The organism is Mycobacterium szulgai (genome assembly GCF_002116635.1).
In the GTDB taxonomy this organism is placed as follows: domain Bacteria; phylum Actinomycetota; class Actinomycetes; order Mycobacteriales; family Mycobacteriaceae; genus Mycobacterium; species Mycobacterium szulgai.
In genome coordinates this window covers 112,992-161,007 of record NZ_LQPW01000178.1, presented here as the reverse complement: position 1 = coordinate 161,007, position 48,016 = coordinate 112,992, and the positions used below count along the sequence as shown (strand labels likewise).

The 48,016-nt window shown below is 66.0% G+C and carries 38 protein-coding genes, 4 tRNA genes and 1 pseudogene (1 of these 43 running past the window's edge); 22 read left to right on the top strand and 21 right to left on the bottom strand.

The features are described 5' to 3' along the window. Both AWC27_RS29795 and AWC27_RS29790 read right to left on the bottom strand, forming a co-directional pair. The coding region (locus AWC27_RS29795; protein ID WP_085674600.1) for a PE family protein at positions 1 to 753 on the bottom strand (753 nt) is incomplete at its 3' end. Positions 754 to 977: 224 nt separating this feature from the next. Further along, entirely contained in the window at positions 978 to 3,110 is a 2,133-nt protein-coding gene (locus AWC27_RS29790) for a PE family protein (RefSeq protein WP_085674597.1), read from the bottom strand. A gap of 115 nt (positions 3,111 to 3,225) precedes the next feature. On the opposite strand from AWC27_RS29790, the gene AWC27_RS29785 reads away from it, so the two are divergent. Next, a complete protein-coding gene (locus AWC27_RS29785) occupies positions 3,226 to 3,855 on the top strand; it encodes a phosphotransferase-like protein (RefSeq protein ID WP_085674594.1) in 630 nt (209 codons plus the stop codon). Positions 3,856 to 3,929: 74 nt separating this feature from the next. Beyond that, entirely contained in the window at positions 3,930 to 5,750 is a 1,821-nt protein-coding gene (locus AWC27_RS29780) for a PPE family protein (RefSeq protein ID WP_085674591.1), read from the top strand. Here AWC27_RS29780 and AWC27_RS29775 read toward each other — a convergent pair. Beyond that, entirely contained in the window at positions 5,743 to 7,398 is a 1,656-nt protein-coding gene (locus AWC27_RS29775; protein WP_085674588.1) for an acyl-CoA synthetase, read from the bottom strand. The genes AWC27_RS29780 and AWC27_RS29775 overlap by 8 nt on opposite strands. A gap of 82 nt (positions 7,399 to 7,480) precedes the next feature. Between AWC27_RS29775 and AWC27_RS29770 the strand changes: the two genes are divergently transcribed. Next, positions 7,481 to 8,137, top strand: coding sequence for a DedA family protein (locus tag AWC27_RS29770; protein ID WP_085674585.1), 657 nt, complete (start codon positions 7,481 to 7,483; stop codon positions 8,135 to 8,137). Between the two features lies 1 nt (position 8,138). Here the strand turns inward: AWC27_RS29770 and AWC27_RS29765 are convergent, their stop codons facing one another. Continuing rightward, positions 8,139 to 8,756: a TetR/AcrR family transcriptional regulator gene (locus AWC27_RS29765; RefSeq protein ID WP_085674583.1), complete on the bottom strand. Its 618-nt coding sequence runs from the start codon at positions 8,754 to 8,756 to the stop codon at positions 8,139 to 8,141. Positions 8,757 to 8,910: 154 nt separating this feature from the next. On the opposite strand from AWC27_RS29765, the gene AWC27_RS29760 reads away from it, so the two are divergent. Beyond that, the gene (locus AWC27_RS29760; RefSeq protein WP_085674580.1) at positions 8,911 to 9,348 is read left to right on the top strand and encodes an anti-sigma factor antagonist; all 438 of its coding nucleotides are present in this window, start codon (positions 8,911 to 8,913) and stop codon (positions 9,346 to 9,348) included. Between the two features lie 93 nt (positions 9,349 to 9,441). On the opposite strand, the gene AWC27_RS29755 is transcribed toward AWC27_RS29760, so the two are convergent. Next, on the bottom strand, positions 9,442 to 11,178 hold the full coding sequence (locus AWC27_RS29755; RefSeq protein WP_085674578.1) for a PPE family protein: 1,737 nt from the start codon (positions 11,176 to 11,178) through the stop codon (positions 9,442 to 9,444). Between the two features lie 151 nt (positions 11,179 to 11,329). Then, the gene (locus tag AWC27_RS29750) at positions 11,330 to 11,989 is read right to left on the bottom strand and encodes a TetR/AcrR family transcriptional regulator (RefSeq protein ID WP_245847589.1); all 660 of its coding nucleotides are present in this window, start codon (positions 11,987 to 11,989) and stop codon (positions 11,330 to 11,332) included. A 247-nt stretch (positions 11,990 to 12,236) separates the two neighbouring features. On the opposite strand from AWC27_RS29750, the gene AWC27_RS29745 reads away from it, so the two are divergent. After that, positions 12,237 to 13,352, top strand: coding sequence for a glutamate--cysteine ligase 2 (locus AWC27_RS29745; protein ID WP_085674572.1), 1,116 nt, complete (start codon positions 12,237 to 12,239; stop codon positions 13,350 to 13,352). Here AWC27_RS29745 and AWC27_RS29740 read toward each other — a convergent pair. From AWC27_RS29740 to AWC27_RS29720, 5 genes are read right to left on the bottom strand one after another with little or no spacing between them, the layout of a single operon-like run. After that, positions 13,333 to 13,887, bottom strand: coding sequence for a hypothetical protein (locus AWC27_RS29740; RefSeq protein WP_245847588.1), 555 nt, complete (start codon positions 13,885 to 13,887; stop codon positions 13,333 to 13,335). The genes AWC27_RS29745 and AWC27_RS29740 overlap by 20 nt on opposite strands. Before the next feature lie 25 nt (positions 13,888 to 13,912). Beyond that, a complete protein-coding gene (locus tag AWC27_RS29735; RefSeq protein ID WP_085674569.1) occupies positions 13,913 to 14,848 on the bottom strand; it encodes a catalase family peroxidase in 936 nt (311 codons plus the stop codon). 29 nt (positions 14,849 to 14,877) lie between these two features. Beyond that, positions 14,878 to 15,660: a sulfite exporter TauE/SafE family protein gene (locus tag AWC27_RS29730; protein WP_085674566.1), complete on the bottom strand. Its 783-nt coding sequence runs from the start codon at positions 15,658 to 15,660 to the stop codon at positions 14,878 to 14,880. 28 nt (positions 15,661 to 15,688) lie between these two features. Then, entirely contained in the window at positions 15,689 to 15,976 is a 288-nt protein-coding gene (locus tag AWC27_RS29725) for a hypothetical protein (protein WP_085674651.1), read from the bottom strand. A 57-nt stretch (positions 15,977 to 16,033) separates the two neighbouring features. Next, positions 16,034 to 16,906: a hypothetical protein gene (locus AWC27_RS29720; protein WP_211281731.1), complete on the bottom strand. Its 873-nt coding sequence runs from the start codon at positions 16,904 to 16,906 to the stop codon at positions 16,034 to 16,036. Positions 16,907 to 17,248: 342 nt separating this feature from the next. On the opposite strand from AWC27_RS29720, the gene AWC27_RS29715 reads away from it, so the two are divergent. Next, the gene (locus AWC27_RS29715) at positions 17,249 to 19,963 is read left to right on the top strand and encodes a PE family protein (RefSeq protein ID WP_085674563.1); all 2,715 of its coding nucleotides are present in this window, start codon (positions 17,249 to 17,251) and stop codon (positions 19,961 to 19,963) included. Between the two features lie 29 nt (positions 19,964 to 19,992). On the opposite strand, the gene gntD is transcribed toward AWC27_RS29715, so the two are convergent. Continuing rightward, positions 19,993 to 21,348: a guanitoxin biosynthesis L-enduracididine beta-hydroxylase GntD gene (gene gntD / locus AWC27_RS29710; protein ID WP_085674560.1), complete on the bottom strand. Its 1,356-nt coding sequence runs from the start codon at positions 21,346 to 21,348 to the stop codon at positions 19,993 to 19,995. Positions 21,349 to 21,686: 338 nt separating this feature from the next. Between gntD and car the strand changes: the two genes are divergently transcribed. Both car and AWC27_RS29700 read left to right on the top strand, forming a co-directional pair. Then, positions 21,687 to 25,214: a carboxylic acid reductase gene (gene car, locus AWC27_RS29705; RefSeq protein ID WP_085674557.1), complete on the top strand. Its 3,528-nt coding sequence runs from the start codon at positions 21,687 to 21,689 to the stop codon at positions 25,212 to 25,214. Beyond that, complete coding sequence (locus tag AWC27_RS29700) at positions 25,211 to 26,767, top strand: MFS transporter (RefSeq protein ID WP_085674554.1); 1,557 nt, start codon at positions 25,211 to 25,213, stop codon at positions 26,765 to 26,767. Before car ends, AWC27_RS29700 begins: the two co-directional genes overlap by 4 nt. Here AWC27_RS29700 and AWC27_RS31435 read toward each other — a convergent pair. The 3 genes from AWC27_RS31435 to AWC27_RS29685 form a co-directional block, all read right to left on the bottom strand. After that, positions 26,719 to 30,189 (bottom strand): PE family protein, encoded by a 3,471-nt coding sequence (locus AWC27_RS31435; RefSeq protein WP_085674552.1) that lies wholly within the window; start codon positions 30,187 to 30,189, stop codon positions 26,719 to 26,721. The two genes, AWC27_RS29700 and AWC27_RS31435, sit on opposite strands and share 49 nt — an antisense overlap. A 306-nt stretch (positions 30,190 to 30,495) precedes the next feature. Continuing rightward, on the bottom strand, positions 30,496 to 30,735 hold the full coding sequence (locus AWC27_RS29690) for a hypothetical protein (protein ID WP_085674549.1): 240 nt from the start codon (positions 30,733 to 30,735) through the stop codon (positions 30,496 to 30,498). Positions 30,736 to 30,747: 12 nt separating this feature from the next. Continuing rightward, positions 30,748 to 30,819: transfer RNA gene (locus tag AWC27_RS29685), tRNA-Val, on the bottom strand. Positions 30,820 to 30,988: 169 nt separating this feature from the next. Here AWC27_RS29685 and AWC27_RS29680 point away from each other — a divergent pair. From AWC27_RS29680 to AWC27_RS29655, 6 genes and pseudogenes are all read left to right on the top strand, one after another. After that, positions 30,989 to 31,061 (top strand) — tRNA-Gly (locus tag AWC27_RS29680). Between the two features lie 29 nt (positions 31,062 to 31,090). After that, positions 31,091 to 31,164 (top strand) — tRNA-Cys (locus AWC27_RS29675). A 15-nt stretch (positions 31,165 to 31,179) separates the two neighbouring features. Next, positions 31,180 to 31,254: transfer RNA gene (locus AWC27_RS29670), tRNA-Val, on the top strand. A gap of 228 nt (positions 31,255 to 31,482) precedes the next feature. Beyond that, complete coding sequence (locus AWC27_RS29665) at positions 31,483 to 31,731, top strand: hypothetical protein (protein ID WP_085674535.1); 249 nt, start codon at positions 31,483 to 31,485, stop codon at positions 31,729 to 31,731. A gap of 13 nt (positions 31,732 to 31,744) precedes the next feature. Next, positions 31,745 to 31,900: pseudogene (locus AWC27_RS33075) on the top strand (recombinase family protein); the annotation flags it as partial. 396 nt (positions 31,901 to 32,296) lie between these two features. Then, entirely contained in the window at positions 32,297 to 34,162 is a 1,866-nt protein-coding gene (locus tag AWC27_RS29655; RefSeq protein WP_085674533.1) for a molybdopterin-dependent oxidoreductase, read from the top strand. 394 nt (positions 34,163 to 34,556) lie between these two features. Here AWC27_RS29655 and AWC27_RS29645 read toward each other — a convergent pair whose 3' ends face one another. From AWC27_RS29645 to AWC27_RS29635, 3 genes are all read right to left on the bottom strand, one after another. Then, complete coding sequence (locus AWC27_RS29645) at positions 34,557 to 35,009, bottom strand: transcription elongation factor GreAB (protein WP_085674648.1); 453 nt, start codon at positions 35,007 to 35,009, stop codon at positions 34,557 to 34,559. 11 nt (positions 35,010 to 35,020) lie between these two features. Further along, positions 35,021 to 35,251 (bottom strand): hypothetical protein, encoded by a 231-nt coding sequence (locus AWC27_RS29640; RefSeq protein ID WP_085674529.1) that lies wholly within the window; start codon positions 35,249 to 35,251, stop codon positions 35,021 to 35,023. A gap of 64 nt (positions 35,252 to 35,315) precedes the next feature. After that, the gene (locus AWC27_RS29635; RefSeq protein ID WP_085674528.1) at positions 35,316 to 36,593 is read right to left on the bottom strand and encodes an NAD(P)/FAD-dependent oxidoreductase; all 1,278 of its coding nucleotides are present in this window, start codon (positions 36,591 to 36,593) and stop codon (positions 35,316 to 35,318) included. A gap of 503 nt (positions 36,594 to 37,096) precedes the next feature. On the opposite strand from AWC27_RS29635, the gene AWC27_RS29630 reads away from it, so the two are divergent. Both AWC27_RS29630 and AWC27_RS29625 read left to right on the top strand, forming a co-directional pair. Continuing rightward, positions 37,097 to 38,779: a PecA family PE domain-processing aspartic protease gene (locus AWC27_RS29630; protein ID WP_085674645.1), complete on the top strand. Its 1,683-nt coding sequence runs from the start codon at positions 37,097 to 37,099 to the stop codon at positions 38,777 to 38,779. 351 nt (positions 38,780 to 39,130) lie between these two features. Continuing rightward, a complete protein-coding gene (locus tag AWC27_RS29625; protein WP_085674527.1) occupies positions 39,131 to 40,906 on the top strand; it encodes a hypothetical protein in 1,776 nt (591 codons plus the stop codon). Here AWC27_RS29625 and AWC27_RS29620 read toward each other — a convergent pair. After that, positions 40,903 to 41,223, bottom strand: a complete 321-nt coding sequence (locus tag AWC27_RS29620; protein ID WP_085674642.1) for a DUF732 domain-containing protein — start codon at positions 41,221 to 41,223, stop codon at positions 40,903 to 40,905. The genes AWC27_RS29625 and AWC27_RS29620 overlap by 4 nt on opposite strands. A gap of 142 nt (positions 41,224 to 41,365) precedes the next feature. Between AWC27_RS29620 and AWC27_RS29615 the strand changes: the two genes are divergently transcribed. Continuing rightward, complete coding sequence (locus AWC27_RS29615; RefSeq protein WP_085674525.1) at positions 41,366 to 42,097, top strand: Clp protease N-terminal domain-containing protein; 732 nt, start codon at positions 41,366 to 41,368, stop codon at positions 42,095 to 42,097. On the opposite strand, the gene AWC27_RS29610 is transcribed toward AWC27_RS29615, so the two are convergent. After that, a complete protein-coding gene (locus tag AWC27_RS29610; protein WP_085674524.1) occupies positions 42,069 to 42,986 on the bottom strand; it encodes a cytochrome c oxidase assembly protein in 918 nt (305 codons plus the stop codon). The genes AWC27_RS29615 and AWC27_RS29610 overlap by 29 nt on opposite strands. A gap of 106 nt (positions 42,987 to 43,092) precedes the next feature. Between AWC27_RS29610 and AWC27_RS32545 the strand changes: the two genes are divergently transcribed. Next, a complete protein-coding gene (locus AWC27_RS32545; RefSeq protein WP_245847587.1) occupies positions 43,093 to 43,617 on the top strand; it encodes a hypothetical protein in 525 nt (174 codons plus the stop codon). Next, positions 43,538 to 44,128, top strand: coding sequence for a GNAT family N-acetyltransferase (locus AWC27_RS29605; RefSeq protein ID WP_245847585.1), 591 nt, complete (start codon positions 43,538 to 43,540; stop codon positions 44,126 to 44,128). The genes AWC27_RS32545 and AWC27_RS29605 overlap by 80 nt, the downstream gene beginning before the upstream one ends. Here AWC27_RS29605 and zapE read toward each other — a convergent pair. Further along, the gene (gene zapE, locus AWC27_RS29600) at positions 44,100 to 45,167 is read right to left on the bottom strand and encodes a cell division protein ZapE (protein WP_085674519.1); all 1,068 of its coding nucleotides are present in this window, start codon (positions 45,165 to 45,167) and stop codon (positions 44,100 to 44,102) included. The two genes, AWC27_RS29605 and zapE, sit on opposite strands and share 29 nt — an antisense overlap. Between zapE and AWC27_RS29595 the strand changes: the two genes are divergently transcribed. The 3 genes in view from AWC27_RS29595 to aftC are tightly spaced (at most 39 nt apart) and all read left to right on the top strand, a layout consistent with a single transcriptional unit that may run on beyond the window. After that, positions 45,166 to 45,960 carry a pyrimidine reductase family protein gene (locus AWC27_RS29595; RefSeq protein ID WP_085674517.1) on the top strand — a complete coding sequence of 265 codons (795 nt, stop codon included), beginning with the start codon at positions 45,166 to 45,168 and terminating at the stop codon, positions 45,958 to 45,960. The genes zapE and AWC27_RS29595 overlap by 2 nt on opposite strands. Positions 45,961 to 45,999: 39 nt before the next feature. Continuing rightward, a complete protein-coding gene (locus tag AWC27_RS29590) occupies positions 46,000 to 47,559 on the top strand; it encodes an alpha/beta fold hydrolase (protein ID WP_085674515.1) in 1,560 nt (519 codons plus the stop codon). Then, positions 47,556 to 48,016, top strand: the start of a protein-coding gene (aftC, locus tag AWC27_RS29585) for an arabinofuranan 3-O-arabinosyltransferase (protein WP_085674639.1). 796 nt of this gene lie beyond the right edge of the window; 461 of the gene's 1,257 nt are visible here — the first part of the coding sequence; its start codon is at positions 47,556 to 47,558; its stop codon lies off the right edge, out of view. The genes AWC27_RS29590 and aftC overlap by 4 nt, the downstream gene beginning before the upstream one ends.

The following is a 48,016-nucleotide window of genomic DNA, read 5'->3' as shown; positions in this document are numbered from 1 at the left end:
GGCCACCCCGCCGTTCCCACCGACCCCGCCGCTAACGCCAAGGCCACGGCCCCCGCCGAAGCCGCCGATGCCCCCGTTGCCGATCAGCCCCGTCGTCCCGCCGACACCGCCGGCACCGCCGGTTGCCGCGGCCGCCGTGGCAAGACCGCCGGCACCGCCGGTTCCGCCATTACCCAACAACCAGCCACCGCGACCACCGGCCCCGCCCGTGGCACCGGATCCGGCGATGCCGTCACCGCCCCTGCCGCCGGTCCCCCCGTTGCCGAACAACCCCGCCGAGCCGCCAGCACCGCCGACCTGTCCGGCCGCCCCGGACCCGCCGTTGCCGCCGTTGCCCAGGAGCAGGCCGCCGTCACCACCGGGAGCTCCGGTCCCGGCAGCGCCGTTGGCGCCGTTGCCGATCAGCGGACGCCCGAACAACACCTGGGTTGGCGTGTTGATCAAACCCAGCAGGTCCTGCAGCGGCGATGCGGCGGCAGCCTCGGCAGCGGCATACGCGCCGGCCCCGGTGGTCAGGTTCCGCACGAACTGTTCGTGAAACGCCGACACCTGCGCACTGAGGGCCTGATATTCCTGGGCATGCGTCCCGAATACGGCCGCCACCGCCGCTGACACCTCATCGGCTGCCGCGGCCAGCACCGTCGTCGTCGGCAGCGCGGCCACCGCGTTAGCCGCCGTGAGGGCCGACCCGATTCCCGCCAAATCCGTTGCCGCGGCTGTCACCGTCGCCGGTACCGCAAACACAAACGACATCTGAGACCTCCCGCACCGGACAAGCCAATAGTCGCCGCGAAGCATCGAGCACCGGGCAGCAACAAATCCTATCCCCGCTGCAGACGCGTCGAAGAGCATTTGACCAACCGCGTGTCGTTCGTTATCCGGTTGCAGATCCTAGGGTTAACGCCTGGATATCGGCCCATGATCGACGCGCGCGAGCACGACGCGGTTGCGCACGAAATCACCAGCACAGCAAACAATTAGCCCGGCTGGCCAGAGGAGCCCTGGCCACCGTTGTCGCCGCCAGCGCCTGGCAAGCCCGGCTGGCGTGAAGCGTCGCCGCCCGGGCCCCCTGTCCCGCCGGTGCCTCCGGACCCGCCCTGGCCGCCGGCACCGCCGCCACCGCTGGCACCGCTGGCACCCGACAGCCCGATGAGCCCGCCGGCGCCGCCGCTACCACCGGCGGCTCCCTGACCGCCGTTGCCGCCGGTGCCGCCGGTGCCGCCATCAGCCCCCGCGCCGCCCGCACCTCCGAAACCGGGGCCGTTGAACGAGAAGCCGATGTTTCCCGCTCCGCCAGCGCCGCCGGCGCCTGCGGAACCGCCGACTCCGCCGATGCCGCCCAGGCCGCCCGCACCGCCGACGCCGCCGTTGCCCAGGAGCATCCCGCCCGCGCCACCGGTCCCCCCGACTCCGCCGGCGCCGCCGTTTCCTCCCTTGCCACCGTTTCCGCCGGTACCGGCGTCCCCGCCGATGCCGCCTTGAGCCGTACCGGAATCGGCCACTCCTTGCCCGCCGTGCCCCCCGTCGCCACCGGCACCGCCAGCCGCACCGACACCACCGCCACCGCCAGCACCACCGAGTCCGCCGGCTCCCCCGTCGCCTGCGATAAGTCCACCGCGGCCACCATTTCCACCGGCCCCGCCCTTGCCACCGTCGAGACCGTTCACACCGGCGCTTCCGGCGCCGCCGTGGCCACCCGCGCCGCCGCTGGCTGTCCCGCCGTTGTTTTGGGTCTGAGCATTTCCGCCCGGCCCGCCGGTACCGCCCGCACCGCCGAGCGGCCCGCCGGCATTCCCGTTTCCGCCCGTACCCCCGAAGGCAGTACCGCTGCCACTGACACTGAAGGAGTCAGCATTGCCGCCAACGCCCCCGTTGCCGCCGGCACCCCCGCCGAACGCCTGGCCGCCGGCGCCGCCTGCACCACCGGTGGCTGTGCCGCCGGCTACCGAGATCGCGGTTCCCCCGTTCCCGCCGGCGCCCCCACCACCTCCTGCCGGACCGGCGGCCCCGGCGTCGCCAGGCCCCACGATGACGTTTCCGGCGAAGACCTCGTCGAAGCTCGCGTTGCCGGGCTGCCCCGTACCGGTGGACGGCGGGTTGACGCCATCGGCGCCGCCGTAACCGGCCCCGCCCAGGCCGCCGTTGCCGCCGTTGCCGAACCAGCCGGCGTTGCCGCCGTTGCCGCCCCGTCCGGCCTCACCGCCGTTGAGGCCGACCGCAGCCGACCCGCCCTTGCCGCCGTCACCACCGGTGCCCCACAGTTGTCCGCCGGCGCCGCCGTCACCCCCTGCCGCCCCGAGGCCGCCTGCCCCACCGGCGCCGCCATGGCCGAATACGCCGCCTGCCCCGCCGGCGCCACCCATGCCGCCGGAAGCGGTGACGCCGCTGCCGGGGGCGACGATGCCCTGCCCTCCTGCTCCACCCATGCCACCTGCGCCCCACAGGCTGACAGCTCCACCACTTCCGCCGTTCCCGCCGGGGACAACTTGGAGCGTCACCGGGTCAATGGCGCCCGAACCGCCCAGTCCGCCCGCGCCGCCGCCGCCCCACAGAAGTCCCCCTCGACCACCGGACCCGCCGACCGCCCCGATCCCGCCCGGTCCGCCAGCCCCGCCGTTGCCCAGTAGCCCGGCTGCCCCGCCAGCACCACCGGGCTGCGCAGCGGCGCCGGAGCCGCCCTTGCCCCCGTTACCCCACAGGATCCCGCCATCGCCGCCCGGAGCCCCGGTCCCAGCCATACCGTCGGCGCCGTTACCGATCAGCGGACGCTGAAACAACGCCAGCGTCGGCGCATTCACCACACCCAGCAGCTGCTGCAGCGGCGACATATTGGCGGCCTCGGCGATTCCGTAAGAAATCGCACCCGCAGTCAAAGCCCGTACAAACTGTTCGTGAAAGGCCGACGCCTGCATGGTCAGCGCCTGGTAGCCCCGGGCATGCGAACCGAAAGCCGCCGCAATCGCCGCCGACACCTCATCGCCGGCGGCTGCCAGCAACCCGTTGGTCGGCGCGGCCGCCGCTGCATTGGCCGAAGCGAGCCCGGAACCGATACTCGCCAAATCCGAAGCCGCCGCGGACACCAACTCCGGCGTTACAACCACAAGAGACATCTGCGCGCTCCTCACCGGTAACGACAGTGGCTACCGAAGCGTAACGCTGCGACAACCCGCTACACCTCGATATTTCGGTCGCTCGACGTCGGGGTTGCGATACCCTCCGACACCTATGGCGGGTTTCACAACAGGCAAGCTCATCCTGCTCAACGGCGGATCCAGCGCCGGAAAGACATCGCTCGCGCGCGCTTTTCAGGATCTGGCCGGCGAATGCTGGGTGCACATCGGCATCGACCTGTTCTGGTTCGCGCTGCCGCCTGAACAACTCGATCTGGCCCGGGTGCGGCCGGAGTACTACACCTGGGACAGCATCGTCGAAGCCGACGGCCTGGAATGGTTCACAGTGCACCCGGGTCCGCTGCTGGACCAGGCCATGTACGCCCGCTACCGAGCCATCAAAGCCCACCTGGACAACGGGATGAACGTCATCGCCGACGACGTGATCTGGAAACGGGAGTGGCTGATCGACGCGCTGCGGATCTTCGAGGGCTGCCCGGTATGGATGGTGGGTGTGCATGTGTCCGACGACGAAGGCGCCCGCCGGGAGGAAGAACGCGGCGACCGCCACCCCGGTTGGAATCGGGGCAGCGCCCGAGCGGCCCACGCCGATGCCGAATACGACTTCGAGTTGGACACCACGTCTACCCCAGTCTCGGTGCTGGCTCGCGAGCTGTACGAGCGGTATACGAACTGCCCGGAGCCCAAAGCTTTCGAGCGGCTGCGCGCGCGTTTTCTGTACTAGAGGTCGCGAAACTCCAGCTTTTGCAGACCGTCCGCTGTACCGTTTTTCGTCTAGCGGACAAAGGGGTGCGCGCAATGAACTTTTCAGTCTTGCCCCCGGAGATCAATTCGTTGCGCATTTTCAGCGGAGCGGGTGCGGCCCCGATGCTGGAAGCGGCGACGGCCTGGGCCGGGTTGTCCGACGAGCTGGCCTCGGCAGCGCGATCGTTCGGTTCGGTGACCTCGGGGCTCACGGGTCAGGCCTGGCAAGGGGCGGCCGCGGCGGCGATGTCGACCGCGGCCGCACCGTACACAGCATGGTTGCAATCCGCAGCCGGCCGGGCCGCCGGAGCGGCACGCCAGGCCCAGGCGGTCACCGGCGCGTTCGAGGCGGCACGGGCGGCCACGGTTCACCCGCTGGCGGTGGCGGCCAACCGAAATGCCTTCGTGCAGTTGGTGTTATCCAATCTGTTCGGCCAGAACGCGCCGGCGATTGCCGCCGCAGAGGGCAGCTATGAACAGATGTGGGCCGCCGATGTGGCGGCGATGGCCGGCTACCACGCCGACGTGTCGGCGGCCGCGGCTCAACTAGCGTCCTGGAACACCAGCATCGGCAACACCGGCGCCTGGAACCTGGGCATCGGCAACCTCGGCGATCACAACTTCGGCAGCGGCAACTGGGGCAACGCCAACCTGGGCAGCGGCAACGACGGCAACGCGAACCTGGGCAGCGGCAACCTCGGCAACGCGAACCTGGGCAGCGGCAACTGGGGCAACACCAACGTCGGCAGCGGCAACGCCGGTGTCACCAACTTCGGCAACGGCAATATCGGCAACCTCAACTTCGGCAGCGGCAACGGGCACTCGGACCAATACTCGTTGCAGTCCTACAGCGGGAATGCCGGCTTCGGAAACCACGGCGACGGCAACCGCGGCAGCGGAAACATCGGCAGCACCAACTTCGGCAGCGGAAACATCGGCTCATTCAACTTCGGCAGCGGAAACATCGGCGATTACAACCTCGGCTTCGGCAACAACGGCAGCTACAACTTCGGCTTCGGCAACCACGGCACCAACAACGTGGGCTTCGGGCTCACCGGCGACAACCAGGTCGGAATCGGGGCGCTGAACTCGGGTACCGGGAACTTCGGATTCGGCAACTCGGGCAACCACAACATCGGCTTCTTCAACTCCGGTGACAACAACGTCGGGTTCTTCAACTCCGGCAATTCAAACTTCGGCTTCGGCAACGCCGGGAACACCAACACCGGCTTCTGGAACGCGGGCTATGTGAATACCGGCTTCGGAAACGGCGGAGACTACGACTTCGGTTACGGCAATGCCGGCAGCAACAATGTCGGCGCCGGAAACGCCTTCTTCAACAACGTCGGCTTCGGCAACGCCAGCTCGGGAAACACCGGCGTCGGAAACAGCGGCTACTTCCCCGACGTGGCCCCCTACGACACCGGCTACGGGACCAACACCGGCTCCTTCAATTCCGGCTACTTCAACACCGGCATGTTCAATGCGGGCAGCGTCAATACCGGCCTGTTCAACTCGGGCAACTTCCACACCGGCACAGGCAGCTCGGATACTCCTGCGGGCGTGGTCAATTCGGGCTTCGGCACCGTGGGCACGTATGTGTCCGGCTTCTACAACACGGGCAGCGACATGTCGGGTTTCCAGAATGTCACGGCGGACTCCTTCGGATTCACCTCAGGCGTGCACAACTTCGACGGCCGGGGCAACGCAGGTTTCTACAACACAGGCTTCGCGCTGGCGGGCTTCGGCAACTCGGGCTCGTACAACTCCGGTTGGTTCGACTCGGGCGTTAACAGCTCGGGCGTGAGCAACTCCGGAGCAGGCAGCTCGGGCGGCTTCAACAAGGGCAACGACCAGTCGGGATTCTTCAATTAGCCTGTGTCACTTGAGCTTTAGCCCATCGATAGTCGGCCTTGCCGGACGGTGAACGCTGCACCTTGGCGCAGAAGATCACCTCTTTGGGCAGCTTGTAGCGCGCAATGTGCCGCGCCGCCTCGGCGACGATGTCCTCGGCCTCGGCCTGCGCGCCGTCAACCAACTGGACCAGCGCGACGACTTCCTGACCCCACTGCACACTGGGACGGCCCGCGACCACCACGTCGTAAACCGCCGGGTGCTCGGCAATGGCAGCCTCGACCTCTTCGGCGAAGATCTTCTCCCCGCCGGAGTTGATGGTGACCGAATCCCGCCCCAGCATTTCGATCTCGCCGTCGGCGTCCCAGCGTGCCCGATCCCCGGGAACCGAATGCCGGATCCCGTCGATGACCGGAAACGTGCGCGCCGTCTTCTCCGGGTCACCCAGGTAGCCCATCGGAATATTGCCCTGCTGGGCCAGCCAGCCGATCTCCTCGTCGCCGGGCGACAGAATCCGAGTCATGTCCTCGCTGACCACCACGGCCCCGGGGCCGGGGGCGAACCGGCCCGTGGCGCTCTGCAGCCGGTTGGAGACCTGGCCCATCTGTGTTCCGGACTCCGACGAGCCGCCGGCGTCCAGGATCGTAACGTTCGGCAGCAGTTCGAGAAACCGCTGCTTGATCGGTGCGCTCAACGCGGCCCCACCCGTGACCACCACAAATAGGCCAGACAAGTCGTAATCGCCGGACTCGAGGGCATTGACCAGCGGCCGCCCGAACGCGTCGCCCACGAACGACATCGACATCACCCGCTCCCGGCTGGCCAGGGCCAGGGTTTCGGCGGCGTCGAAATGCGTGGTAGTCGGCGCCATCACGAACGGCTTTGCGCTGCAGAGGTTTACAAACGCGGCCCACTGCGCGGCGCCGTGCATGAGTGGTGCCGCGGTCAGCGAGCCGGGCCCCTCTGGACGCGACCGCTCGACGATCTCCTCCAGACTGGTGGCGATCTCGGCGCCCAGAATTCGTCCGCTCATGGCGTTGAGGTAGATGTCGTGCTGGCGCCACAGCACCGCTTTAGGCATGCCGGTGGTGCCGCCGGTGTAGAGGATGTAGAGGTCGTCGGGCGAGGGCAACACGCCTTCCCTGTCCAGCGGCTCGTCAGTCATGGCAGCCAGCAGGTCTTCGTAGCGCACCGCCCCGGGCAGTGGGTCGTTCCCGGATCCGTCGTCGACGTGGATCAGCCGCGGCTGGCGATCAAGCTTTTGCGCAGCCTTCTCTAAAGCCTCTGCCAATGTCGGGGCGAACCGCGCGTGGTACATCACCGCGTCCGCACCGGCATTGTCGAGCAGGTACACCAGTTCGTCGGCAACGTAGCGATAGTTGACGTTGAAGGGGGCGACACGGGCTTTGTATGCCCCCAGCATCCCCTCGAGGAATTCGTTGCAGTTGGCCAGGTACAACCCCAGATGGCTTTGCCCCGACTCGTAGGGCGCCAGTTCGGAACGCTCCCGGTGCGCACCGAACCCCCACGCGTGCAGCGCCCGGGCGAACCGGGTGGCGCGTTCGTCGGTTTGCGCGAAGGTGAAACGCCGATCCCCGAATACGATGCAGTCCCGGTCGGGATTGGCCGCGGCCACCGCCGTGAATATCTGGGCGAGGTTGAATTCCACTAACCCTCCAATGCTGTCCTTGTGACGACAGTATCGGGCCCGTTGTGACGCACATTCAGCCTGTGTCAGGCATTCTTATTCCATGAACGTGGAGGCCCTGCTGCAGTCAATTCCGCCGCTGGCGGTCTACCTGCTGGTCGGCGGGGTGGTCGGGATCGAGAGCCTGGGCATTCCCCTCCCCGGGGAGATCGTGCTGGTCAGCGCGGCGCTGCTGTCTTCGCATCACGAGTTGGCGGTCAACCCGATCGGCGTCGGAATCGCCGCGGTGATCGGCGCGGTGATCGGCGACTCCATCGGTTACTCGATAGGCCGCCGGTTCGGCATGCCGCTGTTCGACCGGCTCGGCCGGCGCTTCCCCAAGCACTTCGGCCCCGGTCACGTCGCACTCGCCGAGCGAACGTTCAGCCGGTGGGGCGTTCGCGCGGTGTTCTTCGGTCGCTTCATCGCTTTGCTGCGCATCTTTGCCGGACCGCTGGCCGGCGCACTGAAAATGCCGTATCCGCGCTTTTTGGTGGCCAACGTCAGCGGCGGCATCTGCTGGGCCGGCGGCACTACCGCACTGGTCTATTTCGCCGGCGTGGCCGCCGAGCGGTGGTTGCAGCGGTTCTCCTGGATCGCACTCGTCATCGCACTGGTCTGCGGCCTAGTGGCGGCGATCCTGTTGCGCGAACGCACCTCTCGCGCCATTGCCGAACTCGAAGACGAGCACTACCGCAAGACCGGTACCCCCGCCGCCTGACTCAGGCGGTCGCCTCGCCCTGTTCTGCCGCGGCTTGCGGGCGGTGCGACTCGATGAGAACGCGCGCCATCTTCTGGGCCCGCCGGGCGGCTTGGCAGTCCCCCACCGCGGCAAGGATGATGGCGCCCTTCATCAGGATGTGCCAGGACCACGCGAAATCCTCGACGTCCTCGAGACCGGCGGCCACCGCACGGCGACGCACAATCTCGCGGACCTGATCGATATGCGCGACGCAGGCTTGCCCGACGGGATGATCGGCCCCCAACTCCAGCAACACATTGATGAACGAGCAGCCTTCATATCCGTCGCGTCGCTGGAACCACTCGTGCAGAACATCGAAGATCGCCAGTAACTGTTCCTCCGGTGTGGTGCCGCGCTGGCGTGACTGCTCCTCGATCAGGCCGTGCGTCCACAGCTCTTCGCGACGATCCAGCACCGCCAGCACCAGGTCGTTCTTGGTCGCAAAGTGGCGGTAGAGCGTCGCCCGAGCCACCCCGGCCCGCTCGATCACCTCGTCGGTGCCGACCGCCCGGATGCCCCGGCGACTGAACAAGCCGTATGCCGCGGTCAAAATTCGTTCGCGAGCAGGCACGACCGTCACGGAATCATCGCTGGACATAGCGAGCCTCACCATACTCTTAAGCCAGCCCTATAGACAGACCGCCCTGTCTCGTTATACAAATGAGATTCAGATCCGCAATTAGTCTGTCTTCAGACACGCAGGACGGGCATCCATGGGCGGCGCTGTAGCGCCGGCCGTTTAGGAGTGCACGATGAGCCTGGTTATTGCCGAGTCCGTATCCACCCACCTGACACTCAGTACTCGACTCGTCTACGAGCTCGGCGACCCGCGCAGCACACTGCGCGCGACGACCGACCGCAGCGGCGACGCGGTGCTGATCCATGCCGGCGGCGAGATCGATGCCTGCAACGAGGACACCTGGCGCCACCTGGTGAGCGAAGCGGCGGCCGGGGCCACCGCACCGGGGCCCTTCGTCGTCGATGTCACCGACGTCGACTTCATGGGCTGCTGCGCCTTCGCCGTTCTAGCCGATGAGGCCGAACGGTGCCGTCGGCGCGGCATTGAACTGCGTCTGGTGAGCCATCAGCAGATCGTCACGCGAGTCATTGACGCGTGCGGATTGAGCGGCGCGCTTTCCGTCTACCCGACCGTGGACTCCGCCCTGGCGGCAGACACCGTCCGCCGGTGATTTCTCGGAACTAGTTAGGGCTGCCGACGGGCGTCGAGTTTCGGCGAGGATCTCGTCGGTGTGCTGGCCGAGGCGCGGTACGGCAGAGCTCGGTCAGGTCAGTTTCAGCAGTATCTGAGCAAGACTCAGCAGCCCCGAGTTGCCGGTCCCGGTGTTGAGCAAGCCAGAGTTGAAGCCGCTCAGCGCGCCGCTCGGGAAGGGGCCCATGGCGGCGGTGATGCCGATGTTGAAGAAGCCAGAGCTAACCCCGGTGTGCCCCGCCGGGCTGGCCGTGTTGAAGAAGCCCGAAATCCCTTCACCGTTACCGCTTGTCGTGTTTCCAAAGCCCGAGATGCCGCCACCGCTGTTGCCGAACCCTGAATTGTCGACGGCGCCGATGCCGACTTCACCAGCATCGGTGGCGAACCCGAATCCGGTGTTCACATTGCCCGCGTTGCCGAAGCCGGTGTTGACGTGGCCGGAGTTGCCAAAGCCGGTGTTCGCCTCGCCCGAGTTCCACAGTCCCGTATTGAGGTTGTTTCCGTTCCATCCGCCGGTATTGATCGAACCCGCGTTCCCCCACCCCGTGTTGAGCAGACCAGAGTTGAAGAAGCCGACATTGCCCGCACCCGAATTGCCGAAGCCGAGGCTGCCGGTACCCGAGTTTGCGAAACCAAAGCTGTTGATATGACCGGGAAACACTGAGTTGACGCCCGAGCTGAAGATGCCGATGTTGCCGCTACCGGAGTTGAAGAAGCCGACGTTGTGATCGCCTGAATTGAACAAGCCGATGTTGCCGTTGCCGAGGTTGAACAGCCCGGCGAGGTTGATGCCCACCTGGCCGTTTCCGACAAGCCCGATTCCGATGTTTCCGTTGCCGCTGTTCCCAAAGCCGAAGTTGCCGACGCCGGTGTTTCCCGCTCCGATGTTGCCGGTTCCGGTATTCCCGCCGCCTATGTTGCCGTCGCCAAGGTTCCCGAGGCCGACGTTGTTGCTACCGGTGTTACCCATGCCGACGTTGTTGTTGCCCAGCGCTGGGTGGAAGGCGAACACGTTCGGATTGGACAAGTTGGTCGGGCCGCCGTTCCCAAAGCCGATGTTCCCATTGCCGAAATTGCCGAATCCGAAGTTGTTGTTCCCGCTGTTTCCGCCACCCACATTGTTGCTGCCGTTGTTTCCACCGCCGACGTTGTAATTGCCCGCCTGTGGGGGTACCAGTTCACTGTTGTCGGTGCCGCTGTTGCCGATGCCGATGTTTCCGGTGCCGGTGTTGCCCTGTCCGATGTTCGCATTGCCCTTGTTGCCGGCACCCAGATTGGGCAGGTTCTGCAGGAACAGTTGCAGCTCGCCCGGCAACTGCGCCGCCGCGGCCGCTACGCCGGCGTGATAGCCCGTCATCGCCGCCACGTCCGCAGCCCACATCCGCTCGTACCGCGCCTCAGCGGCCATGATCGCCGGCGCATTCAGCCCCAGCCAATTCGCGCGGATCAACTGTGCGAACGCGGAGCGGTTGGCCGCCACCTCCAGTGGATGGACAGTCGACGCTCTCGCATCCTCGAACGCACCGGCCACCGCGCGCGCTTGTTCAGCGGTGCCCGCCGCGTGCGCGCAGGCGGTACTCAAGAAATCCGCATAGGGGGCAGCGGCGGCCGTCATCGCGGCCGAGGCCGCTCCCAGCCACGACGTGGCGGCCAAGTCGGTCGTAGCCCGCGAGAACAGTGATGCCGCGGTCGCTAACTCCGAGGCCAGGCCGTCCCAGGCGGTCGCCGCGTTCAGCAACGGAGCCGAGCCCGCACCGCTGAAAATCAGCAGAGAGTTTATTTCCGGCGGCAAGGTCAGGAAGTTTGCCACAATAGACCCCTTGTCGATATCAGCCCGACCCGCAGACTACGCTTACACCGACGCAAACACGCGTTTTCGCGAAGACTTCAGCCCCGCGATGATTGATTTCGCGACTGCTTACTAGCAGAAGCTGGGGGCCATGCCGTCCCGTGGCGGGCGGCTATGCCGCTCCGTGACGGGCGGCGCCCGACGCCACTTCGCTGGCCGCTACTTCCTGTCCGGCGCCCTGGGGCGGCGGACCCACCTCGAGCACCGAGCGCACAGCGGCGCGCAGGTAATCGCGCAAAATGGGCATGCTGTAGCGCTGACCGCGCAGGGCGATCCATTTCGGCAGATCGACGATGCAGGTCGCGATCAGGTCGACCGCGCTGGTGTCGCTGCGATCCCACAGGTCTTCGGCCAGCCGCGCCATGGCGTTGGCCAGTTCCTGCTCCGAAGCGCGCAGTTGATCGGCGATCTCGCGCGGCATCGGTTGGCTTACCACCTCTTCGCGCCGCACCGTCATAAGCAGCGCCGACGATCCCGGATACATCTCCGGGTAGAGCAGTGATGTTTCGGCCGCCGCGTACACCGCGTCCAGCGGGTCGTCGGTGGGTTGCTTCTTGGCGTCTTCGACAAGGCTGGTCAGCAGGTCCAGGAAACGGCGTTCCGCGCGGATCCAGACGCGGCCGAGCAAGCCCCCGCGTGACTCGAACGTTCGGTAGATCGCGCCGTTGGAGACGCCGGTCGCCTTGGTGAGCGCTCGAATCGTCACGGCATCTATGCCGTCCTGCGCAACGAGCTCTTCCGCAGAATCGATGACAAGGTCGGAATCATTCAACCGAGGACTCGACACAGCTAAACCGCTCCTTCATAACCACGCGCGAGGTGATGCACGTTGATCCCAGTGAAATGCTCCGCGTGCCCGAGATCGTCTCGGCTTCTCATCTAGGGTTTGTCAACTAGCCTTCTAAACTAGCCATTCTCCCGAAGAGTATCGGGTTCAGACAAGCAAATCGCTGACATGGCTAAAGATTCCCTGGCAGACCAGAGGGTTTTGACCTCCAGGCAGGGGGTAGCTTGCGGATATGAGCGCGCAGCGCTCGGAGCGCGAACCTCCGACCGTCGGCGTCGAGGAGGAATTCCTCCTCGTGGACCCGCAGAACGGCGAACCGGCGCCGCGCAATGCCGCCGTTGCCGCCGAGGCCGGACACCGTGGCGCCACACTGCAATTGGAGTTGAGTAGTTGCCAGGTGGAGACCAGCTCCGGCGTGGCCACGACAAGCGCGCAACTTGGCAAGGAGCTACTCGAGCTGCGACGGACTGCGGCCGATGCGGCCGAGGCGTGCAGGGTACGGCTCTTGGCCCTGGGCCTTCCGCCTGCCACGCCGCATGATTTCCCGGTCACCGACACTCCGCGCTACCAACAGATCGCGGCCCGGTTCGGCATGATCGCGCATGAGCAGGGCATCTGTGGGTGTCATGTGCATGTGCAGGTGCCCGACCGCGCCGCTGCCATCCACGTCAGCAATTGGCTGCGGCCCTGGCTGCCCTCGCTGCTCGGTTTGTCGGCCAATTCGGCGATCTATCGCAACACCGACTCCGGCTATGCGAGCTGGCGCAGCGTCCTGTGGCGGCGCTGGCCGGCGGCCGGCGCACCGCCTTACTTCCCTTCACTGGACGACTACCAGCGCACGGTGCACATGCTGGTCGACACCGGGGTGATCCTGGATCCCAAGATGATCTATTGGGACGTGCGCCCGTCGGCGAACTTCCCGACGGTGGAGGTCCGGGTTGCCGACGTGCCGGCCACCGTCGCCGAAACGGTCCTGCTAGCGACCCTGATCAGAGCTGCGGTGATGACCGCGCTGCACGAGTGCGCCGAAGGTGAGGAAGCCAAGCGGCTGCCGCCGGGCGCGCTTCGCGCGGCCTACTGGATGTCGGCACACGACGGGCTATCGGGGCGGACGCTGAACTTGATCGATGGATGTGCGGCGGTGCAGGCCCGCGAGCAGTTGTGCGCTCTGGTGCGGCGGGTGCATCCGGCGCTGGATGAGCTCGGTGAATACGAAAGGGTCGTCTGGGAACTCGAACGCATCGCAGCCGAAGGCAACGGCGCGATGCGTCAGCTGCGGGCCTGGCGGCAACGAGGCGACGTGATGGACGTGATCAATGAAGCAGCCGCTAGGACGCTAAGCGGGTGAACGGACACTCGCGCCACATCCGCGCGACGAGGAGCAACGCAACTACCGGGTAGGGCAGGTTGTAAGCGATGGACAGGCCGGCGTTGACGAACTTGTAGTCGAAGGTGGATCCCGGTCCACAGGCCCGCTGAAAAAGCGGCGCATCGCCCAGGATTCCAACAGCCAGGTACACGCCGGCGCTCATGACCACCATCCCCGCGAAGAAGACGGCGGGCAGCCGAATCCAATCCCGGCCCCGCACAAAGGCATAGATGAGCACCAGGTAGAACAGGCCGAACAACAGCGCCGACACAAATCCGACGGAGACCTGAACGAAGCGAGGGTTTTGCAGAATCAGCGTTTCGTTGCCGTTGGCGAACATGAACCTTTCCACGAAGTACCACGAGTTGGCGCTCGGCTGAGTCAGGTTGATGGTGTCGGTGACCAACGAGGTCAGCGCGAACAACGAGAACATGACGATGAAAAACCAGTCGCGTCGCCGCTCTCGCAGCGGGATTGGTGTGGCGGCTCGCGCCACAGAAGTTTCCGTAGCCATGGTCCGCATCGTATGTCCCCGGCTTTCAGGTGTGCGGCGCTTCGGGACCGCGATCCACCCCGGCGCGCAATTTGACCGACGCCGAGTAGGCCAGGGTGCGGAACCGAAGCACCGGATCCTCGGACGGCTCGATGCCGTCGGTCACCCGCATCGGGTCGAATACGACGATGTCGTCGCCGTGCTCGCGTTCGGTGTCCAGGCCGGTGATGTCCAGGGTGCCGACGGAAACGGTGTCGTTGCGTTGCCACGGCGCCGACGGGTCGACGGTGGAGTCATTCGGTCCGGCGATCTGAACGCGGTAGTCGAACCGCACCGGTCCGGCATCCAGTCGGGCGTTCAGTTCGTCGGTGAGGAAGTCCGGCCCCTTTGCCCGGGCGGCGAGCGGCGAAAGATGCTTCGCGCCGGCTGACGGAATCAGATGGTAGCGAACGTATTTGGCGCTGCCGTCGGGGCCGACCCAGCGGAAGGCGTGTAATCCGTGGTACTCGGCGGTGGCGTAGCTCGCCGGCACCCGGCCGGCGGCGCCCAGCACGGGCAGGGCAGCGAGTAGCCGGGGGTGGGTGGCGAAGTAGGAAGCCAGCCGCACCGGCGTGGTCAGGCCGGGCCGCAGCGCCCGCAGCAGATCGACGAATCCCTCTGGCGTGCTTGAGACGAACAGCCGAGCCGTCTGCGTCGACACGTCGGTGGTCTTGCCGTCGGGCAGGGTGAATTTCACCGCCATGCCGCGCACGCCCGGTGAGCCGTCGCGCTGGTCTGGCTTACCGGATCCGTTGGAGAACCGGATCAGCGCGGGGATTTGCGAGCCGTCGAGATGCTGGGCCCGCGAAAGGCCGGCGGCCTGCGGGGTTGCGGTGAAGGTGCCACGGTAAAGGGTGCCTTTGGCGTGCAACGCCCGATAACCGGGACAGGCTCCCCCGGTGCCCCGGATCGCTTCGATCGCGTCTTCAGGAGAAACCGGCATGGGCGAATAGTAGGGCCTCGCACCGCCGCTCACACAGTGAGCAGCCGGTACAACCCGATCACGCCGACCACCACGATGGTGGCGCGCAGCGCGTTCGGCGAGAGCCGACGTCCGTAGCGCGCTCCGATCAACCCACCGGCCAGCGAGCCCGCCGCGATCAGCCCGGCCACCGGCCAGCTGATCCGGCCGAATGCGACCAACGTATAGCCAAGTGCCGCAACGATATTGACCACCAGCGCCAGCAGGTTCTTCGCCGCGTTCATGCGCTGCATCGACTCCGGCAGCAGGGCACCCATCACGCCGACCAGCAGAATGCCCTGCGCGGCAGTGAAATAGCCGCCATAGACGCCAACAGCGAACGTGCCGAGCACCAGCGCGGCCATGCGTGCCGGCGTGATGTGTTCGGCGGAACGGCCGGCCACCTCGGCCCGCAGACGCGCCCAGGACTGGATCCGCGGGCCGATCACCACCAGAACCAAAGCCAGCACCAGCAGCGCCGGCACGATCTCGGCGAAGACCTTTTCAGGCAGATGCAGCAGCAGGAAGGCGCCCAGCACCGCGCCGGCCAGCGACGCCGGGATCTGCCAGCGCAACCGGTCCCACTGACCGCCCAGTTCATTGCGATAGCCCCAAGTGGCCGAAACACCGCCGGCGACCAGACCGACCGCGTTCGACATGGTCGCGGTGACCGGCGGATAGCCCAGGGCCACCAGTGTCGGAAAGGTGATCAGGGTGCCCGAGCCGACGAGCGCATTGATCGCGCCGGCGGCCAACCCGGCCAGGCCGATCAAAATCATGTGGGAAACCGACACTTTCGACAACCCTAGGCCGCGGGCGGGCCTAGCCGTAGGGCAAGGTGGCGATCGCCGAGGTTGCCGACGGGTCTTCGAGCACGGCACGCAATTGGTTCTGCAAGGAAGCAGTGGACTCGGCCACGGGTTTATCGCAGAAGCGGCAATGCGCCTTGAACAGCGGCTGCTCGTCTTCCTGCGGCCAGAACCGGCGTGGTCCGACCTGGGCTCCGGGATCGTATTGGACCGCCTGATGCGGCACGTCCTTGAGAACCCTGCCCACAGGATGGCCTTGGGGGCATTCGAATTTCAGGTAGCCGATGCCTTCGCTGCTCATCGTCCGAACGTATGCCATAACGCCCGGTTCGGCCCGCCAACACCGAGCGCCGGTCCCCTACCCGGTGCCTAGATAGACATTGGCCAGGTTGGGCAGGCTAGACAGCGACGGCATGGGTCCGCCTTGCTGGAACAGCGCCGTCGCCGCGTCCGGCCCGTTGGTGCTGGCAACCAGGTCGCGTACCTGAACGTAGAGGTCGGTGGTGGCCTGGGTCGCCAGTCGGGTCGCAAGATCGTAGTTGGTCAGGTTGGTGCCCGGGACGGCCTGAGCGCCGCGGATGGCCTTGGGGCCGTCCTTGTTCAGCGTCGTGTGGCACTCCTGGAACCCTGGCGGCGGGCCTGCCGGCGGGCAGCCTTCCAGGGGGAATTGCGAGGAGAGATCGATGTTGAAGTATCCGGTGTGCAGATCGGGGGGAAACGCCGCCGGGTTACATGCGGGGAAGATCGGCGGGGCGAGCCGATCCAGCTGACCTACGGCGATGTTGTCCTCAACCCAATTGGAGTGGGCGTAGAAGTCCTGCTGGGTATGCACAAGGGCCCCGAAAGCCGCGCGGGCCGCCGGTCCATTCGCCTGCCCCGCCGGGGTGAGCACCGAGCCGCTGAGCACGACGGGTGAAAAGGTGTCCCACGCTTGTTGAGCCCGGTTGCAAATGTCCACCGGCGTAATCGAGTTGTCGAGATGCCGGAATTCGTCGGTGGCAAATGCGTCGCTTCCCATCGCACCCGCTCCCGGCGGCGGACCGATCAGTATCTGGTTGACGGCCAACTGGCTGACCTGGTCTGCCGGCAGCGCCGCGCGCGTGATCGTTTCATGGTTCGTGACGTAGAACGCCTGGGCTCTGGGGGCGAACAGGCCAACGGCCCAGACGAAAGCGATGCTCGCCACGATCACGACGAAGGTGGCCAGCGAGCGCCGGCGGGAAAGTGTCATGACACCCCCAAATCAGTAGGGACCGAAATTGCGCGGCTTCCTAGACGTTTCCGTAAGAGTGGCGTGAAAGCAATAAAACTGCTTGAAATGGTTGACAGTTGCATCGGCGCAGCTCAACGCATATGTAGTTCAGTCGGGCGCATGGCCGATGAGCATCGGTATTTCATGTGATTTTGCTTTGAGTAATTCGGGTCACCGGGGAATGTCATTGCTCGTACCCACCGGCACGACACTTTCAGCTCACGCAACGATTTGGTCGAAACAATCTGCTAGACGCGATACTCGGCGGCTAATGAGACTGACAGGCAGCAGCGGCGCTCCTCAATCAGCTAGGAAACCAGTTTGTCGTTCGTCAACGTGATGCCTGAGCTCGTGCTGGCGGCCGCGGCCGATGTGGCACGCATCGAAACCACACTGACTGCAGCGAATTTGGCCGCCGCAGGACCGACGGCGGGGTTACTTGCGGCCGGCGCCGATGAGGTCTCGGCGGCGGTGGCGGCGTTGTTCAGCGCGCACGCGCAGGCATATCAGACCCTTAGCGCCCAGGCGACAGCCTTTCATCGACAGCTTGTGAACGCCCTAACCACCGGCGCGGCATCGTATGCCCACGCCGAAGCCACCAATGTCGCGCAAAGTCTGCTCACCGCGATAAACACGCCCACCGAAGCGTTGCTGAGCCGCCCGCTGATCGGCAACGGCACCGCCGGAGCGCCGGGGACCGGTGCCGACGGCGGGCCTGGCGGGATCTTGTACGGCAACGGCGGCAGCGGCGGATCCGGCGGCCCAACGCACCCCGGCGGCGGCAATGGCGGGGCCGCCGGATTATTCGGCGACGGCGGCGCCGGCGGCGCCGGCTACAGCGTCACAACCGGCACTGCCGGGGCCGGCGGCAACGGCGGTGCCGGCGCCCTGCTGGCCGGCCGCGGCGGGCTCGGCGGCCTCGGCGGCAACAGCGGCACCGGCCCGGCCGGAGTCGGCGGGGCCGGGGGCAACGCCCTCGGCCTGTTCGGCGACGGCGGCGCCGGCGGCATCGGCGGACTGGGCCAGAGCGCCGGCCTCGGCGCGGCCGGCGGCGACGGCGGCCATGGTGGCCTGCTGCTGGGCAACGGCGGGGCCGGCGGCCCCGGCGGGGTCAACACCGGCGCCGGGGGCATCGGCGGGACCGGCGGGCACGGTGGCCATAGCGGCCTGATCGTCGGAACCGGCGGCGCCGGCGGTGCCGCCGGCGGCAGCGCCGGCGCCCCAGCCCATGGTGGGGTCGGCGGAATCGGCGGCGCCGCAGGGTTATTCGGCGACGGCGGTGCCGGCGGCGCCGGGGCGAGTGGTTTGTTGTCCGGTGGCGCCGGTGGGGCCGGCGGCACCGGCGGCATGCTGGCCGGCAACGGCGGCGCGGGCGGCCACGCCGGGGTCGCCGCCGATACTGCGGTCGGCGTCGGCGGGGCCGGCGGGGCCGGCGGCAACGCCATCGGGCTGTTCGGCAACGGCGGTGCCGGTGGAACCGCCGGGTTCGGTGCCGCCTTCGGCGGAGCCGGCGGCGCCGGCGGTGACGCGGGTCTGCTTGTTGGCCGCGGCGGCAACGGCGGGCCCGGCGCGGTCGGCGGCCAGGGCGCCGGTGTTGGTGGCCTTGGCGGTAAAGCTGCGCTGATCGGTGACGGCGGCAATGGCGGGGCCGGTGGGCAGAACCTGAACACCACCGGAACCGGGGCCAATGGCGGCAACGGCGGCAACGCAGTCCTGATCGGCAACGGCGGCGCCGGGGGCAGCCCCGGCATCGGCCCCAGCGGCGACGGCGCTCGCGGCGCCGCCGGCACCGGCGGGGTCTGCCCGGCGCAGCAGGATCTGCTCAAGGTGATCAACGCGCCCACCGAAGCGTTACTGAACCGCCCGCTGATCGGCAACGGCATCTCAGGAGCGCCGGGGACCGGTGCCGACGGCGGGGCTGGCGGGATCTTGTACGGCAACGGCGGCAGCGGTGGATCCGGTGGGCCGTCGCACCACGGCGGTGGCAATGGCGGGGCCGCCGGATTATTCGGCGACGGCGGCGCCGGCGGCGCCGGCTACAGCGTCACAACCGGTACTGCCGGGGCCGGCGGCAACGGCGGTGCCGGTGGGCTGTTGGCCGGCCGGGGCGGGGTCGGCGGCCTGGGCGGCAATAGCAGCACCGGCCTCGGTGGGGCCGGCGGAATCGGCGGCAACGCCATCGGACTGTTCGGCGACGGCGGTGCCGGCGGCATCGGCGGACTGGGCCAGAGCGCCGGTCTCGGCGCGACCGGCGGCGACGGCGGCCACGGCGGTCTGCTCCTGGGCAACGGCGGCAACGGCGCTGCCGGCGGGGCCAACGTCGGCGCCGGGGGTACCGGTGGAACCGGCGGGCACGGTGGCCATGGCGGCCTGGTCATTGGAAATGGCGGCGCCGGTGGCCCGGGCGGGCCCAACGCCGGCGCTGCCGCCAACGGCGGAACGGGCGGAATCGGCGGCGCCGCAGGGCTATTCGGCGACGGCGGTGCCGGCGGCGTAGGTTCGGGTGGCTTCTTGTCCGGTGGCGCCGGTGGTGCCGGCGGAACCGGCGGCATACTGGCCGGTAATGGCGGCGCCGGCGCCCACGCCGGAGTCGGCGCCGAAACCGGCATGGGCGTCGGCGGGATCGGTGGGGCCGGCGGCAACGCCATCGGCCTGTTCGGCCACGGCGGGGCCGGCGGCAACGCCGGCTTCGGCGCCGCCGTCGGCGGAGCCGGCGGGGCCGCCGGCAATGCGGGGCTGCTTATCGGCTCCGGCGGCACCGGTGGGGCCGGCGGAGCCGGCGGCGTTGGCGCCGGTGTCGGCGGCCACGGCGGCAAGGCGGCGTTGATCGGCGACGGCGGCGCGGGCGGGGCCGGTGGCCAGAACCTCGACGCCACCGGCGCCGACGGCGGCAACGGCGGCAACGCCGTCCTGATCGGCAGCGGCGGTGCCGGCGGCAGCCCCGGCTTAGGCCCCAACGGCAACGGCGCACACGGCAAGGCCGGCAGTGGCGGGATACTGTTCGGCGCTGCCCCGGCGTTCGACTGGTTGACGTGAAAAGCCCACCGCGCCAACAGCGTTGCGGCTCAGTTCGCGGTGTGTGTTATTACTCGGCTTACATTGTCGAGCCGTCCGTTTCGCGTACGTCGCAGGTCGGTGACGATGTTGACGCGCTTGAGCCAACGATCGGTTCCATCGAAGCGTGGTTGGAATGGGCGCCGCCCATGGACGACGTTGTTGTTGTTCAGGAATACCGCTTCGCCCGGATCGAGCGGCAAATCGTATAAGCGGCAGTCGAGGTGATCGATAATCCACTCGAGGGCCATCTCGGCAACCACATCTCCGGGCTGAGCCTCGGTGAAGTCGCGATCGATTCGCAGCACCGGACAATCCGCAGGACCGCTGAGAATGGCGACTCTGGGCGGCTCCTGATAGATATTCTGCAGCTGACCGAAGCTGCTGTCGCGATAGTGAGAAACGTTGAATTGCCTGGTGTGTGAAGAATCTGGGCGGATGATGAATCGCTGTTCGTGCAGGATCTCTCGGATATCGCTCGGGATCCGGCTGGGGTCCACCCCGGAGACGGTAGTGGCGACCCTGCTCGGCCGTCGCAAGCACAGCAACCCCACGTAATCCGCACGATACGGCGAGAAGGCGTCCTCGGTATGCCAGCCCAGCTCCGTGAGACTCGAGGAACTCACCAACGAGTCCTCAAGCCCTTTGATCGGGAGAACGTCGGTGACGAGCCGACCGTCTTGCTGAGTCTGCCAGCCGATGGTGTCGCCGAGAAGTGAGGCAATCAGAACCAGCGCCACCGATTCTGAGCTACTGCCGTCGGTCTGAGCTTTCGCCCAATGCGTGGGCGTCGACTCCAGCTCTGGATTGATTACGACATTGCTCACCACAAAGGCATGCAGCCGATCGCTACAGCGTGCGTTGTTGGCCGCCGCACGAAGAGCGCGTGGCAGTTCTGCTGCAATGACCGGTGCGTCGGCGTGCAAACGCTGATTTTCCGCGCTGCCATATTGCTGAACACACTCGTGCGAGAGGTTGCGTAACGCTACGGCCTCGTCCCGATCCAGCGCGTAAGTGACTAGCGAGTCTTCTGACTGCTGACTTTCCGCTGTCCATAAGACGGCGTTGGAACGCATCGTTGATGACCTTTCGTAGGCGGCGAGGTTGCCGTGCTTGATCAAAACCGCCGACGCTGGGATATGGCTGTACACATTCTGGTGTTCCTGCAATTTTCCTGAAGAATGGCTGTGGCCGGTTTGCGGTTTTGGCACTTCGGGGCCGTTGATAATTTTCACGTATTGATTGATTGACGCATTCGATTCGCTTGCCACGATGACATGATTCGACGGATTGGGCGTGCACGCTAGGGGCTGCGGTTCGACCCGCAGCACGGCACGCCGAACGGCGAGCACGTCGATGACGCGCAATTCCAGCGTCCCGAATCACGTTATCTAGCAGTCGCTTTGACCCGAAATCTCGAGGTCAAGCTGGCACCTCGAGGACCGGTCGGCCTCCTGCGCTGAACCACTTCCGCGGCAACCGGAGCAGCGTTCCATCGAATGTCGGTGAAATTCCCCGGCGAATTCATTTCCGATTATGGGACACGAATATTCCTGGTCAATGTGATATCACGCACAGACTACCGTGAAGCATCTCACATACGCGAAAACCCATTTATGCCCGAGAATAGGTCCAGCTTCCCGTTTGGCGACCACCATTCCCAGCGGTTTGTCTTACTTAATTAATCCGTCCGAAGGGGCTTTTCTTGTCGACCGATTCGCGCGCAGAGCGGCTCGCTGCCCGCATCGCGCACTTGTACGCCACCGACGAGCAGTTCGCTGCCGCCAAGCCCAGCGACGCGATCACCCGGGCGGTCGAACGGCCCGAAATGCCTCTCCTGCAGATCATTCAGACGGTCATGGAGGGTTACGCCGACCGCCCGGCGCTGGCCCAGCGAGCGGTCCAAGTCAGCACCGATCCCAACACCGGACGCCAGACACAGCAGCTACTGCCCCACTTCGAGACGCTCACTTACCGCGACCTGTGGGACCGCGCTGGCGCCTTTGCGATCGCGTCGTCGACGGAAGTCGGTGTCGGTGACTGCGTCTGCCTGCTCGGGCGCGCCAGCGTGGACTACACGATCGTCGACCTGGCCCTGATTCGACTGACCGCCTTGCCCGTTCCGCTGCCGACCAGCGCCCCGATCAGCCAACTTCGGGCGAGGGTCACTGAGACCGCGCCGGCAATGATCGCGTCGAGCATCGAAAACCTTGCTGAGGCAGTGGAATTAGCGCTAACCGCCCATGCCCCGTGTCGGCTGATCGTGTTCGACTACCGCGGCGAGGCCGACGACGATCGCGCCGCTCTTGCCGACGCGCGCACGCAACTGGCCGACTGCGGGGTGATCGTCGAAACGCTTGCTGAGGCGATTGAGCGCGGGAAGATTTTGCAGCGCATGCCTACTGGCGAGCCGTCCGACGATCTGCCGGCGCTGTTGATCTACACGTCGGGCAGCACCGGCTCATCCAAAGGCGTCGTGTACCCGCGCAGTCGAGTCGCGAAGTTCTGGCGCAAGTCGGATGCCTATATCGCCCAGAGCAGCCATCCGTCGATCACGCTCAACTTCATGCCGATGAGCCACGTGATGGGACGCGAGGTGCTGTACGGGACGTTAGCCAACGGCGGTACCGCATATTTCGTGGCCAAGAATGACTTGTCGACGCTTTTCGAAGACCTCGCGTTGGTGCGGCCTACCGAGCTCGACTTCGTGCCACGCGTGTGGGAAATGATCTGTGCCGAGTTCCAGACGGAAGTCGACCGGCGCCTAGTCGGCGGCGGCGAGCGATCGATTATCGAGGAACAGGTCAAGGCCGAGCTGCGGCAGAACCTGCTCGGCGGCCGGTTCGTGGCAGCGCTCACCAGCTCTGCGCCCAGCTCCGCGGAATTGAAGGCGCGGCTGGAGTACTTGCTGGAAATGCATGTCGCCGACGCCTATGGCTCCACTGAAACCGGAATGATCTGGATGGACGGCCAGGTGCAGCGTCCGCCGGTGCTCGACTACAAGCTGGTCGACGTGCCGGACCTGGGTTACTTCCTTACCGACCGGCCGTATCCGCGGGGCGAGTTGCTGGTCAAGACCGAAAGCATGTTCACCGGGTACTACCAGCGCCCAGAAGTCAGTGCCGACGTATTCGACGCCGACGGCTTCTACCGCACCGGCGACGTGATGGCCCAAGTCGGCCCCGACAACCTGGTCTACCTCGACCGTCGCAACAACGTACTGAAACTCTCGCAGGGCGAGTTCGTCACCGTCGCCAAGCTGGAGCCGTTGTTCGCCGACAGCCCGCTGGTCCGGCAGGCCTACATCTACGGCAACAGCGCCCGCGCTTACCTGCTGGCCGTGATCGTCCCCGCCGAGGAGGCATTGGCACGCTTCGACCTCGACGAGCTCAAGCCGCGGATCATGGAGTCGCTACAACAGATCGCCAAGGCGGCCGGCCTGCAGCCGTATGAGATCCCACGCGATCTCCTCATCGAGACCACGCCCTGGACGCTGGAGAACGGCATGCTCACCGGTACCCGCAAACCGGCACGGCCGCAGCTGAAAACGCAATACGGCCAACGTCTGGAACAGCTCTACGCCGAGCTGGAAGACAGCCAGGCCACCGAGCTCCACGCGCTGCGCCGGCGCGGCGCCGACACGCCCGTACTGGAAACCGTCAGCCGCGCCGCCGGAGCGCTGCTGGGCAGCTCAGCTGCCGACGACCTGCAGCCGGATACGCACTTCACCGAGCTTGGCGGAGACTCGTTGTCGGCGTTGACATTCGGCAACCTGCTGCAGGAGATCTTCGACGTCGAGGTACCGGTAGGTGTGATCGTCAGCCCGGCAAACGACCTGCAGGCCATCGCCGATTACATCGAAGCCGAGCGCAAGCCCGGAGCGATGCGGCCCACCTTCGCCTCGGTACACGGGTCAGGTGCCACCGAGGTGCACGCCGGCGATCTCACGCTGGACAAGTTCATCGACGCCGCCACACTGGCCGCGGCTCCCGCCCTGCCGGGACCCAGCGCCCAGGTGCGCACCGTGCTGTTGACCGGAGCCACCGGTTTTCTGGGCCGCTACCTGGCGCTGGAATGGCTGGAGCGAATGAACCTGGTCGACGGCAAAGTGATTGCCCTGGTGCGGGCCAGGTCCGACGAAGAGGCGCGGGCGCGGTTGGACCGTACCTTCGATAGCGGCGACCCGAAGCTGCTGGCGCACTATCAGGAGCTGGCCGCCCGGCATCTCGAGGTCGTCGCCGGCGACAAGGGCGAGGCAAATCTCGGCCTGGACGCACAGACCTGGCAGCGACTCGCCGACAACGTCGACCTGATCATCGACTCCGCCGCTCTGGTCAACCACGTGCTGCCGTACAGCGAGTTGTTCGGCCCGAACACGATGGGCACCGCCGAGCTGATCCGAATTGCCTTGAGCGGTAAGCAAAAGCCCTACATCTACGTGTCGACGATCAGCGTCGGCGACCAGATCCAGCCTGGCGCGTTCATTGAGGACGCCGACGTCCGGGAAATCAGCCCGACCCGGCGGATCGACGACAGCTACGCCAACGGCTACGGCAACAGCAAGTGGGCCGGCGAGGTATTGCTGCGCGAAGCCCACGATTTGTGCGGCCTGCCGGTCGCGGTGTTTCGCTGCGGAATGATCCTGGCCGACACCACCTACGCCGGTCAGCTCAACGTGCCCGACATGTTCACCAGAATGCTGCTCAGCCTGGTTGCCACCGGCATCGCGCCCGCATCGTTTTACGAACTGGACGCTGAGGGCGCTCGGCAGAGCGCACACCACGACGGCCTACCGGTGGAGTTCATGGCCGAGGCGATTTCCACGTTGGGGGCCACCCTGGGCGAGGTTCGGGACGCGCGGGGGCTGAGCGGGTTTGAGACCTACCACGCGATGAACCCTTACGCCGACGGCATCGGCTTCGACGAGTTCGTCGACTGGCTCATCTCTTATGGCTGCTCGATCGAGCGGATCGACGACTACGCCGAGTGGCTGCGGCGGTTCGAGACCAGCCTGCATGCGCTGCCCGAAAAGCAGCGCCACGGTTCACTATTGCCGCTGCTGCACAACTACCGGCTGCCCGAGACGCCCTTCAACGGGGCGGTGATACCTACCGACCGATTCCGCGCGGCGGTCCAGGACGCAAAAGTCGGCCCCGATAAAGACATTCCACACCTCACGCCGCAGATCATCACCAAGTACGTCACCGATTTGCGACTGCTCGGACTGTTGTGACAACCGGGCAGCTTGCGGCCAAACCGGTGGTGGGACGCCCCGGTGCGGTGTTATTCACCGCCTGCGCCGCGCTGTTTCTGGTCGTGGTCGACGTCACCGTGCTACATGTCGCCGCCCCGAAAATCGCGGAGGGCCTGAATCCGTCAGCGAATGAATTCCTCTGGATCGTAGACATTTATCCCCTGGTGATGGCCTCACTGATGCTGATCGCCGGGGTCGCCGGGGACCGATTCGGCCGCAAGCGGCTCCTCATGACAGGCCTGGCGATCTTTGCTGTGGTGTCGATCCCGGCGGCGTTCGCGACCACGCCGTTGCTGCTGATTTTGGCCCGCTCGGTGATGGCGGTTGGTGCAGCGATGATCCTTCCTGCGACGGTGTCGCTGCTGCGGGTCGCGTTTCCCGACCGCAGGGAAAGGCTGCGGGCGATCGGCATCTGGTCGGCGGTATCGGCCGTTGGCGCCGCGATCGGCCCGGTGATCGGTGGGTTGCTGGTCGAGTACTTCTATTGGGGCGCAGTGTTTCTCGTCAACGTCCCCCTGGCGCTGCTGGTGCTGCTGTTGGTGTGGCGGCTTGTCCCCGAATCGCGCTCACAGGCCCGGCTGGTGCTGGACGGACTCAGCGTCGTCTTGTCGATCGTGGGTGTGCTCGCTTTTGTGCTGGCGATCAAGCAGGTGACTCGGCACGGGGTCGACGCCGCTGCATTCACGTGCCTTGCCGTCGCCGGCGGCGGGCTGTGGTGGTTCATCCGCCGCCAGTTGAGTAGGCAACGCCGCGGGATCGAACCGCTGCTGAACGTGCGCTTGTTCACGCGAGGGTCATTCAGCGTTGCGGTCCTGTCGGTGGTGCTGGCGGTGTTTTGCATCGTCGGGTTGAACCTGGTGTTCGCCCAGTATCTGCAGAATTTCCTGGGTCTGACGCCGGTAGCAGCGGCCCTGCGACTGACGCCGATGGCCGCGGCGACGGTCCTCGGTTCGCTCTCGGCACACCTGATCGTGGGCCGCTGTGGAAGCCGGGTCGCGATCGGGTGCGGCCTGGGGCTTGCGGCGCTCGCGCTGATTCCGTTGCTGACCCTGGGCGCGCACGAACAACTCTGGGTATTCGCCGGCTCGCTGGCCGTAGTGGGGTTCGTCCTCGATGTCGTGGTGGTCGCCGCGAACGACGCCATCGTTTCCGCCGTCTCCCAGGACTACATCGGCCAAGCCGCCGGCGTCGAAGAGGTCGCCTATGACTTGGGCGGCGGGCTGGGTATCGCGGTGCTCGGTTCGGTCCTCACGGCCGCCTACACCGGCGCGTTCCGGCCTATATCCGGCTTGGCGGCGGCACAGCTGTCAACCGCCCGAGAATCCATTCGTAACGCCCAACACCTCGCGGACACGTCCGCGTTGGGCGGACAGATTCGCCTCGAAGCCCAAAACGCATTTCTGGCCGGGTTTCACACCACCATCGCGGTTTCGATCGCGATTCTTGCGGTGGCCGCCGTCGCTACCGTCCTGCTCGCGCGTGACTACCCAGCAAAGCCGCCGACGGCGGACGCCAGCTGTCGCGGCGCGTAGCCCAGCAGCGCGGGAAGCAGGCCGCTGACTTGGACGCCTCCAGTGGCGACCAGCTGATAGGTCCCAAGTCCCGACGTAATCGTCGCAGTAATGGGCTGCGGCGGCGCTAGCAACCCGCCCATCGGAATCTCGATCACTACCGAATGCAGCAGCGGCACATTCGAAACCGGCACTGACTCCGAGAGCATGTACTGGCCGTTGAGGAACCCGTCGGCGATGATGGCCGGAGCGGCAACCAGAGCTTCCAACGTCCCCGTCGGGCTTCCGCTTTGCACCGCATCGAAAATGGCCCGGCCGGCGTCTTCCATCGCGAACGCCGCATTGACGGGGGCACCCAGCGCATCAACGAGCAAGGTCACCGGCAACCCGGCTTGCACCCCTACCGACGGGGTGAACGGAAGCGCGGGCGGTACGTGCACCGAAACCCCCATCGACGTGTCACTGAGCGTCGTCAGTACTTGGGCGAAATTCGTCACCATCCGTGGCCCAATGGCCACCAGCGGCAACAGATCTCCCACCGGCCCCCGAAGCCCGACGTTAAGGTTCACCGTCGCACCCGTGAGGTCCAGGCTGGTGCTGGTGCTGGTGCTGGCACCGGTGACGAATAGCGGGCGCAGCCCGTCCTCCACCTCGCCCAACCCAGCGCTCGAGTCACCCGCGCTGAAGTATCCGTATGCGGCTTGCAGGTGCGACGGCAGCTCGGACAACCCAGCACCCAGGTCTCGCCCGGCACTTTGCAGGCCGCCGCTGATGATCTGGACGTATTCCTTCTGGTTCGCGATCACCTGATTCGCAAATGGCATCGGATCGGCTTGCCAGGTGCTGTTTAGCGACTGCAGGTTGTGGTTGGAATTGACACCGAGCTTGACATACGGGCGGACCGAAGGGGGCAAGACCGTGTCGGTGGACTGCGGCACCCCGCCGGCAACGCCGGTTGTCCCCGAGGCTCCGAGGCCGCCCGTAACCCCATGCGCGCCAACGTTTCCCAATGCGCCGGTTGCACCGTGAGACGACCCCGAACCGCCTACGCCGCCGGCACCCCCGGCGCCCCCTGACCCGCCGGCGCCGCCGGCACCGGCCACCCCGCCACTGCCCGGATGCCCCCACATGCCGCTTGCGCCACCATCACCGCCAGCTCCGCCCAAGCCGCCGACACCCCCGGCGCCGCCAAGGCCGCCTTGCCCACCCGATCCGCCGACACCGGCCGCCGCGCCGGTCCCTCCCGCCCCGCCGGCACCTCCTGGACCGCCCATCGCGCCGACGCCGCCGACACCGCCGACGCCGCCGGCGCCACCCGCGCCACCCGCGCCTCCGTTGCCCGAGTACAGCCCGCCGTGACCGCCGTTACCGCCCTGGGCGCCGGTGCTGCCATGGCCGCCGGCACCTGCCGCAGCCCCGGTACCTCCGACGCCGCCGTTGCCACCCGCCGCGCCGGGGCCGCCGACTCCACCGGCGCCGCCCGCGGCGCCTTCCCCGCCCGTGCCTCCGGTGCCACCTGGACCACCGATGCCGTCGGGGGCGTCGGAACTGCTGGTGCCACCGACACCCGAGTGATGACCACCGGGACCCCCGTCGCCACCGGTGCCGCCGTTGCCGCCGGTTCCCCCCGGTGCGCCGGCACCGCCGGTACCGCCGGTGCCGCCCGCACCACCATTGCCTCCGGCGCCACCGTCCGCATCGGGCAAGCCGGCCACGCCGCCGATGCCGGCGCCCCCATGGCCGCCGTCACCGCCATTGCCTCCGTCACCTCCCGGCGCGCCAGGACCACCGGAGCCGCCGTTGCCGCCCCCACCGCCGGGACCACCGACGCCCCCATCGTCCCCAGTAGCCGAGAAGCCCTTGCCGCCGGCGCCCCCGTTACCTCCGGTCCCGCCCGTTTGGCCGATCTGGGTGCCATTTGCGCCGGTCCCGCCGTTTTGACCCGGACCGCCGTCCGCATCGTCGAATTGGTTGGTGCCCTCTGCGCCGGGACCGCCCGGAGTCCCGGAACCAGCCACACCGTTTGGACTGGCGGGAGTGGGGTTCACCCCATCAGCCCCAAGAACGCCAGCGCCTCCCGCGCCGCCCTGGCCACCCGCCCCGCCGTTGCCAAACAGATAGGCGTTGCCACCGTCACCGCCGCGACCGGGCTTTAACCCATCCAAGCTATCCCCGCCCTGGCCGCCAGCCCCGCCATTGCCCGACCAGTGACCGCCGTCGCCGCCGGTCCCGCCGGACGAGCCAGCGCCACCGGCACCGCCGGCGCCGCCATTCCCGATCCAGCCGGTCGATCCCCCGTGTCCGCCCGGACCGCCGACGGAGACAACTAGGCCGCTGCGTCCGCCCGAGCCGCCATCGCCACCGTCGCCGTACCAGAGCCCGCCGGCACCACCGTTGCCGCCGGCGCCACCTACGCTGGGAATTACGTTGCTTACCCCGCCGCTGCCGCCCGCGCCGCCGTTGCCGACAAGTCCTGCCGCACCGCCGTGCCCACCGTTCCCGGCATGGCCACCGCCCAAGCCGCCGCCAGTGTCGGCACCCGACCCCGCGTTTCCGCCGTTGCCGTACCAACTTCCCCCGGCACCGCCGTTACCGCCGTTGCCGCCGGCGCCGCCGCTTAGCATGCCGAAGCCGCCGACAGCACCATTACCGCCGGCACCGCCGGCGCCGAACATGCCCGCGGCACCGCCGTCGCCCGCCGCCCCGCCCGAACCACCGATGCCGAAGCCGGTGGCCTTGCCGCCGGCGCCGCCGTTGCCGCCGGCACCCCCACTGCCGAATATCCCGCCGGCACCGCCGCGACCGCCGGCCCCGCCGGCCTGGGCGGTGTGCGACGCGATGACGGCATCCGCTCCGGCGCCGCCGCTGCCACCGGCACCTCCATTGCCGGACCACTGGCCACCGGCCCCACCGTCGCCGCCGGCGGCGCCGGCGCCGCCGGCCCCGCCATTACCGCCGTTGCCGAAATACCCTGCCGCGCCGCCGTTGCCGCCGCGCTGGCCTGCGGCTCCCGCCGCACCGTTGCCGCCATTACCGGACAGCCACCCGCCCGCTGCGCCGTTGCCGCCCGGCTCAGTGGCGTTGCGGCCATCACCGACCAGCGGTCGACCCGTCGCCGCAAAAATCTGCGCATTGACCGTGTCGAACAGAGCCTGCTGAAAGTTGCCCACCTCGGTCAGCTGATAAGACTCCGCCGTGGCGGTCAGTGCCTGGACAAATTGCTGCTGAAATTTCTCCGCCTGTGCGCTGATAGCCTGGTAGTCCTGCGCGTGGTTTCCGAACAACGTCGCTAAAGCCGCCGATACCTCGTCGGCAGCGGCTGCTGCAATGCCTTCTGTCCGAACGGATGCCGCAAGATTGGCCGCTGCGAGCGATGCGTGAATATCCGTGAGATTCGCCGCCGCTGCCGACACAATTTCGGGCAACACTATGACCATTGACATGACCCATCCTCAATAATGATCAACCGTTTGTGTGTGGCGTCATCGTCACAGGTGATAGGGCATTTTAAGGCTGTCGAGCGATGACAACCAGTGTTTCCGCGAAAAATGTGCTGCGCTGAAATAGCGCTATAATTCCATTGTGCTGCAGTGGCCCTTAAGACTAAAAATAGAGCACCGGAATATCGGATCGCGCTCAATTATTCGTTAGCTAGCGAAGCGAAATAACCGCCTTAGCCTGCGGAGGTTGCGCGAATTATTCCGGCCCGTCAATTAATGCTTCTAATGTGAGATCCGCCGGTCCCAGATTCACAGCCGGAGGTGCTCCCGGTCGAGCGGGAGTGCTGAAGTTAGAAACGAATAGCCGCCAGAACCGGCACTCCAACGGTCGAAATCTATCGTGACGCCGAGCCAGTGAAACGAGTTCTCGCCGAACCCATCTGGGACGTCCAGGAGCTTCTTGATGCAGTCGGTGCAGCGGTCCTCGGCGCCGCCGGCTGCCACAGCGGCCGCTGCATCGAACGAAATGGTCCGGATCTGGCAAAACACCCTGTGACCTTGTGGTCCCGGCTGGGATCGAACCAGCGACCTTCCGCGTGTGAAGCGGACGCTCTTCCACTGAGCCACGGGACCGCGCCGAGAGGCGAACGAGGTCGAACACTAGCACGACTGGCGGCACCACCGAACGCACTACCTGGGCGAGCGCTAACCTAGACACGCAACGTTCCGAGAAATTTGTGTGCGCCCGCTCACGTGGACTATCGTCGTGCTTCGCACCGGGCGACGATCTCGCCCGTTGCGCGCGGACGTAGCGCAGTTGGTAGCGCATCACCTTGCCAAGGTGAGGGTCGCGGGTTCGAATCCCGTCGTCCGCTCGAAGGTGCAAGTGGCATCAATCCCCAGCGGTGGAGTGGCCGAGTGGTGAGGCAACGGCCTGCAAAGCCGTGCACACGGGTTCGATTCCCGTCTCCACCTCCAGCTTGAATCCCCACAGCGCGATTAGCTCAGCGGGAGAGCGCTTCCCTGACACGGAAGAGGTCACTGGTTCAATCCCAGTATCGCGCACCACGTTTTACGCAGTTCAGATAGCCCGTCCTGAATCTTTCTTGGCGCCTATGCCCAATATGTGCCCAATGGAAGCCCGCGACACGCCCCGCTGTGAGGCTTTGTAGGTTAAGTGCCCGCTCCCCTCCTTGAGACAATGATTCGCACCGTGACCCCCTGGGTTCCGGTGTCAAGCGACGTCTGGTGGTAGGCCGCTGCTAACAAGCAGCCGGCCGTGGCCAAGGAGCAAGAGTGAGCGAGACCAAAATTCGGTCGTCGGCGGGCACCTCGGTGCATCGCGTCGAACTGGCCGACGGACAGCTGCCCGACATGGCGTGCGGCGTCAACGGAGTGGCGCAGCCGAGATGGTTTCGGCCCACTCACATTGATGTGGAGTTCGATCCGAGAGGCGTGGTGGAGACCCGCATCTATGGTCTGCAGATTAAACAAGACGGCTCCCTAAGTGAGCGCGAGCTGGATCACCGCTGGCGTCGGCAGTAAGCGAAACAATGCCGGCATCGACCGCCTAGGCCCTAACGCTGCAGAGGTTAAGGACGACCATCAGGGAAATCGGCGAGCGTGGCATCCGCTTCGCTCACTAAGGGAAGGCATCGACACTTCAAGTGCCGTAGGCCGCGTGGTGGCCGGCGTCCTCGCCAGCCTGGCCGAGCGGACCCCTCCAACACCGCCTACCGCGCCGCCAGCTGATCAGCGCGACACCCTGAGCGGGATCGCCTCGGCAGCTCCCCCGGGGGGCCCTAAGAGCTCGTCCCGGCAACAGAGGATTTCGACGAAGGATGCCTCATTGCCTGCCTAGCAAGGCTCCAACTCGTGGGGCAAGTCCTTGTAGTAGATGGCCGGACGGGAGGCAGCCGGGTGCGCAAGCTCCGCAGCCCACGAATCTCGTCGGGATCGACGCCCAGCGTGCCGTCGCCCTCCTAGCTGAAGTCCAAGCACTCACCCACGCATGTGCGGTCCATCACGTCTAGACACGGTTCCCGATTAACCACGCCAGGCGTAGAGTTTATACAAACCATGTTTGTACAAACTAAGGCGACGAGATCCGATGGCCGGCAATATATTCCACATTCACCACTCCCCCAATAGCAGCCGCAACGCCAACACATGCGTCGATTCCCCAAAAACCGTAACCGCCGCGCACGACACTGAAAAGCTCAAGTCAAACAACCGCGCCCACAACGCGCAGCAGGCTGTGGGCTATCGCACCGAACTGCACCTTGCCGAGGACATCGTCAACCCAGAAACCTGGGCCGGCGGGTTGGAAGACAAGCGGGCCATCGCGCCGCGACTGCGCGTTGGGCGCGATAAATGGCTGAACCTGCTGTGGCTGATTCCCATCGGGTTCGCCCTGCTGATCGCGGCGGTGGCGATCGGTAAAGGCCTGCACAACGTACCGGCGGTGCAGGAGTTCATTCAGCGCCACCCCGGTACCCATGTGCCTTCCGGGGTCAGTCCGGGCATACCCGCGTGGGTCGGCTGGTCGCACTTTTTCAACCTCTTCTTGATGATGTTCATCATCCGGTCGGGGATTCAGATCCTGTGCGATCATCCGCGGCTTTACTTCAGTCGCAACGCCACTCCCGGCAAAGACGAATGGCTGCGAGTGGCCAAGCCGGTGCCCGAAGACCCGCTGTGGACGGCCAAGGACGATTCGGTTGGCCTGCCTGCGCAGTTGGGGTTGCCGGGGATTCGCCATTCCATTGGGCTGGCGCGGTGGTGGCACCTCGGCGTTGATACCTTGTGGCTGCTCAATGGTGCGGTCTTCTACGTGCTGTTGTTCACTACCGGCCAATGGCGACACATCGTGCCGACCAGCTGGGACGTTTTCCCAAATGCTATATCGGTTGCGCTCCAATATCTTTCGCTGAGCTGGCCGACAGACAACACCTGGGTGGCCTACAACGCGCTGCAGTTACTGGCGTACTTCGTCACCGTCTTCATCGCCGCACCGCTGGCCGTTGTCACCGGTCTCGGCATGTCGCCGGCCCTGTCGATGCGGCTGACCGCAATCAGTAAGCGACTGAGCATCCAGGCCGCACGCTCGCTGCATTTTCTGGTGCTGGTGTACTTCCTGTTCTTCATCGTCGTCCACGTCACGTTGGTCTTCGCCACCGAAGCTTTGCGCAACCTCAACCACATGTTCGCCGCGCGCGACGACAACAGCTGGGTGGGGTTCGCGATCTTCACCGCGGCCATGGTGGTGGTGGCCATCGGCTGGGTGGCCGCCACACCCTTCACCTTCCGCCACCCTCGCGTGGTGCAGCGCGTCGGTTACGCTCTCATCGGGCCGCTGCAGCGGCTCTTCGAGTACACCAACCCAAAGCCGGGCGCATTCACCGAAAAGGATGTGTCACCATACTTTTGGCACAACGGCACCTACCCGGAGACCGTCGAATACAAGGAGTTGGAAAAGAACAATTTCGTGGATTGGCGGCTACGGGTCTACGGCCTGGTCGAACACCCGACAGCGTTCTCGCTGGCCGACCTGCATGATCTGCCATACCACGAACAAATCACCCAGCACTTCTGCATTCAGGGCTGGTCGGGTGTCGCCAAATGGGGTGGCGTGTCGATGCAGACGATCATGGACATCGTCAAGCCGCTACCCGAGGCGAAATGGGTGGTGTTCTACTCCCTGGGTCCCGGCGCCGATGGCGGAATCTATTACGTCGCACACCCGATAGAGCAGATGAGTCACCACCTGACCATGCTGGCCTACGACATGAACGGCGAGCCGGTGAGCTATGGCCACGGCGCGCCGCTGCGGCTACGCAATGAACTGCAACACGGCTTCCGGCACGTCAAGTGGATCAAGGGCATTGAGTTTGTCGCACACTACAGCGAGCTGGGCAGCGGCTACGGCGGTTACAACGAGGACCACGAATTCTTCGGGCGCCACCAAACCATCTGAGGCGCCCAGATCGGTTCTGACGGTTCAGTTTCGACTCAAGTGCGCATGTGTTGGCAATCGCGGCGCAAGACGAGACAGTGCACCACCTTCGGATTCCCATCGGCTCAATGCAATGAGGGCATTCTGGCAATCTATGGCGCCGCCTCCGAGGAATTCATCGCGCACCGTCGCATCCCCAACGCCGGCAATGTGTTCCGTGATTGCAGACATGTGCAGCCTTTCTAACCTTGTTGTTCAACGTAATTCGCTACCTTCGTCCGGCAACAACACCCATGACCAGGAAGTACACCGCCATGAGAAGCAAAATCATCGCCGCCGGCTCAATCAGGTCAAACATCGTCCGTCTCCCCCCTCGTCCCTTAAATTGCCTGTGTGCGTGGGCAACCCAAGCGCACTACACCCCACCAGCCGTGTGAACGCCGCACGGACCGGCTTTGAGCAGGGTTATGGTGACGTCAGCCCCGCTGGGCAGGGTGCACATGCGGCGTACGCCAGCGCGTGCGTCCTCAGTGGCAGCCCCCAGCGGGGATCGGTTCGAGTAAGTCTGCACGTCGCCATGTTCGGCGCCGCGCACCCGGAGTAGAAAGACCTCAGTGTCGGCAGCGCCGTCGTAGGGGACGGTCAAGACCATGCCCGGCTCGATCCCGTCCTCGCCAACCACGGCGTTAACCAACAGATCCTGGATCCGTTTGATCCGCAAGAGCCAAGCCCGTTGGACAGCGGCCTTGCGTTCGTCGGCATCCTCGAAAGCCATTGGACCCGAATACATCTGCCGCAGCGTGGCCAGTTCCCTTTTCAGCCGCTCGTAGGCTTGCGGCGAGATCCGCGCGCGTTCGGTGTTAGCCATTTCCGCTCCCTTCATGGCACCGCACAGCCACCCTGGCCCTCGCTGACGGCCGCGTTGTTCAGCACATCTCGAAGCTCGCGGATACGCGCTCGTCGCGCCGAATAGCAGGCTCCGACACTCGCGTGGTAATCCATCAAGTCGTCGGGCACCTCAATGCTGGGCCGCGAACGCAGCTCGGCGAGTTCGTTGTGCAGACGGGTGTAGTCCTGCCGCGTCATCCAGATGCGTTTGCTGTTGGTCATTTTGAATGAGTTCCTTACGTATCGAGCGGAGTGTCGTCAGAGGCCGCAGCACGGCCCGGTCGGGCTACCGGGACGTGCTGCGGCCGGTCCTGCGCAATGGATCGAACTCGGCCAGGCCCTGGGGTTGCTTGCCGGTGGTGATCTGTTCGGCCAGCAGCCGACCGGTCACCGGCCCGTGCGCCAATCCCCACATGCCGTGACCGCCGGCCACGTAAACATCACGCGCCACTTCGCCGATCAGCGGCCGGCCATCGGGGGTGACCGCGCGCGCTCCAACCCACAGATTGCTACGCACGTCCCAGCGCACCCCGTCCAGCATGGGGCGCACCGCGGCGACGATGGCGTCCACCCGAAGGGTTGCGCGGGGTTCATGCGGGTGGCGGAATTGCACGGTGCCCGAAACCCGCAGTGCGCCTTTGTAGGGCGTGCACGCCACCCGCGCGTCCGGAAGGTAGATGGGCCCCGGTATGGGGCGATCCACCGGCACGGTAAACGAGTAGCCGTGACCGGCCGCCACCGGGACGCGGAACCACCGGCCCGCGAGCCGCGGCAACCGCGCCCCGGTCGCGATCACGGCCGCGTCGGCGCTCAACGGGTCGCTGCGGCGCGCGTAAACCACCGCGCCGTTGCGTGAGCTCACGACATCGTCGACTTCCAGCCTGCGCACCACCGCCCCACGGGCCACCACCGAGCGGCCCAGGGCCTCCACAAATCGCCGCGGGTCGACGAAACGCTGACCATTGATGTTCAGCCCGGCGGTGACCGCCGGCGATGCCAGGGGCACCTGCCCGCGCAACGCCTCACCAGCTAATTCGGTCACATCCATTGTCTGGCCCGCCTTTTCGAGCTGACGCAGCATTCCCATCAGCCGCTGCGCTGACGCGGTGTCGCGAAAAACGGCGGTGACCGGTGTGTCGGTCACCGGAGCATCGACCCCGTTGGCGATCAGCACGTCGAATGCTTCGATGCAGTCCTCGTTGAGCGCTACATTGGCCCGCAGCGCCCGCTGCCACGACGATCGCCGACAGTTTGCGACGAAACGCATCAAGAAGGCCCCGAGGTCCGCGTCGGTCGTCAGCGGCATGTGCAACGGTGCGGTCGGGTCGAACAGCGAACGCAGTCCACCACGCAGCACCGACGGGGAGTTCAAGGGAAGCGTCAGCCCCGGAGCGATCCAGCCGGCATTGCCCCAGGACGCACCGGCCGCAACGCCGGTGCGGTCTACCACCGTGACGTCGACCCCGCGCTCCTGCAGAAACCACGCCGTTGACAATCCGGCAATGCCCGCACCGATAACGATCGCCGACCTGGGTCCGCCGTCAATTCGCTCGACGCCGCCCATCAGACACACACCTCCGCAACTGAACTTTGGATTGGTAATTCCATGGTCGTGTGAGCGGGCGCCGAGTTGTTTGCCGGAAACCGACAACTGCGCCGCGCAAGATTGTCCCGGCCCGACAACGCCGTCACCGCGACCTATGTCGCCGAAACACCTGCACCCGACGGTCCGAACATGAGATCGGCTAGCACTGACGCTCGTCGCCGGCCACTCGGCGAAGTGAGCGGCTCGACCCGACAGCTTGGTGAAAGCGGTATGACGCGGCCGGATACCGAACCGCCTTCACACGCTCCAGCGAATCCGGCAGGCAGATTAAGGCGTTAATCCGTTATAGCGCTGTTTAATTCGGTCCCCACTGCGCCGCCGGCGCCAAAGCCTCACGTCAAACGCTACCGCCCAATTACGCCTCGAAAGTGCCAAGATAGACCGCATGAGCATCCGCTTACCTCCCAATCACATTGGGCTGTTCTGCACGCATTTGATTACTGATTAGAGCCGAGGGCATGATGTCGCTGTTGGTCGTGCTTCCCGAGTTGTTGTTATCTGCGGCAACGGATTTGGAGAGCGTCGATGCTGAGCTGAAGTCCGCGATTGCGGCAGCTGCTAGTCATACCACCGGACTGGCGGCTGCCGGCGCCGATGAGGTATCTGCGGCCATGGCGGAACTGCTTGCTGAGCATGGTCAGCAATTTCAGGCGCTCAGCACGCAAGTCAGCGAGTCTTACCAACAATTTCTGGAAGCGCTCAGCGGTGGGGCGTGGTCGTATCTGGGTGCGGAAGGGGTTAACGTCTCGCCATTGCAGATCGCGGAAAACGCCTTGCTGACTGTGATTAATGCTCCCACCGAGGTGTTGTTTGGGCGTTCGCTGATCGGTGATGGAGCAAACGGAACGGCCGCGAGTCCGAATGGCGGAGCTGGTGGGCTCTTGTATGGCAGCGGTGGCAGCGGTTACTCACCAACGGCGTCGGGGGCAGCCGGTGGGGCCGGCGGTGCTGCGGGGTTGATCGGCAATGGGGGGCCCGGAGGCGCCGGCGGAGCCAATGCTTGGGGTGGGGCCGGTGGTCACGGCGGGTGGCTGTTCGGTAGCGGCGGGGCCGGTGGGCAGGCCGGAGCCGCCGGCACAACCGGCACGGTCGGTGGAGCTGGCGGTAATGCGGGTCTGTTCGGCGCGGGTGGGCCAGGTGGTGCCGGCGGCATCAACGCAGCTGGTGGGGCTGGCGGGCTCGGCGGCTGGTTGTATGGCAACAACGGGGCCGCGGGCGTTGGTTCACCGGTCAGCGCAACCGTCCCGCTCCAGTTAACGGAGCGTGGCATTGAGCCGGTGACGTACGCATCCATAAACGGCGGACGACCCGTGCAACTGGAAGTCGACACCGGATCCGTTGGTCTCATTGCCCCGTTCTGGGACATCGGGCTTCGGCACCTCGGCTTGCCCACGGGGATTGGTCTCGCCGCTTACGGCTCGGGGGTCAACTGTCTATACCTCACCTTTGACACGACGGTGGATTTCGGGAATGGAGCCATCACCGCACCGACCTCAGTCGGCGTCGGCGTCGTCTACTTCCCAACGTCGCCCTATGCCCTTTTGACGTTGGCCTTAGGTCCCGTTGGCCCTCTTATCGGCCTGGGCCCTTTCGGTACGGCCGACGGCATCCTGGGCATTGGGGTTAATACCGGGGGCTTTCCGACTGCGGGAGCCCCACCCCCCGGCAATGTGATCACGGCGTTGCCGGGGGATCTCAATCAGGGTGTGCTGATAAACGCACCCCACGGTCAGATGCAGTTCGGTGCCAACCCGCTGAGCCCACTCCCCAACGCCTCGATTTCCGGAGCACCGGTTGCCCCCTTGGCCATACAGATCAACAACGGGCCACTCGTACCCGTTGTCGCGGTTATCGACTCCGGTGGTGCGAGTGGATCCATCACTGCGTCCGCACTGGGGACCGGTCAGGTCTCCGGAACGGTTCCACCGGGAACGACCATTTCGGTCTACACAAGCAATGGCCAGACCCTGCTGTATTCGTATACGACGAGCGCAACGGTAGGCCCGTTTCAAGGCCCAACGGTTATGTCAACGCCCACCTCGTTGGGATACGACATGATTACCGGGTTCGCTCCTTTCGCGCTGGGGCCGGTGTACATCTCGACCAGCCCCAACGGTGTCGGGACGACAATCTTTGACACATGACATGGGCACACACCCGATACCGTGGCCCACACGTGAGGCGTTGAGGCACGATCTTCCATGGGTTGTCGCGAACTAGTGAGCGCAATTTTGCCGGGTAGGTCCCGGCGTGTGCGAGGTGAGATGTCGTGGACTTTTCGGGGGTGCCCCCGAGGTCAGCTCCGCGCTCATCCATGCCGGCTGGGCTGACAACGGTTGGCTTGAAAGGAGACCACGACCCCAGCAACGTCCTTCTATGATTCGACGGAAAACGCCTGACCAGACCGTCCGAACATGAGATCGTCTAGCACTAGCGCTCGTCGCCGGGCAGTTGGCGAAACGAGCGGCTCGACCCGACAGCTTGGTGAAAGCGGTATGACGCGGCCGGATTCCGAACCCCCACTGGATTCACTCCTGGCCCCGCGCATCCGCGAGCTGCTGGAGCAGAACTACTACTCGAAGGTCAACGCCAGCCTCACTCTCGAAGAGGCGGCAACCGATCCCGGCTTCCTCAAGGATCCGCTGAGCCACCTGGCGCTGTTCACCGATCACGGTGTCATTCACGCGCGCGACATCGCTAACCGCATCGTCGGCGTGATCGGAAATGTGTTGGGAGTCAAGATTTCTGAGCGCACGCCACTGCGCCGCCAACGCATGACGAGCTACGGCTGCCTGCTCGCCTACGTCCACGACATCGGGATGTCCGACGTGAATCCGTTCGGGCGAATAGTCCACGCGGAGTTCGCCGCCCAGGAACCTTTCGGGCCCGCCTTCGACGAGATCGTCGACATTCTCTGGACGGAGAACACCGGGAACCTGGCCTGGCACGTGCTACGGATGACCAGCGCCGGCATCATCGAAGGGCCACCGCAGCGGATCCTGCGCGAGCTCACCGCGCTGGCCTACGCGCACAGCAAGAGCGCCGTGCCCGCCGCCAAGCTGGACGACACCACGTCGCTGCGCGACCTGATGCGCTTCGTCTTGAGCCATCCGCTGGAGGCCCTGTACCACCAGAAGCTCCGCAACAAGGCCCGGACCGAGGACGAACGAGCTCATCACGAAGCCGCCTTGCAGCAGGTCGGGGGCGCCTCGGCGCTCCACGAGCACCGTAAGGCCTTGCTCGACCGCCATTACGCCGACTTCGACGGCACCGCCTTTTCCTGGTTGCAGGCCACCGACCCAGAGGCCCGGGAATTCGTTCTCGACGTCATCGACACGATTCGCTGCCTGCGCTGCGCCGACGCGCTGCGGCAGCGGGGCACCCATCTGCGGACCTCCGGTAGCTACCAGATCTTCATCGACCAGAAAACCGCCAACGCCGTCTATGCCCTGCACGATAGGGACGGACGGACTTTCCTGCTCGAGGCAGACAACGCGCTGAATGCGGGCGAGGCCAACATCGAGATATCCGAGATCACCCCCGAAGGCGATCTGCGCTTAGCCTTCTTTCACGGCAGCTTCGGATCCGACGAGGCGATGCGCCGCGCGGTGCGCAACGCTGCCGTCGTCGTCGACGACATCCAGTCCGACGTGGTCGAAAGCTTCGCCGGCGTGGCGGGTGCAAACCACACCCGGGTGCTGCTGGAACACACCGACGACAATCCTGATTTCGCACCGTTGGTCGCCGACATTGTTGTTGCCCGAAGCCCCGGACTCACCGGCCGCGTGCTGTGCGTTCCATCACTGCGCAGCGCCCCCGAGCCCGAACGCCGACGCTTTCTCGCCGCAAGCGCGATCGAATGGGACCGCGAGCAGCGAATCACCTTGCTGCGCAACGTCGCAAGGCGCGGCTACAAGACCGACCACATCGATCCCGATCTCGGCTTCTGCAACGCGCGCTTGGGACACCTCTCACCCGGCGAGTGCCTGACGGAAGTCGGCGCAAGGGCGACGTTCGTCTACATCCCGTTGGCGCCCGGGCTCTGCGGCCACCCTTCGGGAGGCTACGACTCCTTTTGCGTCCATCCCTGGGAGCCGCTAGGCATCACGGGGGTAATCCGGGGCGACGTTCGAAACGCCACGGTCGTCGCAGAAAGCGACGTCGACGTCCTCATCCTCCCCAAAGACGTGTACCTCGATCACTGGCACCGCAACTACACGGCTGCGGAGTTCTGCGATCTCATGCGCACGTTCAGTGACGCGCAGCCCTAGCCGCTTTTGCTGCTGTCGGGCAGTTGATCCGGGCAGTACACACCGGCCGAGATCGCCGTGAATTTCGCGGCGTTGGTCTGGCTGAGCCCCGGGTTCTCGTCTTGCAGGACCTTGACGACGTCGATGGCGGGCTTGCCCGACTTCGCCATGTCGCACACGCTTTTGCCGGCTTTCACGGCATTTTCGGCGCTCTGGTAGGTAATGCCGGCGCTGCCCAGTGCCACCAGAAATGCTTGATCTTGGTTGGCGTCGGCGTGCGCCGGTGCGGCCAAGCCGATCACCGCGGCGACGCTGGCCACTGTTAGCAGGAGCTTCATGACCCCGTGATTGTTCCAAAGCACTGCTGAGCACGCGTCTCCTGCGGCGAACGGCGTGTGAATTTTGCCGGAATATCCGGCCATCAAGCTCGCGTCAACCCAGGGTTGACACCGTCGGGACCGTCAACTTAGTGTTGACGCCATGGTCGAACCGACGAAGATCGCCTACCCCGTCCGCCTCGACGAGCTGATCAACGCGATCAAGCAAGTGCACCCGAACGCGCTGGATCAGCTTGCCGACGCCGTCTTGGCGGCCGAAAGCCTGGGCGAGGTCGCCGACCACCTGATCGGGCACTTCGTCGACCAGGCACGCCGCTCGGGAGCCTCCTGGACCGAGATCGGCAAGGCCATGGGCGTCACCAAGCAGGCCGCGCAGAAACGCTTCGTCCCCAAGGCTGAGGCCACCACCTTGGACCCCAATCAAGGCTTCGGACGCTTCACTCCACGGGCGCGCAACGCCGTCGTCGCCGCCCAGAACGCCGCGCACGAAGCGGGCAATACCGAGATCACCCCCGACCATTTGGTGCTGGGCACGCTCAGCGATTCCGCCGCGCTGGCCACCGTGCTGTTGCAACGACAGAAGATCGACACCGAAGCCCTGCGGGCCGCCGTACAGCTGCCCCCGGCCGGAGCCGAAACCCCCGAGCTGATCCCATTCAGCGGCCCGGCACGCAAGGTGCTCGAGCTGACCTTCCGCGAGGCACTTCGGTTGGGCCACAACTACATCGGCACCGAACACCTGCTGTTGGCGCTGCTCGAACTCGAAGACGGAGCCGGGCCGCTACACCAATGCGGCGCGAACAAAGAGCAAGTCGAGGCCGACCTGATCGCCGCGCTGGAATCGATCACCGGCGGGAGCGGAACCGCTCACTGAGTTGCGGATCGTTCTCCCACCACAGCGTCGATTGCGTCGTAGTCGCCACCGCCTGCGCGCTGTCCAATTCGGCGTCCACCTGAACCGCCTGCTTCTTTTCGTCATGGGATAGCGCACGCATCAGCAGCAACACAAACGGCAGCCCGACGAAGTCGCCGAGAATCCATAGGACGCCGGCGCCGATCGTCTGATCCAGCCGCGGATCGGGACCCCAAAGCCGATGCAGCCCTGAGTAATACGCCGTCGCGATCAACGGGCCCTGCCAAACGACCAAACCCAGCACCCCGTCACCCAGCGTCTCGCCGACTGAGATCAGCAACGAAATCAACTGGGAGTACCTGCGCGGCACCGGGTCTGCCTGCAGCCGGGCGTAGAAGTAGCCGAACCCGATGACTACCAACAGAATTCGGGTTGCAGCGCCGATCCACTCATGCTGCAGGGCCGCGGTGTACCAGGGTGTCATGTAGAGCAGCCACGGCGTAACCAGCATTGCCAGTGAGGTGGTCACCGGATGTAGCAGTATCCGCGCCCACCGGGTGGCCAACACCCGATCAATGCGGTCGCGGCCACCTACTGCATCGCGCAGCACGGTGACCGGCCGGCCCTGCGCCAGCAGGAACGGCACCACGAAAAGCAGCAGCAGCACCTGCAACGCGCGCACCCAGAACAGGAAGTACGCATACTCGCCGATCGCACTCAGCGTGGCGAAAATCCACAACACGATGCCACTTCCCCAGCACCAGGCCTGGCCGCGGGCAACTGTGACGCCGCGCCGGTAAGCCCATAGGTAGCCGGCGGCCAGTGCCAGGATGACGGCGGCGGAGCCGGCGTCCAGATGCCAGGTGGAAACGGCGGAAACCAATGTCAGCGGGCCCGGGTCGACGTGCATGGCGATCAGCCTGGCAGCACTTCCTGGGAGCAAGGTGTCAGCCAATCCCCTCGTAACCCCTCACGACCCCTCCCCTTGGCGTTACCGCATGTGTAATCATGCGAAGATGCGCCGCTGGCTGATCGTGCTGTACACCTTCCTCGTCGCCGCCGCGGGGGTTTTGGCCGTCGACGTCGCCGCGCCGCGCGCGTGGGCCGGCGACGCGCCCATCGGCCACATCGGCGACACGCTGCGGGTGGACACCGGAACATACGTCGCCGACGTCACAGTCAGCAATGTGGTGCCGGTGGACCCGCCACCCGGCTTCGGCTACACCCGCAGCGGAGTCCCGGTGAAAAGCTTCCCCGACAGCTCGGTGGCCCGCGCCGACGTGACGGTCCGCGCGGTCCGGGTGCCCAACTCCTACATCATGGCCACCAACTTCAGCTTCGACGGGGTGACGCCTTTCGCCGACGCCTACAAGCCGCGGCCGTGCGACGCGCCCGATTGGCTGGACGCGGCCTTGGGGAATGCCCCGCAGGGCGCCATCGTTCGCGGCGGGGTGTACTGGGATGCCTACCGCGATCCGGTCTCGGTTGTCGTGCTGCTGGACCGCAAGACCGGCGAGCACCTGGCGCAGTGGAATCTCTGACCTGACCGTCCAGCTCGCCACGACGGAATCCGTCGACGCCGAAGAGCTCGCCGCCGTTGCCGCACAGGCCTTTCCGCTGGCCTGCCCCACGTCGACGACACCGGAGAACATCGCCGCGTTCATCGACGCGAATCTGTCCGCGGCGCGATTCGGCGAGTTTTTAAACGACCCGCACCGCGCGATCATCACCGCACGCCGGGACGGGCGAATCGTCGGCTATGCCATGCTCGTTCGCGGCGCGTCCGGCGACAACACCGCTGAGCTGTCAAAGCTCTACGTACTGGCCGACTTTCACGGCCAGGGCGTCGCCACAATGCTGATGGACGCCGCGCTGGCCGTCGGCGCCGACTGGGGCCTGGACCACATCTGGCTGGGCGTCAATCAGGAAAACGCACGCGCACAACGCTTTTACACCAAGAGCGGCTTCACCATCAGCGGCACCAGGACGTTTCGGCTCGGCGAGAGCCTGGAAAACGACTACGTCATGGTTCGTAGGCTGGGCCGGCCGTGAGAGCCAGCAGCCGGGAAGTGGCCCGCAGGTATTTCTTCCGGTAGCCGCCGGCCAGCATCTCTTCGCTGAAAATGGTGTCCAGCTTGGCCCCGGAGGCCACCACCGGGATGCCGGCGTCATAGAGCCGGTCGGTGAGCGCGACCAACCGCAACGCGACGTTCTGGTCGTCGATGCCGTGCACACCGGTGATGAACACCGCGGTCACGCCCTCGATCAGACTCAGATAGCGCGACGGATGCATGGTCGCCAGGTGTGCGCACAAACCGTCGAAGTCGTCGAGCGTCGCACCTGCTACCGCAGCGGCGCGCCCGGCGACCTCCTCGTCGGACGACGGCGGCGGCGCCGGCGGCAGGTCGCGGTGCCGGTAGTCCGGCCCTTCGATCCGCACCGTGGTGAAAATCCTTGCCAGCGTGTTGATTTCGCGCATGAAGTCCTGCGCCGCAAAGCGTCCCTCACCAAGCTGCTCGGGCAGCGTGTTGGAGGTGGCGGCCACCGACACACCCCGCTCGACCAGTGACGACAGCATCCGCGAAATCAGCGTGGTGTTGCCGGGATCGTCGAGTTCGAATTCGTCGATGCACACCGCGGTGTAGCCGGCCAGCAGATCGATGCACTCGGCGAAACCGAACACCCCGGCCAGCTGCGTCAGCTCGCCGAATGTGGCAAACGCGGTGGGATGCTCGGGCCCGTCAGGCAACTGGTAGTAGGCCGAGGCGAGCAGGTGTGTCTTGCCCACACCGAACCCACCGTCGAGATACAGCCCGACACCGGGCAGCACCTCCTTCCTGCCGAACAGCTTCTTGCGTCCTGCCCGCAGCTCGACGGCCTGTCGGCAAAAGCCCTGGCAGGCGCCTACGGCCGCGGCCTGGGTGGGCTCGGCCGGGTCGGGCCGGTATGTCGCGAAGCTGACCTCGGCGAACGTGGGCGGCGGACGCAGTTGGGCGATCAACCGCTCCGGCGATACCGACGGATGCCGATCAACCAGGTGGCCCACCCCATGCATGCACGCACTGTAGCGGCGTGCTGCAATCGAGTTCATGCCCGACTTCGAGGCCGGCATCGCCGCCGGCCTGGCCGCCGAGACCGCTCTGACGCTGCTCGGCTCGGATCGCGAGCTGGCCAACCACGAACTTCCCGGGTTTTACGCCTACCCGGCTGATCTGGACGGCACATGGTTGCGGGCGAATTTCATCACCAGCCTGGACGGCGCGGCCACCGTCGAAGGCCTCAGCGGCACGTTGGCAGGCCCCGGTGACCGCGCCGTCTTCATCGTGTTGCGTGAACTGGCCGACGTGATCGTGGTCGGCGCGGGCACCGTACGGCTCGAGGGTTACTCGGGTGCGCAGCTGAGCGTCGCCCAGCGCCAGCAACGGGTAGCGCGAAACCAGGGCGAGCTGCCGCCGCTGGCCATCGTCACCAAGTCCGGTCGCCTGGACCGGGACCTGGCAGTGTTCACCCGGACCGAGGTGCCGCCATTGGTGCTCACCTGCACGGCAGCCGCCGACGACACCCGCCGTCGGCTCGCGGGCCTGGCAGAGGTGATCGACTGCTCCGGCAGCGATCCACGCAGTGTTGACGAGGCCACCGTCCTGGTCCGACTTCAGGACCGTGGCCTGAGCCGCATCCTGACCGAGGGCGGCCCGATGCTGCTCGGCGCGTTCATCGAGCGCGGCCTGCTCGACGAGCTGTGTCTGACGATCTCGCCCTGCGTGGTCGGCGGCCTGTCGCGCCGGATTGTGACGGGTCAGACCCAGCTGCTGACCCGGATGCGCTGCGCGCACGTCCTCACCGACGACGCGGGTTATCTGTACACCCGCTACGTCAAGGCCTGACACCGGAGCGGCGCCTAATGGCCCGCTACTGTGGTCGGCATGAGTCGGCGCATCAGAGCTGCCACGATCGTCGTCGCAGCCACCACCGTGCTGACCGCCTGCGTCCCGGCGTTCGGTGCCGACCCGCGCTTTGCCACCAACTCCGGCGCAAAGCCGCAGGGCGTACCCACCACGACGCCCAAACCCAGCGGTCCCCCGCCGATCGCGGCACCCAAGAACGACTTGTCCTGGCGCGACTGCACCTCACGGGTCAATGCCGACGCCGGTGTCCAGGCCGCCCCGGGCGTCAAGCTGGAATGCGCCAGCTATGACGCCGACCTCGACCCCGTCAACGGCGGTTCTGGATCAGTCAGCATCGGCGTGGTTCGTGCCCGCTCCGCACAAACCCCGAAGGACGCGGGACCGCTGGTCTTGACCACCGGGTCCGACCTGCCCTCGTCGACCCAGCTGCCGGTCTGGCTGTCACATGCGGGCGCCGACGTTCTCAAGGGTCACCCGATCGTCGCCGTCGACCGCCGCGGCATGGGAATGTCGAGCCCAATCGACTGCCGCGACCACTTCGACCGCGAGGAGATGCGCGACCAGGCCCAGTTCCAGTCCGGCGACGACCCGGTGGCCAACCTCTCCGAAATCTCCAACACCGCCACCACGAACTGCACCGACGCGATCGCCCCGGGCGACTCCGCTTACGACAACGCGCATGCCGCCTCCGACATCGAGCGACTGCGCAACATCTGGGATGTTCCCGCGCTCGCCCTGGTGGGCATCGGCAACGGCGCCCAGGTGGCACTGACCTACGCCGGGTCGCGTCCGGACAAGGTGGCCAGGCTGATCCTGGATTCACCGGTTGCGTTGGGGGTCAACGCCGAAGCCGCCGCCGAACAACAGGTCAAGGGTCAGCAGGCCGCACTCGACGCCTTCGCCGCGCAGTGCGTCGCCGTGAACTGCCCGCTGGGCCCTGATCCCAAAGCCGCCGTCAGCACGTTGCTCAACGCCGCCAAGGCCGGCAGGGCGCCCGGGCGCACATCGGTGGCGTCTATCGCCAACGCGATCACCACCGCATTGGGCTTTCCGGCCGGCGACCGCGTCAACAACACCACGACCCTGGCCAGCGCGCTGGCGGCCGCCAACTCTGGCGACATCAACCCGCTGTCCAACTTGATCAACCGCGCCGATGCTATGCAGGACACCGACGGGCAGTTCGTCAATGTCTGCAGCGACGCGATCAACCGTCCGACCCCGGACCGGGTTCGCGAACTCGTGGTCGCCTGGGCCAAGCTCTATCCGCAGTTCGGGACCGTCGCCGCGCTCAACCTGGTCAAGTGCTTGCACTGGCCCAGTGGCTCGCCTGCGCAAGCACCCAAGCAGCTCAAGGTCGACGTCTTGCTGCTGGGCGTGCAGAACGACCCGATCGTCGGCAACGACGGTGTTGCTGCGACGGCGGCCACCGTCATCAACGCCAACGCCGCCAGCAAGCGGGTGATGTGGCAGGGCATCGGCCACGGCGCCAGCATCTATTCGGCGTGCACGGTGCCGCCGATGGTCGGCTATCTAGACAGCGGCAAGCTGCCCGGCACCGACACCTACTGTCCCGCCTGAGAGTTCGGGCGGGGTACGGTGCGCTGGTGACGGCAGCTGACTCGACCCGAACCGGCCCCCCGAGCACCGCATCCATCCTGCGGGCAGTGCTGTGGCCCGCAGCCATTCTGTCGGTATTGCACCGCAGCATCGTGCTGACGACCAATGGCAACATCACCGACGATTTCAAGCCGGTCTACCGGGCGGTGTCGAACTTTCGGCACGGCTTGGACATCTACAACGAGCACTTCGACTACGTCGACCCGCACTATCTGTACCCTCCGGGCGGCACGCTGCTGATGGCGCCCTTTGGCTACCTGCCCTTTGCGCCGTCGCGCTACCTGTTCATCTCGATCAACACCGTGGCCATCCTGGTAGCCGCGTATCTGCTGCTGCGGATGTTCAACTTCACCCTGTCCTCGGTGGCCGCGCCCGCACTGATCCTGGCCATGTTCTGCACCGAAACCGTCACCAACAC

Bases quoted from the DNA above. Each gene is read 5' to 3' on its own strand.
- AWC27_RS29620 (WP_085674642.1), bottom strand. From the start codon at position 41,223: ATGAAGCTCCTGCTAACAGTGGCCAGCGTCGCCGCGGTGATCGGCTTG.
- AWC27_RS29655 (WP_085674533.1), top strand. From the start codon at position 32,297: ATGGCCGGCAATATATTCCACATTCACCACTCCCCCAATAGCAGCCGC.
- AWC27_RS29785 (WP_085674594.1), top strand. From the start codon at position 3,226: ATGGCGGGTTTCACAACAGGCAAGCTCATCCTGCTCAACGGCGGATCC.
- AWC27_RS29635 (WP_085674528.1), bottom strand. From the start codon at position 36,593: ATGGGCGGCGTCGAGCGAATTGACGGCGGACCCAGGTCGGCGATCGTT.
- AWC27_RS29740 (WP_245847588.1), bottom strand. From the start codon at position 13,887: ATGGCTACGGAAACTTCTGTGGCGCGAGCCGCCACACCAATCCCGCTG.
- AWC27_RS29605 (WP_245847585.1), top strand. From the start codon at position 43,538: ATGCCTACCGCGATCCGGTCTCGGTTGTCGTGCTGCTGGACCGCAAGA.
- AWC27_RS29610 (WP_085674524.1), bottom strand. From the start codon at position 42,986: ATGCACGTCGACCCGGGCCCGCTGACATTGGTTTCCGCCGTTTCCACC.
- AWC27_RS29720 (WP_211281731.1), bottom strand. From the start codon at position 16,906: ATGACACTTTCCCGCCGGCGCTCGCTGGCCACCTTCGTCGTGATCGTG.
- AWC27_RS32545 (WP_245847587.1), top strand. From the start codon at position 43,093: ATGCGCCGCTGGCTGATCGTGCTGTACACCTTCCTCGTCGCCGCCGCG.
- AWC27_RS29735 (WP_085674569.1), bottom strand. From the start codon at position 14,848: ATGCCGGTTTCTCCTGAAGACGCGATCGAAGCGATCCGGGGCACCGGG.
- AWC27_RS29780 (WP_085674591.1), top strand. From the start codon at position 3,930: ATGAACTTTTCAGTCTTGCCCCCGGAGATCAATTCGTTGCGCATTTTC.
- AWC27_RS29790 (WP_085674597.1), bottom strand. From the start codon at position 3,110: ATGTCTCTTGTGGTTGTAACGCCGGAGTTGGTGTCCGCGGCGGCTTCG.
- zapE (WP_085674519.1), bottom strand. From the start codon at position 45,167: ATGAACTCGATTGCAGCACGCCGCTACAGTGCGTGCATGCATGGGGTG.
- AWC27_RS29595 (WP_085674517.1), top strand. From the start codon at position 45,166: ATGCCCGACTTCGAGGCCGGCATCGCCGCCGGCCTGGCCGCCGAGACC.
- AWC27_RS29760 (WP_085674580.1), top strand. From the start codon at position 8,911: ATGAGCCTGGTTATTGCCGAGTCCGTATCCACCCACCTGACACTCAGT.
- AWC27_RS29630 (WP_085674645.1), top strand. From the start codon at position 37,097: ATGTCGCTGTTGGTCGTGCTTCCCGAGTTGTTGTTATCTGCGGCAACG.
- AWC27_RS29765 (WP_085674583.1), bottom strand. From the start codon at position 8,756: ATGTCCAGCGATGATTCCGTGACGGTCGTGCCTGCTCGCGAACGAATT.
- AWC27_RS29725 (WP_085674651.1), bottom strand. From the start codon at position 15,976: ATGAGCAGCGAAGGCATCGGCTACCTGAAATTCGAATGCCCCCAAGGC.
- AWC27_RS29745 (WP_085674572.1), top strand. From the start codon at position 12,237: ATGAGCGCGCAGCGCTCGGAGCGCGAACCTCCGACCGTCGGCGTCGAG.
- AWC27_RS31435 (WP_085674552.1), bottom strand. From the start codon at position 30,189: ATGTCAATGGTCATAGTGTTGCCCGAAATTGTGTCGGCAGCGGCGGCG.
- AWC27_RS29590 (WP_085674515.1), top strand. From the start codon at position 46,000: ATGAGTCGGCGCATCAGAGCTGCCACGATCGTCGTCGCAGCCACCACC.
- AWC27_RS29615 (WP_085674525.1), top strand. From the start codon at position 41,366: ATGGTCGAACCGACGAAGATCGCCTACCCCGTCCGCCTCGACGAGCTG.
- AWC27_RS29770 (WP_085674585.1), top strand. From the start codon at position 7,481: ATGAACGTGGAGGCCCTGCTGCAGTCAATTCCGCCGCTGGCGGTCTAC.
- AWC27_RS29645 (WP_085674648.1), bottom strand. From the start codon at position 35,009: ATGGCTAACACCGAACGCGCGCGGATCTCGCCGCAAGCCTACGAGCGG.
- AWC27_RS29640 (WP_085674529.1), bottom strand. From the start codon at position 35,251: ATGACCAACAGCAAACGCATCTGGATGACGCGGCAGGACTACACCCGT.
- AWC27_RS29625 (WP_085674527.1), top strand. From the start codon at position 39,131: ATGACGCGGCCGGATTCCGAACCCCCACTGGATTCACTCCTGGCCCCG.